At 65.9% G+C, this 56662-nt stretch carries 51 protein-coding genes and 1 riboswitch (1 of these 52 cut by a window edge); of the genes, 34 read left to right on the top strand and 17 right to left on the bottom strand.

Annotation, left to right across the window (positions count from 1 at the left end):
- Both boxB and boxA read left to right on the top strand, forming a co-directional pair.
- Nucleotides 1-948 carry the 3' portion of a benzoyl-CoA 2,3-epoxidase subunit BoxB gene (gene boxB, locus AB4061_RS31045; protein ID WP_441640056.1) on the top strand. Its footprint begins 480 nt before the window's first position, so 948 of the gene's 1428 nt are visible here — the last part of the coding sequence; its start codon lies beyond the left edge, outside the window; its stop codon occupies nucleotides 946-948.
- A 123-nt stretch (nucleotides 949-1071) separates the two neighbouring features.
- On the top strand, nucleotides 1072-2352 hold the full coding sequence (gene boxA / locus AB4061_RS31040; protein ID WP_441640047.1) for a benzoyl-CoA 2,3-epoxidase subunit BoxA: 1281 nt from the start codon (nucleotides 1072-1074) through the stop codon (nucleotides 2350-2352).
- 52 nt (nucleotides 2353-2404) lie between these two features.
- On the opposite strand, the gene AB4061_RS31035 is transcribed toward boxA, so the two are convergent.
- Both AB4061_RS31035 and AB4061_RS31030 read right to left on the bottom strand, forming a co-directional pair.
- Nucleotides 2405-2917, bottom strand: coding sequence for a 6,7-dimethyl-8-ribityllumazine synthase (locus AB4061_RS31035; protein ID WP_441640046.1), 513 nt, complete (start codon nucleotides 2915-2917; stop codon nucleotides 2405-2407).
- Between the two features lie 88 nt (nucleotides 2918-3005).
- Nucleotides 3006-3169, bottom strand: a riboswitch (FMN riboswitch).
- Nucleotides 3170-3299: 130 nt separating this feature from the next.
- Nucleotides 3300-4388 carry an MBL fold metallo-hydrolase gene (locus AB4061_RS31030; protein WP_441640045.1) on the bottom strand — a complete coding sequence of 363 codons (1089 nt, stop codon included), beginning with the start codon at nucleotides 4386-4388 and terminating at the stop codon, nucleotides 3300-3302.
- 169 nt (nucleotides 4389-4557) lie between these two features.
- Between AB4061_RS31030 and AB4061_RS31025 the strand changes: the two genes are divergently transcribed.
- From AB4061_RS31025 to AB4061_RS31015, 3 genes are all read left to right on the top strand, one after another.
- The gene (locus tag AB4061_RS31025; RefSeq protein ID WP_441640044.1) at nucleotides 4558-5175 is read left to right on the top strand and encodes a TetR/AcrR family transcriptional regulator; all 618 of its coding nucleotides are present in this window, start codon (nucleotides 4558-4560) and stop codon (nucleotides 5173-5175) included.
- A 200-nt stretch (nucleotides 5176-5375) separates the two neighbouring features.
- Nucleotides 5376-6971, top strand: coding sequence for an MFS transporter (locus AB4061_RS31020; RefSeq protein ID WP_441640043.1), 1596 nt, complete (start codon nucleotides 5376-5378; stop codon nucleotides 6969-6971).
- Nucleotides 6972-7040: 69 nt separating this feature from the next.
- Complete coding sequence (locus AB4061_RS31015) at nucleotides 7041-7505, top strand: MarR family winged helix-turn-helix transcriptional regulator (RefSeq protein WP_441640042.1); 465 nt, start codon at nucleotides 7041-7043, stop codon at nucleotides 7503-7505.
- Nucleotides 7506-7558: 53 nt separating this feature from the next.
- Here the strand turns inward: AB4061_RS31015 and AB4061_RS31010 are convergent, their stop codons facing one another.
- Entirely contained in the window at nucleotides 7559-8452 is an 894-nt protein-coding gene (locus tag AB4061_RS31010; protein WP_441640041.1) for a DMT family transporter, read from the bottom strand.
- 126 nt (nucleotides 8453-8578) lie between these two features.
- Here AB4061_RS31010 and AB4061_RS31005 point away from each other — a divergent pair, with 126 nt between their 5' ends.
- Entirely contained in the window at nucleotides 8579-9373 is a 795-nt protein-coding gene (locus AB4061_RS31005; RefSeq protein ID WP_441640055.1) for an AraC family transcriptional regulator, read from the top strand.
- A 9-nt stretch (nucleotides 9374-9382) separates the two neighbouring features.
- Here the strand turns inward: AB4061_RS31005 and AB4061_RS31000 are convergent, their stop codons facing one another.
- The 3 genes from AB4061_RS31000 to AB4061_RS30990 all read right to left on the bottom strand — a co-directional run bounded on the left by AB4061_RS31000 (nucleotide 9383) and on the right by AB4061_RS30990 (nucleotide 13000).
- The gene (locus AB4061_RS31000) at nucleotides 9383-10741 is read right to left on the bottom strand and encodes a cobyrinate a,c-diamide synthase (protein ID WP_441640040.1); all 1359 of its coding nucleotides are present in this window, start codon (nucleotides 10739-10741) and stop codon (nucleotides 9383-9385) included.
- Between the two features lie 179 nt (nucleotides 10742-10920).
- The gene (locus tag AB4061_RS30995) at nucleotides 10921-11622 is read right to left on the bottom strand and encodes a response regulator (RefSeq protein WP_441640039.1); all 702 of its coding nucleotides are present in this window, start codon (nucleotides 11620-11622) and stop codon (nucleotides 10921-10923) included.
- A 424-nt stretch (nucleotides 11623-12046) separates the two neighbouring features.
- Nucleotides 12047-13000 carry a LysR substrate-binding domain-containing protein gene (locus AB4061_RS30990; RefSeq protein ID WP_441640054.1) on the bottom strand — a complete coding sequence of 318 codons (954 nt, stop codon included), beginning with the start codon at nucleotides 12998-13000 and terminating at the stop codon, nucleotides 12047-12049.
- Nucleotides 13001-13564: 564 nt separating this feature from the next.
- Here AB4061_RS30990 and AB4061_RS30985 point away from each other — a divergent pair.
- Complete coding sequence (locus AB4061_RS30985; protein WP_441640038.1) at nucleotides 13565-13873, top strand: transposase; 309 nt, start codon at nucleotides 13565-13567, stop codon at nucleotides 13871-13873.
- Nucleotides 13874-13977: 104 nt separating this feature from the next.
- On the top strand, nucleotides 13978-14346 hold the full coding sequence (locus AB4061_RS30980) for a hypothetical protein (RefSeq protein WP_441640037.1): 369 nt from the start codon (nucleotides 13978-13980) through the stop codon (nucleotides 14344-14346).
- A gap of 16 nt (nucleotides 14347-14362) precedes the next feature.
- Here AB4061_RS30980 and AB4061_RS30975 read toward each other — a convergent pair whose 3' ends face one another.
- A complete protein-coding gene (locus AB4061_RS30975) occupies nucleotides 14363-14881 on the bottom strand; it encodes a hypothetical protein (protein WP_441640036.1) in 519 nt (172 codons plus the stop codon).
- Between the two features lie 135 nt (nucleotides 14882-15016).
- Complete coding sequence (locus AB4061_RS30970) at nucleotides 15017-15841, bottom strand: Crp/Fnr family transcriptional regulator (RefSeq protein WP_441640035.1); 825 nt, start codon at nucleotides 15839-15841, stop codon at nucleotides 15017-15019.
- A 269-nt stretch (nucleotides 15842-16110) separates the two neighbouring features.
- On the opposite strand from AB4061_RS30970, the gene AB4061_RS30965 reads away from it, so the two are divergent.
- The gene (locus AB4061_RS30965; protein ID WP_441640034.1) at nucleotides 16111-17292 is read left to right on the top strand and encodes an extracellular catalytic domain type 1 short-chain-length polyhydroxyalkanoate depolymerase; all 1182 of its coding nucleotides are present in this window, start codon (nucleotides 16111-16113) and stop codon (nucleotides 17290-17292) included.
- A gap of 103 nt (nucleotides 17293-17395) precedes the next feature.
- On the opposite strand, the gene AB4061_RS30960 is transcribed toward AB4061_RS30965, so the two are convergent.
- Nucleotides 17396-18706 carry an MFS transporter gene (locus AB4061_RS30960; RefSeq protein ID WP_441640033.1) on the bottom strand — a complete coding sequence of 437 codons (1311 nt, stop codon included), beginning with the start codon at nucleotides 18704-18706 and terminating at the stop codon, nucleotides 17396-17398.
- A gap of 408 nt (nucleotides 18707-19114) precedes the next feature.
- Between AB4061_RS30960 and AB4061_RS30955 the strand changes: the two genes are divergently transcribed.
- Nucleotides 19115-23107: a DUF748 domain-containing protein gene (locus AB4061_RS30955; protein ID WP_441640032.1), complete on the top strand. Its 3993-nt coding sequence runs from the start codon at nucleotides 19115-19117 to the stop codon at nucleotides 23105-23107.
- A 135-nt stretch (nucleotides 23108-23242) separates the two neighbouring features.
- Nucleotides 23243-23428: a rubredoxin gene (locus tag AB4061_RS30950; protein WP_150987378.1), complete on the top strand. Its 186-nt coding sequence runs from the start codon at nucleotides 23243-23245 to the stop codon at nucleotides 23426-23428.
- An 87-nt stretch (nucleotides 23429-23515) separates the two neighbouring features.
- Here the strand turns inward: AB4061_RS30950 and AB4061_RS30945 are convergent, their stop codons facing one another.
- Nucleotides 23516-23674: a hypothetical protein gene (locus AB4061_RS30945; protein ID WP_170301920.1), complete on the bottom strand. Its 159-nt coding sequence runs from the start codon at nucleotides 23672-23674 to the stop codon at nucleotides 23516-23518.
- Nucleotides 23675-23718: 44 nt separating this feature from the next.
- Nucleotides 23719-23901: a hypothetical protein gene (locus AB4061_RS30940; RefSeq protein WP_441640031.1), complete on the bottom strand. Its 183-nt coding sequence runs from the start codon at nucleotides 23899-23901 to the stop codon at nucleotides 23719-23721.
- Nucleotides 23902-24212: 311 nt separating this feature from the next.
- Here AB4061_RS30940 and AB4061_RS30935 point away from each other — a divergent pair, with 311 nt between their 5' ends.
- The 17 genes from AB4061_RS30935 (at nucleotide 24213) to AB4061_RS30855 (ending at nucleotide 42674) form a co-directional block, all read left to right on the top strand.
- Nucleotides 24213-25007, top strand: coding sequence for a FadR/GntR family transcriptional regulator (locus AB4061_RS30935; RefSeq protein ID WP_441640030.1), 795 nt, complete (start codon nucleotides 24213-24215; stop codon nucleotides 25005-25007).
- Nucleotides 25007-26035 (top strand): L-idonate 5-dehydrogenase, encoded by a 1029-nt coding sequence (locus AB4061_RS30930; RefSeq protein ID WP_441640053.1) that lies wholly within the window; start codon nucleotides 25007-25009, stop codon nucleotides 26033-26035. Before AB4061_RS30935 ends, AB4061_RS30930 begins: the two co-directional genes overlap by 1 nt.
- Nucleotides 26036-26114: 79 nt before the next feature.
- Complete coding sequence (locus AB4061_RS30925; RefSeq protein ID WP_441640029.1) at nucleotides 26115-27116, top strand: sialic acid TRAP transporter substrate-binding protein SiaP; 1002 nt, start codon at nucleotides 26115-26117, stop codon at nucleotides 27114-27116.
- 81 nt (nucleotides 27117-27197) lie between these two features.
- Nucleotides 27198-27830, top strand: coding sequence for a TRAP transporter small permease (locus tag AB4061_RS30920; RefSeq protein WP_441640028.1), 633 nt, complete (start codon nucleotides 27198-27200; stop codon nucleotides 27828-27830).
- 43 nt (nucleotides 27831-27873) lie between these two features.
- Entirely contained in the window at nucleotides 27874-29277 is a 1404-nt protein-coding gene (locus tag AB4061_RS30915; protein WP_441640027.1) for a TRAP transporter large permease, read from the top strand.
- Nucleotides 29274-30380, top strand: a complete 1107-nt coding sequence (locus AB4061_RS30910) for a mandelate racemase/muconate lactonizing enzyme family protein (protein WP_441640026.1) — start codon at nucleotides 29274-29276, stop codon at nucleotides 30378-30380. The genes AB4061_RS30915 and AB4061_RS30910 overlap by 4 nt, the downstream gene beginning before the upstream one ends.
- A 51-nt stretch (nucleotides 30381-30431) precedes the next feature.
- Nucleotides 30432-31187, top strand: coding sequence for an SDR family oxidoreductase (locus AB4061_RS30905; protein ID WP_441640025.1), 756 nt, complete (start codon nucleotides 30432-30434; stop codon nucleotides 31185-31187).
- A 48-nt stretch (nucleotides 31188-31235) separates the two neighbouring features.
- Nucleotides 31236-32783 carry a UxaA family hydrolase gene (locus AB4061_RS30900; protein WP_441640024.1) on the top strand — a complete coding sequence of 516 codons (1548 nt, stop codon included), beginning with the start codon at nucleotides 31236-31238 and terminating at the stop codon, nucleotides 32781-32783.
- Between the two features lie 49 nt (nucleotides 32784-32832).
- Nucleotides 32833-34044 (top strand): D-mannonate dehydratase ManD, encoded by a 1212-nt coding sequence (gene manD / locus AB4061_RS30895; protein ID WP_441640023.1) that lies wholly within the window; start codon nucleotides 32833-32835, stop codon nucleotides 34042-34044.
- Between the two features lie 31 nt (nucleotides 34045-34075).
- On the top strand, nucleotides 34076-35611 hold the full coding sequence (locus AB4061_RS30890; RefSeq protein ID WP_441640022.1) for a mannitol dehydrogenase family protein: 1536 nt from the start codon (nucleotides 34076-34078) through the stop codon (nucleotides 35609-35611).
- A gap of 258 nt (nucleotides 35612-35869) precedes the next feature.
- Nucleotides 35870-36373, top strand: coding sequence for a hypothetical protein (locus AB4061_RS30885; RefSeq protein ID WP_441640021.1), 504 nt, complete (start codon nucleotides 35870-35872; stop codon nucleotides 36371-36373).
- 276 nt (nucleotides 36374-36649) lie between these two features.
- Nucleotides 36650-37828: a cytochrome c oxidase subunit II gene (locus AB4061_RS30880; RefSeq protein ID WP_441640020.1), complete on the top strand. Its 1179-nt coding sequence runs from the start codon at nucleotides 36650-36652 to the stop codon at nucleotides 37826-37828.
- 41 nt (nucleotides 37829-37869) lie between these two features.
- Entirely contained in the window at nucleotides 37870-39627 is a 1758-nt protein-coding gene (gene ctaD / locus AB4061_RS30875) for a cytochrome c oxidase subunit I (RefSeq protein WP_441640019.1), read from the top strand.
- Nucleotides 39624-40262, top strand: a complete 639-nt coding sequence (locus AB4061_RS30870) for a bb3-type cytochrome oxidase subunit III (RefSeq protein WP_441640018.1) — start codon at nucleotides 39624-39626, stop codon at nucleotides 40260-40262. The genes ctaD and AB4061_RS30870 overlap by 4 nt, the downstream gene beginning before the upstream one ends.
- Before the next feature lie 33 nt (nucleotides 40263-40295).
- A complete protein-coding gene (locus tag AB4061_RS30865; protein ID WP_441640017.1) occupies nucleotides 40296-40979 on the top strand; it encodes a heme-copper oxidase subunit III family protein in 684 nt (227 codons plus the stop codon).
- 8 nt (nucleotides 40980-40987) lie between these two features.
- On the top strand, nucleotides 40988-41389 hold the full coding sequence (locus tag AB4061_RS30860) for a cytochrome C oxidase subunit IV family protein (RefSeq protein ID WP_441640016.1): 402 nt from the start codon (nucleotides 40988-40990) through the stop codon (nucleotides 41387-41389).
- 79 nt (nucleotides 41390-41468) lie between these two features.
- Nucleotides 41469-42674, top strand: a complete 1206-nt coding sequence (locus AB4061_RS30855; RefSeq protein WP_441640015.1) for a DUF2252 domain-containing protein — start codon at nucleotides 41469-41471, stop codon at nucleotides 42672-42674.
- A 76-nt stretch (nucleotides 42675-42750) separates the two neighbouring features.
- Here AB4061_RS30855 and AB4061_RS30850 read toward each other — a convergent pair whose 3' ends face one another.
- A complete protein-coding gene (locus tag AB4061_RS30850) occupies nucleotides 42751-44178 on the bottom strand; it encodes an NAD-dependent succinate-semialdehyde dehydrogenase (protein ID WP_441640014.1) in 1428 nt (475 codons plus the stop codon).
- Between the two features lie 221 nt (nucleotides 44179-44399).
- Nucleotides 44400-45200 (bottom strand): IclR family transcriptional regulator, encoded by an 801-nt coding sequence (locus AB4061_RS30845; RefSeq protein ID WP_441640013.1) that lies wholly within the window; start codon nucleotides 45198-45200, stop codon nucleotides 44400-44402.
- 186 nt (nucleotides 45201-45386) lie between these two features.
- Here AB4061_RS30845 and AB4061_RS30840 point away from each other — a divergent pair, with 186 nt between their 5' ends.
- Genes AB4061_RS30840 through AB4061_RS30830 form a run of 3 tightly spaced genes read left to right on the top strand, consistent with a single transcriptional unit; the run spans nucleotide 45387 to nucleotide 47976 of the window.
- The gene (locus tag AB4061_RS30840; protein WP_441640012.1) at nucleotides 45387-46580 is read left to right on the top strand and encodes a CaiB/BaiF CoA transferase family protein; all 1194 of its coding nucleotides are present in this window, start codon (nucleotides 45387-45389) and stop codon (nucleotides 46578-46580) included.
- Nucleotides 46581-46600: 20 nt separating this feature from the next.
- Nucleotides 46601-47224: a cysteine dioxygenase gene (locus tag AB4061_RS30835; RefSeq protein WP_441640011.1), complete on the top strand. Its 624-nt coding sequence runs from the start codon at nucleotides 46601-46603 to the stop codon at nucleotides 47222-47224.
- A 2-nt stretch (nucleotides 47225-47226) separates the two neighbouring features.
- Nucleotides 47227-47976: an enoyl-CoA hydratase/isomerase family protein gene (locus AB4061_RS30830; protein ID WP_441640010.1), complete on the top strand. Its 750-nt coding sequence runs from the start codon at nucleotides 47227-47229 to the stop codon at nucleotides 47974-47976.
- A 1-nt stretch (nucleotide 47977) separates the two neighbouring features.
- Here the strand turns inward: AB4061_RS30830 and AB4061_RS30825 are convergent, their stop codons facing one another.
- The 4 genes from AB4061_RS30825 to AB4061_RS30810 form a co-directional block, all read right to left on the bottom strand.
- Nucleotides 47978-48634 (bottom strand): DUF1266 domain-containing protein, encoded by a 657-nt coding sequence (locus AB4061_RS30825; RefSeq protein ID WP_441640009.1) that lies wholly within the window; start codon nucleotides 48632-48634, stop codon nucleotides 47978-47980.
- 5 nt (nucleotides 48635-48639) lie between these two features.
- Entirely contained in the window at nucleotides 48640-49875 is a 1236-nt protein-coding gene (locus AB4061_RS30820) for a hypothetical protein (RefSeq protein ID WP_441640008.1), read from the bottom strand.
- Nucleotides 49872-52217, bottom strand: a complete 2346-nt coding sequence (locus tag AB4061_RS30815; protein ID WP_441640007.1) for a hypothetical protein — start codon at nucleotides 52215-52217, stop codon at nucleotides 49872-49874. The genes AB4061_RS30820 and AB4061_RS30815 overlap by 4 nt, the downstream gene beginning before the upstream one ends.
- 239 nt (nucleotides 52218-52456) lie before the next feature.
- On the bottom strand, nucleotides 52457-52795 hold the full coding sequence (locus AB4061_RS30810; protein WP_441640006.1) for a hypothetical protein: 339 nt from the start codon (nucleotides 52793-52795) through the stop codon (nucleotides 52457-52459).
- Between the two features lie 342 nt (nucleotides 52796-53137).
- On the opposite strand from AB4061_RS30810, the gene AB4061_RS30805 reads away from it, so the two are divergent.
- From AB4061_RS30805 to AB4061_RS30795, 3 genes are all read left to right on the top strand, one after another.
- Entirely contained in the window at nucleotides 53138-54670 is a 1533-nt protein-coding gene (locus tag AB4061_RS30805) for an MATE family efflux transporter (protein WP_441640005.1), read from the top strand.
- Between the two features lie 493 nt (nucleotides 54671-55163).
- The gene (locus AB4061_RS30800; protein ID WP_150987427.1) at nucleotides 55164-55625 is read left to right on the top strand and encodes a tripartite tricarboxylate transporter TctB family protein; all 462 of its coding nucleotides are present in this window, start codon (nucleotides 55164-55166) and stop codon (nucleotides 55623-55625) included.
- 12 nt (nucleotides 55626-55637) lie between these two features.
- Nucleotides 55638-56662, top strand: a 1025-nt coding sequence (locus AB4061_RS30795; RefSeq protein ID WP_441640004.1) for a tripartite tricarboxylate transporter permease, incomplete at its 3' end; no start/stop codon positions are given.

Genomic DNA, 56662 nt, shown 5'->3' with positions numbered 1-56662 from the left:
TACCTGCTGCACAAGTATTTCGGCCGCGACGGCCGCGAAGAGGGCGAAGCGCTGCTGGAGCGCCGCAGCGGCCAGCAAGACAACCCACGCATCCTGCAGGCGTTCAACGAGCAGACGCCGGACTGGCTGTCGTTCTTCATGTTCACCTATTTCACCGACCGCGACGGCAAGTTCCAGCTGTGCGCACTGGCCGAGAGCTCGTTCGATCCGCTCGCCCGCACCACCAAGTTCATGCTGACGGAGGAAGCGCACCACATGTTCGTGGGCGAGAGCGGCGTCTCGCGTGTGATCCAGCGCACCTGCCAGGTGATGAACGAGCTCAAGACCGACGACCCGGCCCGCTTGCGCGCCACCGGCGTGATCGACCTGCCGACCATCCAGCGCTACCTGAACTTCCACTACAGCGTGACCATCGACCTGTTCGGCGCGGATGAGTCGAGCAACGCCGCGACCTTCTACAGCACCGGCCTCAAGGGCCGCTACGAAGAAGGCAAGCGCACCGACGACCACGTGCTCAAGGGCCAGACCTACAAGGTCCTGCAGGCCAGCGGCGGCCAGCTGATCGAAAAGGAAGTGCCGATGCTCAACGCGCTCAACGAAGTGCTGCGAGACGACTACATCAAGGACAGCGTGGCCGGCGTGGAGCGCTGGAACCGCGTGATCGACAAGGCCGGCATCCCTTTGCGCCTGAAGGTCCCGCACAAGGCCTTCCACCGCAATATCGGCGCGCTCTCCGGCGTGAAGATCTCGCCGGATGGCCGGGTGATTTCGGACGCGGAGTGGAAAGCCAATGTCGACCAGTGGCTGCCTAGCGAGACCGACCGCGCCTATGTGGCCAGCCTGATGGGCCGCGTGGTCGAGCCCGGCAAGTTTGCCGGCTGGATCGCGCCGCCGGTGATGGGCATCAACCGCCAGCCGGTGGATTTCGAGTACGTGCGCTTCAACTGAGCGCCGCGAGTCGAAAGCCGAAACCGAGAATCGAAATCGAAAATCGCAAGAAGGCAGGGGCCCGGTGGGCTCCTGCGGCAAGAGGCCCCGGCCACAGGGGTCGCATCACCCCCGGAGTTCGCCATGGACATGTCCGACATCCAGGTCATCAGGCAGCACCTGATCGACCCCGAGATCTGCATCCGCTGCAATACCTGCGAGGCCACCTGCCCGGTCGCGGCCATCACCCACGATGCGCGCAACTATGTGGTCGACGCGGACAAGTGCAACGGCTGCATGGCCTGCATCTCGCCATGCCCGACCGGCTCGATCGACAACTGGCGCACCATGCCGCGCGCCAAGGCCTACAGCATTGTGGAGCAGTTTGGCTGGGACACGTTGCCTGACGAACTCTCCTCCGAGCAGCTTGCCGCGCAAGGCGTGGCGGCGGATGCCGAGCCGGTTCTCGAATCCGCCCCGGCGTCATCGCTAGCGGCCGTCACCGGCGAAGGCGGCTTCAACAGTGCCCAGTACGGCGCCACCGTGCCGCCGTGGTCGGCCGCCCATGCCTATACCAACCTCTATGGCGCCAAGGCCGCCGCCCGCTCCGTCACGGCCACCGTGGTTGGCAATGCGCGCGTCACCGAGGTCGGGCGCGACTACGATACGCACCATATCGTGCTGGACTTCGGCACCGCGCCATTTCCGGTGCTGGAAGGCCAATCGATCGGCATCGTGCCGCCGGGCGTGGACGCCAGCGGCCGCCAGCACCATGCGCGCCAGTATTCACTGGCCAGCCCGCGCAATGGCGAGCGGCCGGGCTACAACAACATCTCGCTCACCATCAAGCGCGTGCTGGAAGACCACCAGGGCAACCCGGTGCGCGGCGTCGCATCGAACTATATGTGCGACCTGCAGGTGGGTGACAAGGTGGAAGTGATCGGGCCGTTTGGCGCGAGCTTCCTGATGCCCAACCATCCGCGCTCCCATATCGTGATGATCTGCACGGGCACCGGCAGCGCGCCGATGCGCGCGATGACGGAATGGCGCCGGCGGCTGCGCAAGTCCGGCAAGTTCGAGGGCGGCAAGCTGATGCTGTTTTTCGGCGCGCGCACGCAGGAGGAGCTGCCTTACTTCGGCCCGCTGCAAAGCCTGCCCAAGGACTTCATCGATATCAACTTCGCGTTCTCGCGCACCCCGGGGCAGCCCAAGCGCTATGTGCAGGACGTGATGCGCGAGCGCGCAGCCGACCTGGGGCCGTTGCTGGCGGACCCGAACACCTGCTTCTACGTTTGCGGGCTCAAGAGCATGGAGGAGGGCGTGGTGCTGGCCTTGCGGGACGTGGCGCAGCAGGCGGGTTTGTCGTGGGACACGGTGGGCGCCGCGCTCAAGAAGGATGGGCGGCTGCATCTGGAAACGTACTGATTCCCTGAAGATGCGCGCCGCGCCCCCGAGCCCTAGCGCGGGCCAGATCCGGTCAAGCTACCAGCTTGCTCAGGCTTTCCACCGTCTTGATGCAGGCCTGCGCCGCCTCGCGGCCCTTCACGACGAAGTGCTCGCTGAAGAATTTGCGGTGGTCTTCATGATCGTGGAAGCTTTTCGGCGTCAGCACGGCGGAAAGCACGGGCACCTGCGTATCGAGCTGCACGCGCATCAGGCCGCTGATGACGGCGTCCGCGACAAACTCGTGGCGGTAGATGCCGCCATCGACGACAAAGCCCGACGCTACGATCGCCGCATAGCGCCCGGTGTCCGCCAGCTTGCGTGCATGCAGCGGGATCTCGAACGCGCCAGGCACTTCAATCACGTCCACCGCCTCGCGCGCTACGCCGCGCGCGGCCATTTCAGCGAGGAAGGCGTCGCGGGCCTGATGCACGATATCCGCATGCCATTGCGCATGGATAAACGCAAAGCGCCAGGCCGGATTGACGGGAGTGGTGTCCTGGAGGTCGCGGTGGTCGCGCTGGACAGGAGAAACTAACTGATTCATGGTCTTCTTCAGAAGAGTGGGTTACCAGAATCAGGGCGCACGAGTTTAGTCCCCCGGCGCCGGGAGACGGAGCGGGGGAACAGAAACATCGCGCTCTCTTTCATCCGGACTATGACCGTCGGCTTCGGAGTGACACCGAATCTGCTGACCCCGGCTCTCGGAGACTTCGAGAAGAACCGGGCGCTCGCGGGCTTATGCGAAAAAATCGCCATCACCGCCGGTGGGGACTTTCACCCCGCCCTGAGAACGCTGATGCAGGCGGAGAGCCTGCAACGCAGCCATGATACACCGTGATGCGATTGTGAGTTTGGCGTGGCTCAGGCCAGCCGACTGGCCGCCAGCGCGGGAATCTCCTCGGCGGCCCGGGCGGTCATTGTTTTTCTCAGGGCTGTTCGTTGACGATGCGCGGGCTTGCGGGCGGCATCGATTTGCGGTTGCGGCGCGTCTTTACGTCCAGCCACCAGCGATCCCCGTTGTGCGCTTGCAGGATGCTGACGGCCTCGCCCATGCGCGGGGTGCTGACGGGAACGCCGCGCGCGGCGGCCAGCGCGATGATGCGGTCGAAGGGCTCGTGCCAGGCGTGCATGGCCAGGTCGAAGGTGCCGTTGTGAATCGGCAGCAGGCAATTGCCCCTCAGGTCGATATGCGCCTGCAGGGTCTGCTCAGGCTGCATGTGCACGGCGGGCCAGTTCACGTCGTAGGCGCCGGTTTCCATCAGTGTGAGATCAAATGGGCCATACCGCTCGCCAATGCGCTTGAAGCCATCGAAGTAGCCCGTGTCGCCACTGAAGAACACGCGCAGACCGGTGTGCAGAATCACCCACGATGCCCACAGCGTACGGTTGCCGTCAAATGGCGTTCGCCCGGAAAAATGCTGTGCCGGTGTAGCGACAAAGCGCACGCCCTCCACCTCGGTGGTTTGCCACCAGTCGAGCTGTCTCACCTTGCCCGCGTGGATCCCCCAGTCGATCAGGCGATCCCCTACGCCCAGCGGCGTCAGGAAGTGCTCGGTCTTGTCCGCCAGTGCCATGATGGCCGCGCGGTCCAGGTGATCGTAGTGATCGTGCGAGAGGATCACCGCCTTGATGGGCGGCAAATCGTCGATGCCAATCGGCGGTTGATGGAAACGCTGCGGCCCAGCCCATTGCACCGGCGAAGCGCGCTCGCTAAAGACCGGATCCGTGATCCAGAAAGCGTTGCGCAGTTTCAGCAGCACGGTGGAATGCCCAAGCCGGAATACCGTGTTGTCCGGCGCGGCGAGCAGGTCAGCCTGCGTCAGCGTTTGCACCGGAACCGGGCCGGCGGGCTGGGTGTCCGCGGGTTTGTCGAAGAGAAAGCGCCAGGCGATGCCGAGGGTCTTGAGCAAGCCGCCCTTTGGCGGCCCGGCCAGGGCGCGTGCCTGGCTCGCGCGCGATTCCGGCGACTGGGTGTAGCTCTGGCGGCTGACGGGACGGGGCGAATGATTGGTCATGATGGCAATCAGGATCCAAAGTGGGGGCAGGGCAAGCGGCGGGGGCCGTTCCATCCAGCTTCGATTTGCAAAAACTGTACTGCACAGTGTAGTTTCCATTTTCTGGAAAGTAAACTTGTCGGTGTAAAATTACCCCCTTTCCCCGACGCCAAGGCCCCCCAGGAACGCCATGCCCCCAGCCCAACGCCTGACGGATCGCAAACGCGAAGCCATCATTCAGGCCGCCATCGCCGAGTTCCGCGACAACGGCTTCGAAGTCACCAGCATGGACAAGGTCGCCGCCCGGGCAGCGGTTTCCAAGCGCACGGTGTACAACCACTTCGCCAGCAAGGACGAGCTGTTTGCCGAGATACTTTCCCAGTTATGGGAGAGCAGCCAGGGCGACCTTGACATGGCTTACGCGAGCGACCAGCCGGTGGATGCGCAGCTGCGCGAGCTGGTGCGCCTGAAGATGAACATGCTCAACAACGCCAGCTTCATCGACCTGGCACGCGTTGCCATCGCCGAGACCATCCACTCGCCAGAGCGGGCGAGGGAAATGGTCGCCAGGCTGGGCGAGCGGGAGGAGGGCATCAATGTCTGGATACGCGCGGCGCAGGCCGACGGCAAGCTGAAAGCGGCGGATCCCGCCTTTGCCGCCTGTCAGCTACAGGCGCTGATCAAGGCCTTCGCCTTCTGGCCGCAGATCACCATGGGACAGCCGCCGCTGGATGCGGCGTTGCAGCGGCAGGTGGTGGATTCGGCGGTTGCGATGTTTCTTGCGCAGTATGGGGTGGCTCTGGCTTGAAGGGTTTTGCTGGTCCATGCCACCGATGACGCTGTGCCGATCTAGGCACCCGGCCAGGTCGGCCAGCCCAGATGCTTCTCGGTGCCGAGAGCGGCCGGCGGTGCGGATTCCGGTTGCATCTGTCGATCGCAATCTCTATCACCGGCTCCCCGACCCTGCCCTATAATGATTGACTACACAATCATTGATGGGACAATAAAATGATTTCGCAGCCTCACGAGGCGCATAGCAGCGGGCAGGTGCTGCCATTCCGCGAGTCCCTGCTGGCCATGCTGGGTATCGCGTTCGTGGTGATGTTGGTCGCACTTGACCAGACCGTGGTCGGCACCGCGCTGCCGACCGTGGTGGCCGAACTGCAGGGGTTCGAGTACTACGCCTGGGTGGCGACGGCCTATCTGCTGATGTCGGTGATCACCGTGCCGATCTTCGGGCGGCTGGGCGATTACTACGGGCGAAAGCCCTTCGTGATGGCGTCGATCGTTGTGTTCACGCTGGCTTCCGCGTTGTGCGGCATGGCAACGAGCATGCCGTTCCTGGTGCTTGCGCGCGGCCTGCAGGGCATTGGCGGCGGCATGTTGGTGGGCACTGCCTTTGCTTGTATCCCTGACCTGTTCCCCGATTCGCATGTGCGCCTGCGCTGGCAGGTGATGATGAGCGCGGCGTTCGGCATTGCCAACGCGGTGGGGCCGTCGCTTGGCGGCGTGCTGACCGAGGCCTATGGCTGGCGCTCGGTGTTCTACGTGAACTTGCCGGTGGGCTTGCTGGGGTTGTGGTTTGCCTGGCGCTACCTGCCGCACTTGCGCCAGCAGACCAATACCGGCGCGATCAAGGTGGATTGGCTCGGCGCGGCGTTGATCGGCGTGGGGCTGGGCGGCTTGCAGCTGTGCGTGGAGCTGATGCCCGAGCGTGGGTTCGGGCTGGTCACCGGCGGCTTGCTGGTGATGTCGGTGTGCGCGCTGGTTGGGTTATGGCAATGGGAGCGCCGCACGCCGAACCCGATCCTGCCGCTGGAGATGTTCCGCAATCCCGGGCTGGCGCCATTGTTCCTGCTGGCCGTGTTCGTCGGCTTCGCGATGTTCTCGTTGCTGCTGTACGCGCCGCTGCTGTTCCAGGGGGGCTTTGGCTATTCGCCGAAGGAGGCGGGCGTGCTGGTGACCCCGCTGGTGGTGTGCATCACGGTGGGCAGTATCATCAATGGGCGCATCATCACCCGCATCCGCCAGCCTAACAATATGCTGTATGCGGGATTCGGCATGCTGGCGCTGGCTTGCCTTGGGCTGTCCCAGGCGACGCGCGGGATGTCGCACCAGTTGTTGCTGGGCATGATGCTGCTATGTGGCTTCGGGCTCGGCTTCATCATGCCCAACCTGACGGTGTTTGCGCAGCAGACCGCGGGCCGCGAGCATCTGGGCATTGCCACGGCGATGCTGCAGTCGCTGCGCATGGTCGGCGGCATGATCGGTACTGCCGTGGTGGGCACGTTGGTCACGCGCAGCTACCTCAGTGGCGTGCACGACGCGCTGCAGAGCGCTGGCGCCGGGCAGTGGCAGGCGCGCATGGCGGATCCGCAGATCCTGATCGACCGTGCGGCGCAGGCTAGCCTGCTGTCGCAGCTGGAGGCTGCCGGGCACAATGGCGCCTTGTTGCTGGAGCAGGCCCGGCTGTCGCTGGTTGGGGCCATTCATATGGGGCTGGCGCTGGCCGCGGTGATTGCGGTGCTGGGCCTGTGGCGTTCACGGCGGGTGCCGCCGATCAAGCTGGAGCGCGCCGTCAAGCCGGTCATGGCAACGGAGTAGGGCGCGGGGCTAGCCGATAATGTGGGGAGGTTGCCCGTCGCGTGACGGTGCCCCAAGCAGGAGATTGGAGTGGAATTGGAGCGTCAAAGCCTGGCTGTGCTACAGCAGTTCGGGCGAACTTACCGGGCCTATGCCGCGGCTTTCGAGCAGCGCATCGGCCATCCCTTGCCGCGCTGGCGCATTCTGTCCGCGTTGTACACGCACGCCGGGCCCATCGCGCAGAAGCCCCTTGCCGACCGCGTCGGCATGGACCCGGGCGCGCTCACGCGCCAGCTCAAGGCGCTGCAGGAGCTCGGCTGGGTCGAGCGCAACACCAGCGAGCGCGACAACCGCGTGACCAACGTCACCCTGTCGGCGCTCGGGCATGGCGTAGTGGAGCAGGCATTGCCGCTGCGCTCGGCGTTTCTGCAGGACGTGCTGGAAAACGTCTCCGAGACCACCATGCGCAATCTGTCCAAGGGACTGGAAGAGCTTGAGGGCGGCATTGCCGAAGCGGTGCTGCGCACACAGCAGGACAAGGCGGACGCCGTGTGAGCGCGGCATCCACGATGACCTTGCCCCAACCGTCCTGACTAACCCAGCTGTCCCTACGGCCGGGCCAGTTGCAGCCTCAACGGCGCCATCCATATCTCGGCCAGCAGCACGCCCAACACCGTGAGCACCCCGCCGACCGCGTGATATGGCGCGAGCGATTCGCCAAGCAAGCCCGCAGCAATCAGCGCGGTGAGCAGGGGGATCAAGTTGAAGAACATGCTCGCACGGCTCGGCCCGATGCGGGCGACGGCGTGCATCCACACCAGCGGTGCAACCATCGATGCCATAAGCCCGGCGAACCCGACCAGAGGGAGATTGGCGGCCGAGAGGCCCATCTTTGGCGTGAGCAGGTATAGCGGCAGCAACGCGATGACGGCCGCGACGATCTGCAGGTAAAGCAGTTGCAGCGCCGGCACGTCCTTCATCTTCCAGCGCTTGAGCAAGATCACATAGACCGCGTAGGCCAGCATGGCCAGCAGCATCAGTGCGTCCCCGAGGTTGGCGCCGCTGGTCAGCAGGCTGCCCAGGTTTCCCGACGATACGACCACCAGCACGCCGGTAATCGACAGCACGGACCCCGCCACGGCGCCAGCGGTCAGGCCCTGTCCCAGTAGCAAGATCGACAATGCCAGCACCATCATCGGCGTGAGCGAGCCGATGATGCCCATGTGGGTCGCCGTGGTCAGGTAGGCGGCATAGTAGGCCAGGCACTGATAGGCCACCATGCCGAGCAGGCCCAGCACGGCGATCCGCCCCAATCCGGGCCGGATCGCGGCCCAGTTGCGCAGCACGGGACGCAGTGCCAGCGGCGTGAAGAGCACGGCTGCCAGCAACCAGCGGTAGAAGCTGATCTCGGCCGGCGCGATGGTGCCGGCGGCCATTTTGCTGACGACGGTGTTGCCTGACCAGATCACGACGGCCAGGAGCGGAAAGGCGTATTGCCACATGAGCGCTTTCTCTGATGTGTTTGGAACGCTATCATGAGCGCGTCTGTGTTGATCTATATAGCTCAATTAGGACATATCGACCGGAATTCCGGACTCTGTGTAGCAACGGACCCAAAAAGCATGGCCATGGCCGACAAGTGGCGTTTCCTGCCGATCCTGGATGTCGAAGGGATGGAAGGCCCCTTCTACCTGCGCTACGACGAGTTCGGCGCCGATACCCTGGCGGAGGCGCACAGTCATAGCTGGGGTCACCTGAACTACGCCGCGCACGGCTCGATGCAGATGGAAACCGTGGGCATGCGGCTGCTTTCCCCGCCGCAGTACGCCATATGGATTCCGCCAAAGGTGGTGCACAGCTGCACGTTGCGCCACGCGATCGTTTACCGCTCGATCTACATCGAGCCCGGCCTATGCGCGCAACTGCCGGCCGAGCCCTGCACGGTGCGCATCAGCCCGATCATCAAGAGCGTGCTGGCGGATTTTGCCGCGCGCGACCTGCATGTGCCGCGCACGCCCGCCGATCTTCGGCTGGCGCATGTGGTGGTTGACCAGCTTGCCGTGGCGCCGGTGCAGCGCTGTTACCTCCCGGCGGCAACCACACCCGCCCTGGCCGCCGTGCTGGAGGCGCTGCAGGCCGATCCTGGCGACCATCGCACGCTGGCTGAATGGGCTGCCAGCGTGCACATGACCGAACGCACCCTTGCGCGCCGTTGCCAGCACGAGCTGGCCATGTCCTTCGGCGACTGGCGCCAGCGTCTGCGTTTCCTGCGTGCCATCGATGCCCTGGAGGCGGGCCGCAGCGTGCAGGAGATCGCGTTCGCACTCGGCTACAGCACGGCATCCGCGTTTATCGCGATGTTCCAGCGCGAGGCTGGCGTCACGCCGGAGCAGTACCGGCGCGAGTTTTGTGGCATTACGTGATGCTTGCACTTACCGCGCGCCGCCGAACAGCGCTGCAATGGACAACAGGTTGGACGGGAAATACAGATGCGTGTAGGACGCCGTCAGCGCGCCCTGCCGGAACACCGCTTCGCCCCGCGACCCGTCGCGCGGCACGGTGGCGTGGCAGTAGGGCGCCAGCGGGGTTTGCGCGCTGGAGTAATGGAAGGTGTGGCCGCGCAAGGTGCCTTCGGGCAGCGCCAGTTGTTGATGGCCGAGCGCGGCAAGGCGGCGTTGCATGATCACCGTGCCAGGCAGCAGGCCCGCCACGGCGTGGCTATGCCCGGCCTTGTCGACCAGCGTCTCGAACAACGCCATCATGCCGCCGCATTCGGCCAGGATCGGCAGGCCGTTGGCATGGGCTTGGCGCAGGGCGGCCAGCATGCCTGTGTTGGCCGACAGGCGCGCGGCGTGCAGCTCGGGGTAGCCGCCGGGCAGCCAGAGCGCATCGCAGGCGGGCAAGGCAGCGTCGTCGAGCGGGGAGAAGAAGGCCAGCCGGGCGCCGAGCGCCTGGAGCGTATCCAGGTTGGCAGGGTAGATAAAGCGGAACGCGGCGTCGCGGGCGATGGCGATGGTCTTGCCGGCCAGCAGCGGCGGCGGCACGGGCAGCGGCGCCGCCGCGGCAATCTCCACGGCCGCGGGCAGGGCGCCGATGGGTTGCCCGGCGAGTGCATCCGCGAGGCGGTCCAGCCGCGTGTTGAGGTCGGGCAGTTCATCGGCCGCCAGCAGGCCCAGGTGCCGCTCGGGCAGCGATGCCGCGTTGTCGTGCGCTAGCGCGCCGGCCCAGGCGATATGCGCCGGCAGGCTCTCTTTCAGCATATCGGCGTGCCGCGGGGAGGCCACCCCGTTGGCAAGCACTTGCATGGAAGCCAGCGGCTGGCCGTAGCCCGCCAGCCCGAAGGCCAGCGCGCCAAACGTCTGCGCCATCGCGCCGGCCTGGATCACGCTAAGCACCGGCAGGCCGAAATGGCGCGCCAGGTCGGCGCTGCTGGGGGTGCCGTCGTGCAGGCCCATGACGCCCTCCACCAGGATCAGGTCGGCTTCGGCCGCTGCCTGGGCAAGGCGTGCCGCGGCGTCTTCGGCGCCGGTCATCCACAAGTCGAGCGAGTGGACCGGCGCGCCACTGGCAGCCGCGAGAATGGAGGGGTCGAGGTAGTCGGGGCCGCTTTTGAAGACGCGGACGGTGCGGCCGGCGCGGCGGTGCAGCCATGCCAGCGCGGCCGTCACGGTGGTCTTGCCCTGGCCCGAGGCCGGCGCCGCCACCAGCATGGCGGGCACGCGCAGGGGCCTTGCCGCATCGGATGGGGTGCCTGGAGCGGCGGGTGCGGTGGTTGCGGCAAGGTTGGACATGGCGATGACGTTGGTTGGCTAAGAGGCCATTTCAAAAAGATGCTGGCGTCGTTGCGCGGCCTTGGCGTACCACTTGTACTGTCTGCGGCCGCGCGCCTAGCCAGAACCGCTTCGCTTCATGTTGAAACGGCCTCCAAGTAGCGAGGCTGGCAGAAACGGCTGCCTGCGCGGCGCTGCGATTATAGCCAGTCGGACTGGCTGGCCGGCTGGCTCTCCTGAGGACGATCCGGGTTCGGCAGCACCAGGCCCTGTTGCGCCGCGAAGTCGAACAGCTCGCGCTCATTGCTGGCCCCCAGCTTACGCATGGCGCTGTTTTTCTGGCGGCTGATGGTCTTGACGCTGCGGCTCAGCTGCCCGGCAATCCCGGTGATCGAGTTGCCACTGAGGTAGAGCCGCATGACTTCGGACTCGCGTACCGACAGGCACAGGGCGCCGGCGCTGCCGGGCGCGTAGTGGGCGCCGGACTGCTCCAGCACGCGCGCGGCGGAGTCGCCGATAAAGCGCAGCCCGCGTTCGACGCGGATGATGGCGGTGACCAGTTCGTCCAGCTGCGAGTCCTTGAGCAGGAGACCATGGGCGCCTGCGTTCAGGATGGCGCGCAGGACCAGCGGGTTGGTGATCATGGTGAGCACCACCACGGCTAACGCCGGAAAGTGCCGCCGCAGGCTGGCTAGCAGGCGGATGCCATCGCTCGCGTTGCTGCAGGGCATGTGGTAATCGGTGACGACGATATCCGGCCGGAATGCGCGCACGGCCTGCAGCAGCTCGGCGGAGCTGTGGACATCCGCGCAGACCTCCCAGCCGGTCTGGTTCCGCAACTGGCTCCTGACTGCGAGCGTAATGGCGGGATGGTCATCGGCAATCAAGATTTTCAAAGGCATGGCAATGCTCCTGCGCAAGCGCAGGCATGCACGGTGTCCGGGCCGCACATGCCTGGCGCGAGCTGGAAGGGCTTGCGGCACGGATGCCGCGAACATGAAAAGCGAGTGCTTCGATTCGCGTTGGGCGGCGCTTGCCGCAAGGGGATCGCGCCCTTGAAAAAAAGCGCCGCACGGCTTTTCGCCGGCGGCGCGAACAGCACAGGAACAAAGCACCTCCAGGCGCATGCTTTGCTCGGACGAACAGGAAGCAGGAGGTGCCCATGAAGCATAAGCGTTGGCTTCGGCGTCAGGACTGAGACTATTCTCAATTTTGAGAGGAGGACGCGGAAACCCTCACGGGCCGGCGGGCGTGGCTAGCCGCAAGCCGACACGCCGCAGCGCGGCGTGCTTCAGTGGCAGCAGGGGGCAGCAGGGGGCAGCAGGGTCAGGCTGCGTAGGCAGAGGTGCGCGTCTCGTGTGACTGGTGACGGCGGTCGATGGCGGTGACGGGATCACGCAGCACGGTGCTCCCGATCTCCATGATGCCGCGCAGTGCGTTGCCGGCGCGCACAGGCGCCCAGAAATGCAGGGCTGCCCATTCCGGGAAGCCGCCGGGCGGCGCCAGCAGGCGCGTTTTGTGTGTGCGTGTCACTAGAGGCACGTTGAAATCCAGCAGCGGACAGATGCCGCCCGCGGCAAGCAGCAGCGCAACTTGCGTGTGCCAGGACGGCACCACGGTTTCCCGGTAGGCGGGATCGTGCGCGAGCCGGTTCAGGAAACCCTGCAGCGGGCTACCGGGCTCGGTGTCTTCCTGCAGCAGTATCCACTCGTGCCGGCTATCCGCATCCTCAACGCCGCCTGGCCGCACCACGCTGACTAGGCGGCGCGGCGTGGCCATGATGTTGTGCAGCGCTATGTCTTCTGGCACAAAGTGACTATCGACCACGAAGGCGCAGTCCAGCTCGCCGCTGCCAAGCTGGGTGGCCAGCGCGGCGTCGGCAAAGACCGGCCGCGTCATGAAGCGGTCATCGGGAAACTGCTCGCACAAGGCCGTGAGGATCTCGGTAATGACCGGATCGCCGATCGACGGCGAAAACCCGATCGAGATACGGCGGTGCGGGCTTGCCTCCTCGGCGACGGGGGCGAGCGGGCGTACCAGGTGCGCCCATGTTGACAAGATCTGGCGGGCGGTCTGCTCCAGCCGCAGGGCATGCGCGGTAGGTTCCAGCGTGCCATTGCGCTTGATGAAAAGTGGGTCGCCGGTGATTTCGCGCAGACGCGCGAGGCTGTAGGCAATGGTCGGAACCCGGCCTTGCGTGCAGGCGGCGACGGCGCTGAGGTCACGATATTCCATCAACAAAACAAAAACGTGCAAGAGCTTGGTGCTGACGTGCCGCATGGTGACTTCTCCGGATTTCAAACTTGTTTTTGTTTTCTTCTCTGTCTCTGCGCCAAGACCCTGAAGCCCGAAGGCCATGCCGCATCTGCCGTGCCGGGGAGCTGGCGTATCTGGTCCATTGCCGTGCCAGGCCGTCAAGACAAGCCCCCTCACAGCGTCATTGCATCCGCAAGGCATGATGGTCTTCAAAATCTCCCGACAAACTGGGGGAATTACGACGCAGTGCTGCTTGCATGTGGCCCGGTATAGAGAAGCAACGCTGAAAAAATGACCAGCCGACCGGCTACGCGTTGCGCTTATCGTCGCCAGCCTGCGCCGGGGCGCGAGGCCCGGTTGCTGGAGATGGAAATTTGGTTAATGCCAGACAAGATTAATGCAGAACTTTGAAACTTGCCAGTGGTCTCGTGAAAATCATTTCATAAAAATCGATCAAAAAATACTCTTTGTTAGGACATGAAGACATTGACAATATTCTTTTCATTCTGATCATAAATTGGCTCGATTTGGCGTGTAGTGCGCCGAAAAATTGGTATTTTGTCCGTTTAACCGGATTTTTTCGGTTGAATGAAAGTAAAAGAACGAATCCGGAAATCAAGAGTGGGAATATCAAATATTGGAAATTCGTTCTGCTTTTTTGGCGACGCGTCCTTCTATGGCTGGCGCATCAAGTACGGCCAGGGCGCTGGCAGCGAAGCGCGCGACAACCGCAAGTTGCGAGACCTGCAGGAGGAAAACACCCGCCTCAAGAGTATGCTTGCAGATGCGCTGCTCAAGCTTGAGCAACTGCGCAATCGCACTGGTCGGGCCGGCAACGGCAAGGAACGAAGCCAAGTCTGGTTCGTGCCTGCATTGCCGGCGGCTGCCGCCACCTAAGGAGGGACATCGGAAACATGCGGTTTTTCGGTACCAGCCAGCAGGGCGACCCCTGGAACATCGTCATGGAAGGCGCAATGCGCCCCCGCTGTGGAGAACTGAACATGAAACGGGCTTCGATCATCATGGCTGCCGCCCTGGGCCTGGGGCTGCTTGCGGGCCAGGCTGCCACTGCGGCCGAGCTGGAAGTGCCCGCGCCGATGGTCGCGCCGCCGCCGCCGCGGCTCTTGCTGGATACCGCCACCGACAATGTCGGGCCGGCGGCGGACGGCACCCTCACGCCATCCCAGCGCACCCATTGCCAGGGCTTGCTCGACAAGATCAATGCACTGCCAGCGGGAGCGCAATGGACCACCGGCAAAGCCACCGTGACCAGCGCGGATGGCAGCACCCATCCCAATATCGAGCGGCAAGCGGAGCGCAAGAAGCTCGACGAGGCGTATCGCCAGGAATGCGCGCAGGAAAGAAAATAGTCTTTACTTCGAGTCTTTACTTCGGGCCGCAGCGGTCTGGCGTAATCGTGACGTCTCCCAGCGGGCGGTTGCCGATTCCCGCGTAACGATAGCTCAGCGTGATGCCTAACTGGCCCAGCACCGGCACGTCCGGGTTGCGGCAGATGCCGCGCTCGAGCACGGGGCGGGCGCTCGCCATGAACGCCGCGGTGCCCTCGCGGGTCGCATCCACGCCAACCAGGCTGAGGCGGAACTGCACGCGCTTGCCGGGCGAGACGCTGCATCCCTCCATCCGCGTCGCGGCGTCCAGCATGAATGGCCCGGCGCGCGTCAGTTCCTGGCAAGCCGTGTCGAGTTCTGCGTCTGAGCTGGCCACACCGCCGGTAAGGCGTGTCACGCCACTCATGCCGGTGCTCCTGCCATCCACCGTGCCTAACAGCAGTCTCGCTAGCGTTGACAGCGAGGCCGGCGCGGCGGCCGCCGGCACCAGTGCGGCCACCATCAGGAAGCCAAGTGGCGCCAGGCCCGCGCGCACGGCGAAAGGGAAGTCCCGCATAGAGATACAGGCACCGGAAGCGATATCGAGCGCCAGCGGCATGGCCGCAGGGTGATTTTCCCGGGGGCTACCCCGCACACGGCGGCATAGTCTGAACATAGCCGCGTTTGCACGGCCTTGCTATCAGCGTCCGTCCTACGCAACCGAGGCGCCCGCGGCGTGGATGCCTCTGGCGGTGTCTAGCCGGGCCTGGCCGGGAGCGGAGGCGGACGGATTATCCGTCACCGGTTGGGGCGGGCGTAGCGGCACCCGCTCGGGGTCCTCGTAGACGGAGCACAGCCCCGCCGGATCGACGATGCGCAGTTGCCGCTGCCGCACGGTGATCAGCCCGACCGTGGCAAATCGCGCCAGCAGGCGGGATACGGTTTCGAGCGTCAGTCCCAGGTAGCTGGCAATATCGTTGCGCGACATCGCCAGGGTCAGCGCCGCTCCGGTATTGCCCCGGCGGCGTTGTTCGCCAGCGAGGTCGAGCAGCAGCATAGCCAGCCGCTGGGCGGCTTTCATCGACCCGATCGCGACCAGCAGCGTCCGCTCGCGCTCGGCATTGCGGCGCAACGTGCTGAGCATTGTCTCGCGGTATTCGGCGCTGAGCAGGTGTGCGCGCGCCGCCTCCACCGGCACCACGCAGCAGTGCGTGTCCTGCATGGCCACCGCGCTGGTGCAATGGGCCTGGCCATCGAGATCCTCCAGCCCGAGCACTTCGCCCGGGTGCGCGAAGGCGGTCACCTGGCGCCAGCCAAGCGGAGACTCGAATACGGATTTGGCGCTGCCGCCGCGCACGGGAAACATGGCCATCACGGGCCGGCCCTGGCGGTGCACCGTTTCTCCGGCGCGCCAGAGCATGCTGGCCGGGGCCAGGCTGCGCTGCCGATCGTTTGCAGCTGCCGCTTCCGCGTTGCGGCAGATTGGCTGGAACAAGCACAGCGAGCAGCTTGGAAACGCTGCGTCGGGCGTGGTCATGACATTCTCCGTTTGCCTGCGATACACGCAAACGCAGTATAACCGTGCGCCTTTTGCCGCTATCTCTTAGTGATCTGCATTCTTTTGTCGGCTGAATTCAGTGTTTTAGTCATTGTGGGCACTAACGGAAGTGCATCTGCGGGCGCATGGTGCATTAGATGAAAGAATCTAATGTCTGTTTTTCATAACATGTGATGGAAAAGCGGCAGCGAGCGCCGGGTTGTCGTGTGCTATGCTGCATCGCAACAATCTCGATAGCAGGAGTCTTCATGACCAAGAGCCTTTCGGCGGACTGGCATGCGCAGCTCCGGCAGATCAGCCGGGCGCAGCCCCAGTCCGCGCACCATCTCAAAACGTGGTTCAACCGTATCGCTACACTGAATCCCGCAGCGCCCCGTCTTCGGGCGCGCTCGCCGGCGCCGCTGCCTTTGCCACCGCGCCACCCCTTGCCCGGAGAATGGGCTCCCCACCACCACCGCCTCGCGCCGCTGCCTGGCGAACTGGTGCCTCGCTTGCCCTACTGGCTATACGTGCCTTCCGGCGCGCCCAAGCGGCCCATGCCGCTGGTGGTGATGCTGCATGGTTGCCGGCAGAAGCCGGAAGATCTCGCGGCAGGCACGCGGATGAACGCGCTTGCTGAACGCGAAGGCTTCATGGTGGCCTATCCCCAGCAGCCCCTGCGGCGCCAGATGCAGCGCTGCTGGCAGTGGTTCGACCTGGGTGCCACGGAAGGTGGCCGCGAGGCGCAGGCGCTGGCGGTATTGATCGATGCGTTGGCGGCCAGGCGGGACGTCCGTGCCGACCAGGTGTATCTGGCAGGCTTGTCCGCGGGCGCCAGCATGGCGGCGGTGGTGGCCTTGCGCTATCCCGAGAAGATCGCCGCCGTGGGCTTGCATTCCGGGGTCGTGATTGGCGCGGGCCACACGGCCAGCGACGGCCTGCGTGCCATGCAGCACGGCACGCAAGCCGACCCGGCGATGTTGCTGGACGCCGCCGGCGTGACGCCGGGCGGACCGAAGATGCCGGCCATCGTGCTGCACGGCATGGACGACGGGGCGGTGCATCCCGTCAACGCCCGCTTGCTCGCGCGCCAGTTCCTGGCTTACAACGGCATGAACGACCGGGTCGAGGAGCGGATGAACGGCGCCGCGGTGCGGCACCTCACCGGCGCGGAGCAGGAAGCCGCCGCCGCAGATGCGGATTCAGATGCAGATTCAGATGTGGCGCAGGCTGATAGCGCTAACGGCCATCCAGCCAGTGCCCTGCTGCCGGCCGGGGACTACCTGGAAGCCAGCTTTGGCACCTGGAACCGCGAGCTGGTCGAGCTGTGCGAGGTTGCCGGCCTCGATCACGCCTGGAGCGGCGGCGATGGCGACTACCCTTACCATGCGCCGATCGGCCCCGACGCCAGCGCGTTGATGTGGGAATTCTTCAAGCAGCATCGCCGCTAGCGCTGGCCAGCGCATGGGCGTAAAAAAGGAGGGCGCGGATGCGGCCCTCCTTTTTTCATGGCCGGCGTGTGGCTCAACGCAGGCGCAGCGGTTGCCATCAGGCTCAGGCGAGCGAGCGGTCCTTGACGAACAGCGCCGTCACCATGCCCAGCAGGCACAGCGCCACCACGTAGTAGGCGGGGGCCAGCGGATCGTTCTTTAGCATCAGCGTCACGATCATCGGGGTCAGCCCGCCGAAGATCGCATACGACAGGTTGTACGAGAACGACAGCCCGGAAAACCGCACCTGGGCCGGGAACGCCTTGACCAGCACGTATGGCACCGCGCCGATGGTGCCCACGAAGAAGCCGGCCACCGCGTACAGCGGGATCAGCAGGTCGGGGCGTGTGTGCAGGGTGCTGTAGAACACGTACGAGCTGATCGCCAGCAGCAGGCCGCCAACGAACAGGGTGACCCGCGGGCCCACCTTGTCGGCCATCAGGCCGGCCACCACGCAGCCGACCGTCAGGCACAGCGTCGCCACGCTATTGGCTACCAGCGCGGTGCGCGCATCGAAGCCATAGATCTTCTGCAGGAAGGTGGGCGTCATCAGGATCACCACCACGATGCCCGCGGACAGCATCCACGTCAGCAGCATCGATACCGCCACGGCGCCGCGGTGATCGCGCACCACCGTCTTGAGCGGCATTTCCGCGGCCAGCGCCTTGCGCTTCTGCAACTCGGCGAACACCGGGGTTTCATGCAGCCAGCGGCGCAGGTACATGGAGCCGATGCCGAACACACCGCCCAGCAGGAAAGGCATGCGCCAGCCCCAGTCGACAAGCTCGGCCGGGGTGAAGATGGTATTGACGCCGGTGGCCACCAGGGAGCCCAGCAGGATGCCGGCCGTCAGGCCTGCGGTCAGCGTGCCGCAGGCATAGCCGGTGCGGCGCGCGGGCACGTGCTCGGAGACGAACACCCAGGCGCCGGGCACTTCGCCGCCAACCGCCGCGCCCTGCATCACGCGCAGCAGCAGCAGCGCCACGGGCGCCAGCAGGCCGATCGCATGGTAGGTCGGCAGCAGGCCCATCAGCAGCGTCGGCACCGACATCAGCAGGATGGAAAGCGTGAACATCTTCTTGCGGCCAAGCAGGTCGCCGAAGTGAGCCATGATGATGCCGCCCAGCGGGCGAGCCAGGTAGCCGGCGGCAAAGATACCGAAGGTCTGCAGCTGGCGCAGCCAGTCCGGCACCGACGGCGGGAAGAACAGCTGCCCGATGACGGTGGCGAAGAAGACAAAGATGATGAAGTCGTAGAACTCGAGCGCCCCCCCGAGGGCGGCAAGGGCAAGCGTCTTGTAATCCTGTCCGGTCAGCGGGCGCGCTTGTTGGCTGTGCGCGCTATCCGCTCCGGCAGTACTGCTGATGGTAGACATGAGGAGACTCGCATGGAAATGGTTCGCATGCGAAGCGCGCAACACGGTTGACGTGGAGGGTTCTGGCCGGAGGGTACAGCGCGGGAGAAGCAGGCACTAAGTGGCGGATAAGCCGCTGGCATGCGACGAGACGCTTCGCAAAGGCGTGACGATACCAGATCGGCGTTGAGCCGGCTCCAGCCAGCGCGCTTGAATTCCCTTTGGGATCGTCCTGAAATCCTTTTTAAATCCCTTTGAATGCCTTTGCTTTGCCCTCAAGCGTTGCGATAATGTCGTTAAAAAGTGAAATCCGGGCCACAAAGTGGCCGATCCGTCTGGCGACACCGTGTGGAATGCTTGCTACATCGTGTTCTCCAGCGGGTTCGGATAGCGGATGCGGGTAGTTGGGGTCGAATCTTCTGGGATCACATGGCAATCAAGTTCTCCATGCAGGCAGCAACTGCAACGCCACGTCGCAGGGCCGGCCTGCGGGTAGCCGGCGGCATTGTGGCCGCGCTGGCGGTGTTTGGCCTGGCCGGGTATTTTGGCGGGCCACCGCTGATCAAATCGTTCGCAGCCAAGCAGGCTAGCGAAGCGCTGGGGCGCAAGGTCACGTTTGGGGGCGCCGAGGTGCATCCGTTCGCGCTGGCCGCCGACGTTTCCGACATTACTATCTACGAGCCCGATGGCACCACGCCCATGCTGACCGTGGGCGAAGCCAAGATCGATGGTGCCATCGCGTCACTGTGGCACTTCGCCCCGGTGGTGGATGCCGTGCATATCGACCGGCCCGCGCTGCATCTTGCGCGCGACGCCAACGGCCGCATGAACTACGCCGACATCGTGGAGCGCTTCGCGGCCAAGCCGCCCGCGCCAAAATCCGAGCCGGCGCGCTTCTCGGTCAACAATATCGCGTTGACCAGCGGCAGCCTGGTGTTCGACGACAAGCTGCTCGACCAGACGCAGCGCGTGGACAACCTCACCATCACGCTGCCGTTCCTGTCCAACCTGCCGCATGACGTGGAGATCGTCACCCGGCCCACGCTGAGCGCGAACATCAACGGCTCCGCGCTGGCGCTCGACGGCACCATGCTGCCGTTCGCGGCATCGCGCGAGACCCACCTGAATATCAATCTCGATGCCCTGGAGCTGGCGCGCTACATGCCGTTCGCGCCGAAGCTCAAGGATGCGGATATCAAGGGCGGGCTGCTGGATTCACGGCTGACGCTGGGCTTTATCCAGGACAAGGACAAGCAGGACGTCTTCCTGGCAGGCACCGCGGCGCTGCGCGACGCCGATATCCGCAAGCATGATGGTTCGCCGCTGGTGAAGGCCGGGCGGATAGCGGTGGACATCGCGCGCATTGAACCGCTGGGGCGGATGGCCCACCTGCGCAGCCTCTCCGTGGATGGCCTGGCCGTGCAGGCAGTGCGGCGCGCCGATGGCTCGCTCGACCTGGCCGACGCGTTCCTGCCGGAAGCCGCCAAGGTAGAAAAGCCGGCCCACGTGCCGGCTGCCGCCGCATCGGCAGCAGCGGCGGCGCCCGCATCCGCGCCGGCCGTAGCCAAGGCTGGCCCGGCTTCCGCACCGGTCGTGGCAAAGGCTGGCCCGGCATCGGCACCCGCCGCTGCTGGCATTGCACCGGTGCCTGAAAAGCCCTGGCGCTATGCGATCGACCAGATCACCATCAAAGAGGCCCGCCTGGGCCTGCGCGACGACTCGGCGCCTTCCGGGCCCGGCACGCTCGCGCTCGGGCCGCTTGACGCCGACGTGGCCGGCCTCTCAGGCGACAGCGACAAGCCAGCCAAGGTGCAGGCCAAGCTGGCGATCGGCGAAGGCCAGACGCTTAGCCATGAGGGCGAGCTGTCCTTGCGTGGCGGCACCATGGACGGCACGCTGCAAGCCAGCGGCTTGAAGCCTCAAGGGTTTGCCGCATGGTGGCCGGCGGAGCTCCAGACCCGGCTTGGCGACACAGCCATCCATGCGGAGCTGCATTACAAGATGGCGTGGGGCGGCCCCGCTTTTGCCTTCTCGCTGGAAAAGTCCCGCGTCGAACTGGCGCCGCTCTACCTGGCCACCCGGGAGCCGGTGACGGTGGCGCAAGTGGCAGCCGCCACGACTGGCGCAAGCAAACCTGCCACTGCCGATAGCGACCGCCGGCGCGACGCGCGCCGCGCGCGTGCCCGCGACGACAGCGACACCGCCAACCTGCCGGTGATGCTCGCCGAGCGCGTGGCACTGGAGGACATCGCGTTCGATCTTGGCGCGCATTCCTTCCAGGCCGGCCAGTTGATGCTCGCCAAGCCGCAGATCGCCATCACGCGTGACTTCCACGGCGAAGTGCTCGAAAGTGCACGCCTGTGGGCGGTGCAATCCAAGCAGAAGGCCGCTCAACGCAGCACCACCGTCCAGGCCAAGGCTGTCCGGCCCGAGAGCGCGGCGGCCGCCAAGCCGTTGCCCTGGAAGGCACAGATCGGCAAGTTCACGCTCGATGGGGGCAGCCTGCGCGTGACTGACTATGCGCCCGCGGCCGCCAACCGCGACCGCCCCGTGGTCCATCAATTCCGCAATATCGGCCTCGGCACGGGCGCGCTCAACTGGCCGATGGCGGCCGGGGCGATCCCGGTGAAGCTCAAGGCCGACGTGGGCCGGCGCGGCGCGATGGCGCTCGACGGCACCGTGCTGCCTACCGGGCCCGCGGCGCAATTTCAGGTTGACGTCCGAGAGCTGGACCTCGCGCCGCTGCAGCCCTATCTGGCTGACCGCTTCAACGCGGCGTTGCGTGGCGGCGCCGCTACCGTCAAGGGCCGCCTCGGCGTGGAGGCGCCCGCCGGCAAGCCAATCGCCGCGCGCTTCACCGGCAATGCGCTGCTCGGCAATGTGCGCAGCGTCGACCGGGTGACCGGTGACGACTTCCTGCGCTGGCGCTCGCTCGCGGTAAACGGCATCGATTTCGCCATGGATGAGGCCAAGGGGCCGATGAAGGTTGGCGTGGCCGGCATCGCGCTGTCGGACTTCTACGCGCGGGTGATCCTGAACGCCAACGGCCGCCTGAACCTGCAGGACGTGATGGCCGGCGGCGCTGCCAAGGGCGAAGCGGCGCCCACCACCAGCCTGACGCAGGCCAGTCCCGCGCCGGCGAGCGCCGCCGGCGCACCGGCCCCGGTGCCCGCGCCTGTGGCTTCCGCTGCGGCCAAGCCGCAGATCCGCATTGGCGGCGTGACGGTGGAGAAAGGCAACATCAATTTCTCGGACTTCTTTGTCAAGCCGAACTACACCGCCAACCTGACCGACATGAAGGGATCGGTCTCCAAGGTGTCCTCGACGGAGCCGACGCCCGCCGACCTCACGCTGGCAGGCCGCATCGACGATGATGCGCCGGTCACGATCGACGGCAAGCTCAACCCGCTGGYCGACACGCTCTATCTCGATATCGCCGCCAAGGCCGCAGGTGTGGAGCTGACCCGGCTGACCCCGTACGCGGCCAAGTACGCTGGCTACCCGATCACCAAGGGCAAGCTCACGGTCGATGTGGCGTACAAGATCGAGAACGGCAAGCTGGACGCGCGTAATCACCTCTACCTGGACCAGCTCACCTTTGGGGACAAGGTCGACAGCCCTAGCGCGACCAAGCTGCCGGTGCTGCTGGCGGTCTCGCTGCTGAAGGACCGCAACGGCGTGATCGACATCAACCTGCCGGTGTCGGGTTCGTTGTCGGATCCGGAATTCAGCATCGGTGGCGTGATCGTGCGCGTGATCGTCAACCTGCTGACCAAGGCCATTACCTCGCCGTTCTCGTTGATTGCCTCTGCCTTTGGCGGTGGCGACGAACTGGGATACGTGGAGTTTGCGCCAGGCACATCCACGCTCACGCCGGCGGCCACCCAGAAGATCGCGACGCTGGGCAAGGCCCTGGCTGACCGCCCGGCGCTGCGCCTGGAGATCAGCGGCCGCATCGATCCCGCCACCGATACCGCCGGCGCCAAGCGCGCCTGGCTGGACGCGCGCGTGGCCGAGCAAAAGTCGCGCGAGATGCGCGCCAGCGCGAAGGCGGGCGCCGTGGCCGAAGAGAGCGAGGAAGGCGAGCAGGGCGCCAAGGTGACGGTGTCGCCACAGGAGTACCCGAAGTACCTGGAAGCGGTCTACAAGCGCGCCTCCTTCAAGAAGCCGCGCAATGTGATCGGGCTGTCGAAATCCCTGCCCACCAAGGAGATGGAGACGCTGCTGCTGGAGAACGCGCCGGTGACCGATGTGGAACTCCGGCAATTGGCCGAGCAGCGGGCGCTGGCGGTCAAGCAGGCGCTGGAGCGCGATGCCAAGGTGCCGGAAAGCCGCCTGTTCCTGACCGCCTCGAAGCTCAACGCCGATGGCATCAAGGACAAGGGTGCACCCAACCGGGTCGACTTCACCATTCGGCAGTGAAGCGCCGGCAAACCTGGCCTTGCCCGCGCAGGGGGTGGCGTTGCCGTCCCCTGCCCTCCGCCTCTTGGCCCAATCGGCGGGGTACGGGCAAAAAACGCTGTATCATTTCGCCCGGAATCGATACAGGAGTGCGTTTTGCAGCAGGAAGCCGTTGTTTACAAGACTTGGGTTTGCTTGATTTGCGGATGGGTCTACGACGAAGAGCAGGGCTGGCCCGACGACGGCATCGCCCCCGGCACGCGCTGGGACGACATTCCGGACGACTGGCGTTGCCCTGAGTGTGATGTGGGCAAGGGCGAATTCGCGATGATCGAGATCTGATCGGCCGGGCGGGCAAACGCAGCCACGCAAACGATCAGCGACCGGGCGCTTCAGGCCCGGATGCCAATATCAGAGAGGGCGGCGCGCTTAGTGCCGCTGCATTTGCCGGCAGATGCCGGCGCGCTTGCGCTGCTCGGCGCAGCGGCGATAGCGCATGCGGTAGGGGTGGCTACAGCGCCAGATCGCCGTGGCCACGGTGACCAGCAGGAACGCCGCCATCAAGACAGCCAGCAGGCTCAGTGTCATAGCGGCCCCCATTTTCACAAGCAAGCCGGGAACGCTCGAAGCGTTCAGATCAGCAACGGAAGCGCCTCCAGCAAGGCCACCGCCAGCAGAGCCCCGAAGATCGCACCCGCCGCGCGGCAACTGATGCGCAAGGCCCGGGCTGTGAAGGGGATCCCGCCGAAGGCAATCATGYCAACCAGCGCCATCGGAATCAGGAACACAAGATCATGTGACGTGAAGTGCAGCATTGCCGTCTCCTGTCTTTCTGCTTGTGCTTCCAGTATAGAAAGTGTCGCAGGGAGGCCAAGGACGATGACATTGGGGTTGTCCCGTAAGCTGCATTTTGTCGGGACGCGTGCACAAGCCGCCTCGCCACATCCTTTGCTGCAGCCGCCACCCCTGCCATATTGGCCCCTGGCGCGGGCGCCAGGGCAATCACCGCCGCCGGCCTGCTGCGGCGCTGCATAAATTCCCCTTGTAGCGCGCGAAAAAACCTCCTAAAAATTGGTCAGGCCACTTTACCTTCTGGCCCAAATCATTTTCGGGATCGCGCGCCGACATGCCCTTGCAGCAGATCGAACCCCGCCGCTTGTACCGCCAGATTGCCGACCAGTTGCGCCGGCTGATCGAGAACGGTGAGTTTCCCGTGGGCGCGCGCCTGCCGCCCGAGCGAGACCTTGCGGTGCAGCTGGGCGTGTCGCGGCCATCGGTGCGCGAAGCGCTGATCGCGCTGGAGGTGGAGGGGCTGGTGGAGGTGCGGATGGGCTCGGGCATCTACGCCTGTCCGCCGGACCGCGCACGTGCCGGCAGCGTGATGGCCGAACCGCCACTGGATGTGATCCGCGCGCGACAGACCATCGAGGGTGAGATGGCGGCCAACGCCGCGCGGCATGCCACGCCCGCATTGCTGGCCGCGCTGGAAGAAGCGATTGCCATCATGCAGGAGGAGGCCGGCGCGGGACAGATTCCGGTCAAAGGCGATCGCCTGTTCCATTTGCGGATCACCGAAGTCTCCGGCAATGCCGTGCTCCAGCGCCTGGTGGCCGAGCTGTTCGACGAGCGCCATAACCCGCTCTTTGCCCGTTTCGGCAGCCACTTCGAGAACGCGTCCAGCTGGCATGCGGCCATTGCCGAGCACCGCGCCGTGGTGGCAGCCATCGCCTCGGGCTCGCCAGATGCCGCGCGCGACGCCATGTGCCTGCACCTGGAAGCCTCGCACGGCCGCTTCTACGCGGCGTGGCCAGCAGGCGCGCCAACCGAGCCCGGCAAGCCAGCCGAGCGATCCGAGCCAATCGAGCCAGTTGAGCCAACCCCGACGCGGCGCAAGCCGCGTAAGCTTGCCGAGGAGTCATGATGTCCCTGGTCTGCCATATCCATGCGAGCGAAGACCTGCGTTTCACGCAGGTGGAACCTGCCGCTCCCGGGCCGTTTGAGGTCGAGGTGCGCCTCGGCGCGGCCGGCATCTGTGGCTCGGACCTGCACTACTACTTCCACGGCAAGGTCGGCGCCTTCGTGATCCGCGAGCCGCTGACGCCGGGCCACGAAGCGGCCGGCATCGTCTCCCGCGTTGGCAGCGCGGTCACGCGCGTCGCGCCGGGCAACAAGGTGGCGATCAATCCCTCGCATGCGTGCGGGCAATGCGACTACTGCCGGGCCGGGCGCGACAACCTTTGCCGGAACATGCGTTTTCTCGGCAGCGCCAGCATTTATCCGCATGTGCAAGGCATGTTCCGCGAACACTTCCTGATGCACGAGCGCCAGCTGACGCCGGTGGACAGCGATATCTCGCTGGGTGAGCTTGCGTTTGCCGAGCCGCTCTCGGTGGCGCTGCACGGCGTGAACCGTGCCGGCGAGCTGCTGGGCAAGACCGTGCTGGTCACTGGCGGCGGCACCATCGGCAGCCTCGCGGTGATGGCCGCGCGCCTGGCCGGCGCCGCACACATCATCGCCTGCGATATCGCGGACAGGCCGCTCGAAGTGGCGTTGCAGGTTGGCGCCGACCAGGTGATTCGCACCGACCGGGAGCCGCCGCAGGCGCTGCAGGATCTCGCCGATGTCTGCCTGGAAGCCGCCGGCAGCGGCGCGGCGCTGGATACCTGCCTGCTGGCCGCGCGGCGTGGCGCCCGCATCGTGCAGATCGGCACGTTGCCGGCCGAGGGGCTGCACTTCCCTGCCAACAACATCATGGCGCGCGAGCTGGAGTACGTCGGCGCGTTCCGCTTCGGGCGCGAGTTCGACTGGGCCGTGCGCTATCTCACGCAAGGCCGCCTTGACGTGCGCCCGCTGCTGTCCGCGCAGCTGCCGCTGGCGCAGGCCGTGGAGGCATTCGCGCTGGCCGCCGACAAGACGCGCAGCACCAAGGTACAGCTCACCGCCGCATAGATCCAGCCACGCAGTACCCAATTGCCGCAAGCGCGTCCGCGAGAGAGCGCAAGGCCCACCACATCGAAGGAGACAAAGCATGAAGCCATTTTCCCTGCGCCTGCCATCAACGTTGCTGCCGGCCGCCCTCGTGCTGGCAACCTGCGTGGCCAGCCTGGCCTGCGGCAGCGCGCTGGCGCAGACCAAGCTCAAGTGGGCGCACGTGTACGAGACCTCGGAGCCGTTTCACAAGTGGTCGGTGTGGGCCGCCGATGAGATCAAGAAGCGCAGCAACGGCCGGTACCAGATCGATGTGTTCCCCGCTTCCCAGCTTGGCAAGGAGAACGACATCAACCAGGGCCTGGTGATGGGCTCGGTCGACATCATCATCTCGGGCTCCAGCTTTGCCGCCAAGTCGTTCCCCCGCATCGGCGTGGCCTACTACCCCTACACCTTCCGCGACGCCAACCACCTGCTGGCCTATACCAAGAGCGATATCTACAAGGAGCTCACGCGCGGCTACGAGGAAAAATCGGGCAACCATATCGTCGCCACGACTTATTACGGTACGCGCCAGTCCACCTCGAACAAGCCCTTCTCGCACTGCGCCGAGATGAAGGGTCTGAAGATGCGCGTGCCCGATGTGCCAGCCTACCTTGCCATGCCGCGCGCCTGCGGCGTGAATACCTCGCCGATTGCCTTTGCCGAGGTGTACCTGGCACTGCAGAACGGCACCGTGGAGGCGCAGGAGAACCCGCTGCCCACCATTGAAGCGAAGAAATTCTACGAGGTGCAGAAGTACATCGTGCTCACGGGCCATATCGTCGACCACCTCAACACGGTGATTTCGGGCGGCCTGTGGAAGAAGCTCTCCGAGGCCGACCGCAAGATGTTCAGCGACGTGGCGCAGGAAGCCGCCATACGCGCCACCGCCGACGTGGTGGCGCGCGAGAAGGAGCTGGTGGCCGTATTCAAGCAAAAGGGCCTGACGGTCACCGACATCAATGTGCCGGAGTACCGCGACGCGGTGCTGAAGAACGTGAGCTTTGAATCGCAGGGCTATCGCAAGGCCGACTGGGACAAGATCCAGGCGGTGCAGTGACCCCGGCGGCAGGCGCCGGATGGCCGATGACAGTTCACAGTTGACAGATCAGGCAGATCGCAGTCTTTGCGGAGCAACACCATGGAAATGCGTTCCCGACTTGCCGACGACCTGCCCGCGCAGGCCGTCGCCGGCGAGACCCCAGGCGGTGCGCCACAGCTGGCCACCGTCGCGGAGTTGGCGCACAGCTTCGAGGAAGCCGACGACAAGCAGGTGGCGCTTGCCGGCTACGCCGCCGAGGACTGGTTCACGCTGGGGCTGTTCTGGCTCATGACGGCGCTGGTCTTCCTGCAGTTCTTCACACGCTACGTGATGAACGACTCACTGGCCTGGACCGAGGAGCTGGCCACGTACTGCCTGATCGGCGTGGTGTTCATCGGCGCGGCGATGTGTGTGCGCAAGAGCCGGCATATCCAGGTGGACCTGATTTACCGCTACCTGCCGCATGCGCCGGCACGCGCGCTGTCCACGCTGGTGGACATTGCGCGCACCGCCTTTCTTGGCTATGCCGGCTGGCTGGTCTGGCGCTACATCCTGGTGGTGGGCGATGAGCCGATGACCACCATCGAGTGGAACAAGAGCTGGATCTACTACCTGGTGCTGGCCGGATTCGTCCTGATGTGCCTGCGCTCCTGCCAGGTGGCCTGGCAGAACTGGACGCAGGGCTTTTCGATCCTGGAGCGCCCCGAGGCGTTCGAGGCCAGCGACGACTGACGACAATTGACGACGACTGACGACCAACCCGGAGCGCGCCGCCATGTGGATCCTGATTGTTTCCTTCCTGCTGCTGATGCTGGTGGGCCTGCCGGTCGCCATTGCGATGGCGGTGGCTTCGCTGCTGTATATCTGGGCCTCCGGCACGGTGCCGGACGTGATCCTGGCGCAGCGCATGATTGCCGGCGTGGAGAGTTTCCCGCTCCTGGCGGTGCCCTTTTTCATCCTCGCGGGCAACCTGATGAACGTGGCCGGCATCACCGGGCGCATCTATAACTTCGCCGTGGCGCTGGTGGGCTGGATGCGCGGCGGGCTGGGCCACGTCAACATCATCGGCTCGGTGATCTTCTCCGGCATGTCGGGCACCGCCATTGCCGATGCGGCGGGCCTGGGCACCATCGAGATCAAGGCCATGCAGGACCACGGCTACGAGACTGAGTTCGCGGTTGGCGTGACGGCGGCCTCGGCCACGCTCGGGCCGATCATCCCGCCGTCGCTGCCGTTCGTGATCTACGGCATGATGGCCAATGTGTCGATCGGCTCGCTGTTCCTGGCCGGCATCGTGCCGGGGCTGGTGCTGACCTTGTTCATGATGGGCACGGTGGCGTGGTTTGCCCACCGCCGCGGCTGGGGCAGCGATACCGCGTTCTCCTGGAAGCTGCTGGGCAACGCCAGCATCGAGATCGCGGTGGTGCTGGCCTTTCCGCTGGCGATCTGGCTGATGACGCGCTTCGGCGTGTCCACCAACGTGGCCGCGCTGATCGCGCTGGCGGTGCTGCTGGCGCTGGACTGGTACTTGGACTTCTCCGCGGTGATGGCGCTGATGGCGCCGGTGATCCTGATCGGCGGCATGACGCTGGGCTGGTTCACGCCCACCGAGGCCGCGGTGGCGGCAGTGATCTGGGCGCTGTTCCTCGGGCTGGTGCGCTACCGCTCCATGACGCTGCGCTCGCTGGCCAAGGCCACGCTCGACACCATCGAGACCACCGCATCGGTGCTGTTCATCGTCACCGCGGCATCGATCTTCGCCTGGCTGCTCACCACCAGCCAGGCCGCGCAGATGCTGTCCGATGCCATCCTCGGCTTCACCCACAACAAATGGGTGTTCCTGCTGCTGGCCAATGTGCTGATCCTGATCGTGGGCTGCTTTATCGACACCACGGCGGCGATCACCATCCTGGTCCCGATCCTGCTGCCCATCGTGCTCAAGCTAGGCATCGACCCGATCCACTTCGGGCTGGTGATGACGCTCAACCTGATGATCGGCCTGCTGCATCCGCCGCTGGGGATGGTGCTGTTCGTGCTGGCGCGCGTGGCCAAGCTGTCGGTGGAGCGCACTACGGTGGCCATCCTGCCGTGGCTGGTGCCATTGTTCCTGACGTTGATCGCCATCACCTATTTCCCTGCGATCACGCTGTGGCTGCCGAACCTGGTGGGCAGCAAATGAGCGCCACCATCGTCCAGATCGAACTGCTGCAGGTGGACCTGCCGCCGCGCGTGCCGCGCTCCGACGCCATCCAGTCCTTCGTCACGCAGGAAACGCCCATGGTGCGCATCCGCTGCGACGATGGCTCGGAGGGCACGGGCTACGCCTATACCATCGGCACCGGCGGCTCATCGGTGATGGCGCTGCTGCGCGATCATCTGGCGCCGCGCCTGATCGGGCGCGATCCCGCGCAGATCGAGGCGATCTGGCGCGAGTTGCTGTTCGCCACGCACGCCACCTCGGTCGGCGCCATCACCAGCCTGGCGCTGGCCGCCATCGATACCGCGCTGTGGGACTGGCGCTGCCGCCGCGACGGCCAGCCCCTGTGGCTTGCCGCCGGCGGGGCGCAACCGCGCGTGCCGGTCTACACCACCGAAGGCGGCTGGCTGCACCTGGATGCCGATACGCTGGTGAACGAGGCCGTGGCGGCGCGCGAGGCGGGCTTTCGCGGTGCCAAGCTGAAGGTGGGCCGCGCGCTGGCGAGCGAGGACGTGGCGCGCCTCGCGGCGGTGCGTGCCGCCGTAGGTGACGGCTTCGAGCTGATGGTGGATGCCAACCAGTGCTTCACCGCTGCCGAGGCCATCCGGCGCGCGCCGCACTACGCCGAGCTGGGCATCGCGTGGTTCGAGGAGCCGCTGCCGGCCGACGATATCGGCGGGCACGTGCGGCTGGCCGCATCCACCTCGGTGCCCATCGCGGTGGGCGAGTCGTTGTACTCTCCCGGCCAGTTTGCCGAGTACGTGCGCCAGGGCGCCTGCGGCATCGTGCAGGCCGATGTGGCGCGCATTGGCGGCATCACGCCCTGGCTCAAGGTGGCGCATCTGGCCGAAGCCCACAACCTGTCGATCTGCCCGCACTTCCTGATGGAGCTGCATGTGTCGCTATGCGCTGCGGTGCCTAACGCGGCCTGGGTGGAGTACATCCCCCAGTTGGACGAGATTGCCGCCAGCAGCGTGCGCATCGAGGCCGGCCATGCCATCGCCCCGGACGCGCCGGGCCTTGGCATCGAATGGGACTGGGCCGCGATCGGGCGCCGCACGGTGGCGCGCGCGCTGGTTTCCTGATGATTTCACCGGCCCGCAAACGTGGCCGGAACCGCTCATGGAGAACAACTGATGACGCAACGACTCGCCGGCAAGCTGGCCCTCGTCACCGCGGCCGGGCAGGGCATTGGCCGCGCCACCGCCGAAGCCTATCTGCGTGAAGGCGCGCGCGTGATCGCCGCCGATATCAACGAGCGCTTGCTCGAGGCGCTGGCCGGCCAGCCCGGCTGCACCACGCTGCGGCTGGACGTCACGGATGGCGCCGCAGTGCAGGCCGCGGCGAAGCAGGCCGGCGCGCTCGATATCCTGTTCAACGGCGCGGGCTTCGTGCATCACGGCACCATCCTGGAATGCGACGAAGCGGCTTTCGATTTCTCGATGAACCTGAACGTGCGCGCCATGTACAGCATGATGCGCGCCTTCCTGCCCGCCATGGTGGCGCAGCGCCGCGGCTCGATCGTCAACATGGCGTCGGTGGCAGGCAGCATCAAGGGCGCGCCCAACCGCTTCGTCTACGGTGCCACCAAGGCGGCGGTGATCGGCATGACCAAGTCGGTGGCGGCGGACTACATCGGCCACGGCATCCGTTGCAATGCGATCTGCCCAGGCACGGTGGAGTCGCCCTCGCTGCGCCAGCGCATCGCGGACCAGGCGCGTGATGGCGGCAAGAGCCTGGCCGAGGTGGAAGCCGCCTTCGTCGCCCGCCAGCCGATGGGGCGCATCGGCACTGCCGCAGAGATCGCCGCGCTGGCGGTGTACCTCGGCTCGGACGAATCGGCCTTCACCACCGGCACGGCGCAGGTGATCGACGGTGGCTGGTCCAACTGAGGCGGCACATCCTGTTCGTCCCCTCTCAGCCATCCGCCCGGAGCCTGCATGCCAGCCGATAACGCACCCAACGTCATCCGCATACACCCCGCCGACGACATCGTCATCGCCTGCCGCCAATTGGTGCCGGGCACCGTCATCGCCGCCGAGGGCGTGAGCGTCGCCAGCCTGGTGCCGCCCGGGCACAAGCTGGCGGTGCGCGCCATCGCCGCGGGCGCGCCGGTGCGACGCTACAACCAGATCATCGGTTTTGCGCGCCAGCCGATCGCGCCGGGCCAGCACGTGCATACGCATAACCTCGCCATGGGCGAGTTCGCACGCGAATACGCTGCCGGCGCCGATGCGTGCGCTACCGAATACGTTGATGCACCTGCCAGCTTCGATGGCATCAAGCGGGCCGACGGCAGCGTGGCCACCCGCAACTACATCGGCATCCTCACCTCGGTGAACTGCTCCGCCACGGTGGCGCGCGCCATTGCCGATCACTTCCGGCGCGAGCTTCGCCCCGAGGCGCTGGCCGCGTTTCCCAATGTGGATGGCGTGGTGGCGCTCACGCATGGCGCGGGCTGCGCCACCGATAGCGAGGGCGAAAGCCTGCGCGTATTGCGCCGCACGCTGGCGGGCTACGCGCGCCACCCGAACTTTGCCGCGGTACTGGTGGTGGGGCTGGGCTGCGAGGCCAACCAGATCGATGGCCTGCTGGCCGAGGCGGATCTCGCTGGCATGGCCGGCGGCCCGCGCCTGCATGCGTTCAACATCCAGGACAGCGGCGGCACGGCCGGCGCGGTGGCGCGCGGCGTGGCCATCGTGCAGGACCTGCTGGCCGATGCCAATCGCGTGCACCGGCAGGCCGTGCCAGCGAGCCACATCACGGTAGGCCTGCAATGCGGCGGCTCGGATGGGTACTCCGGGCTGACTGCCAACCCGGCGCTGGGCGCGGCCGTGGATCTGCTGGTGCGCCACGGCGGCGGCGCCATTTTGTCCGAGACGCCCGAGATCTACGGCGCCGAGCATCTGCTGACGCGCCGCGCGGCTTCGCCAGCGGTGGCCGCGCGCCTGCTGGCGCGGATCCGCTGGTGGGAGGACTATTGCGCGCGCAACCACGGCAGCATGGACAACAATCCCTCGGCCGGCAACAAGGCCGGCGGGCTCACCACCATCCTGGAGAAGTCGCTAGGCGCGGTGGCCAAGAGCGGCACCACCAACCTGGTGGAGGTCTACGAATTCGCGCAGCCGGTGCGCGCGCGCGGCCTGGTCTTCATGGACACGCCTGGCTACGACCCGGTCTCGGCCACCGGCCAGGTGGCGGGCGGCGCCAACCTGATCTGCTTTACCACGGGGCGCGGCTCGGCCTACGGCTGCGCGCCATCGCCCTCGCTCAAGCTGGCGACCAACAATGCACTGTGGCAAAGGCAGGCCGACGACATCGACATCAACTGCGGCGACATCGTCGATGGCGGCGCCAGCATCGCGCAGAAGGGCGAGCAGATTTTCCGGCTGATGCTGGAGACCGCGTCGGGCCGAAAGACCAAGAGCGAGCTGCATGGCTACGGGCAGAACGAGTTCGTGCCGTGGTCGCTGGGCGCGGTCATGTAAGCGCATGCAGGCGCTGGGAACCATCGACAAAAACCACGTAGGAGAGAGCATGAAGATCACCGCCGCGCGCGTCATCGTGTGTTCCCCGGGACGCAACTTCGTGACGCTGAAGATCGAGACCGACGAGGGCCTGACCGGCATCGGCGACGCCACGCTCAACGGCCGCGAGCTGGCCGTGGCGAGCTACCTGGAGGACCACGTGGCGCCCTGCCTGATCGGGCGCGACCCGCACCAGGTGGAGGACATCTGGCAGTACCTGTATCGCGGCGCGTACTGGCGGCGCGGGCCGGTGACCATGAGCGCGATCGCCGCGGTGGATACCGCGCTGTGGGACATCAAGGCCAAGGCAGCGGGCATGCCGCTCTATCAGTTGCTGGGCGGCAAAAGCCGCACCGGCGTGATGGTGTACGGCCACGCCAATGGCAGTGATATCGAGGCCACGGTGGACGAGGTGCTGCGCTACAAGGAAATGGGCTACCGCGCGGTGCGCGCGCAATCGGGCGTGCCGGGGCTCAACAAGGTGTATGGCGTGTCGTCGGACCGGCTGTTCTACGAGCCGGCCGACGCCTCGTTGCCATCGGAGCACGATTGGAGCACGGAGCGCTACCTGGACCACACGCCGCGCCTGTTCGAGAAGGTGCGGGACGCGGCCGGCTGGGATCTGCACCTGCTGCACGACGTGCACCACCGGCTCACGCCGATCGAGGCGGCTCGCCTGGGCAAGTCGCTGGAGCCGTTGCGCCTGTTCTGGATGGAAGACGCCACCCCCGCGGAGCACCAGGAGAGCTTCCGGCTGATCCGCCAGCACACCACCACGCCGCTGGCGGTGGGCGAAGTCTTCAACACCATCTGGGACTGCAAGACGCTGATCCAGGAACAGTTGATCGACTACATCCGCGCCACCGTGGTCCATGCGGGCGGCATCACGCACCTGCGCCGCATTGCGGACTTCGCCGCGATGCACCAGGTGCGCACCGGCTCGCATGGCGCGACCGACCTCTCGCCGGTGTGCATGGGCGCCGCGCTGCATTTTGACCTGTGGGTGCCTAACTTCGGCATCCAGGAATACATGCGCCACAGCGAGCAGACCGATGCGGTGTTCCCGCACGCCTACACCTTTGCCAACGGCATGCTGTATCCGGGCGATGCGCCGGGACATGGCGTGGATATCGATGAGACGCTGGCGGCCAGGTATCCCTATCAACGCGCTTACCTGCCGGTGAATCGCCTCGCCCACGATGGCACGCTCTGGCACTGGTAGCCCCAATGCCAGCCAAACACAGGCACGCACTATGACGACGCCAAGACTGCACCCCGACACGCTCGCGCAGCTTCCGCATGACGTACAGCGCCCGCGCTATCCGCGCGAACGCCTGCGCGGCGGCATCGTCCACCTGGGCATCGGCGCTTTTCACCGCGCGCACCAGGCGGCGGCGACGGAAGCCGCGCTGCACGCCGATGCCGCCGGCGCGCACTCGCTAGACTGGGGCATCGTCGGCGTCTCGCTGCGCCGGCCCGACACGCGCGACGCGCTGGCGCCGCAGCAAGGCCTGTACACGCTGGCGCTGCGCGGAGTGCGGGACGACGGCAGCCGCTTCGCGCAGTTGCAGGTGATCGGCGCCGTGATTGCCGTGCTCGTGGCCGCCGACGATCCCGATGCCGTCCTGGAGCGGATCGCGCATGCGCACACGCGCATCGTCAGCCTGACGGTGACGGAGAAGGGTTACTGCCATGACCCCGCCACCGGCACATTGAACTTCGGCGATCCGGGCATCGCGCATGACCTGCTGCATGCCGGCGCCCCGGTTACCGCCATCGGCTATCTGGCGCGTGGCCTGCAACGGCGCATGGCACGCGGCCTGCCGCCGCTGACCTTGCTCAGCTGCGACAACATCGCCGCCAACGGCGACACGCTGCGCGGCTTGCTGCTGGCCTTCTGCGCGCGCGTGGATGGCGCGCTCCACGATTGGGTGGCCGAACGCTGCGGCTTTCCCAATGCCATGGTCGACCGCATCGTGCCCAAGACCACCGTGGACGATGCCGCGCGCATCAGCGCCGCGCTTGGCGTGGAGGACGCCTGGCCCGTGGTGGCCGAACCCTTCCTGCAGTGGGTGATGGAGGACCGCTTCGTGGCCGGCCGGCCACGCTGGGAGGCGGGCGGCGCGCAGTTCGTCGAACACGCGCACCCGTTCGAGACGCTCAAGCATCGCCTGGTCAACGGCAGCCATTCCACCATGGCCTACCTGGGCATGGTGGCCGGGTGGGCCACCACCGACCGCGCCATCGCCGTGCCGGCTGTGCACGCGCTGATCGCCGGCATGATGGAGCAGGAAATGCTGCCAACCTTGCCTGCGTTACCGGGGCTGGACACCGCGGCCTATCGGCGCGACCTGCTGGCGCGTTTTGCCAATCCCGCGCTGCAGCATAAGACCAGCCAGATCGCCATGGACGGCTCGCAGAAGATCCCGCAACGCCTGCTGGCGCCGATCCGCGAGCGCTTGCGCGCCGGTGCCCCGTTTGCGCGCCTGGCGCTGGGCGTGGCCGGCTGGCTGCATTTCCTGCGCGGCCGGGACGAGCACGGCGCCGAGTACCGTATCGAAGACCCGCTGGCATCTTCGCTGCATGCCTTGCTGGCCGAGGCCGACGCCCGCCATGCGCGGGAAGCGGATCGCATCGCGGCCATCGCGTCCTTCACGCCGGTGTTCGGGGATCTGGCTGCCTCGCGCGTGTTCGTCGAAACGCTTGCCACGCACACGCGCATGCTGCGCGAGCGTGGCGTGCTGGCGACACTCGCGGCGGTCGCAGGCACGCAGGCCAGCGCCACCTGAACGGATCGCTGCCCGCCAAGTACCGATCCTGCCACCCGCGCGTGGCGCGTTGCGGCGCCAACGTGGCGCCGGTCCCACCTCCAGCACTTATTTGCGCGTGTGCGGTCAAACGATCAGGCCGGCGTGTCCTATGCTGTGCAAATACGCAGGCCGCATCAGCAGTCAGGTCGCAACTTGCGTATATCAAGCGCAACAGCAGAGCAACAGCAGAGCAACCGCGGCGAAAGCGGCGGTGAAACAGCATATCCGGAGGTGGCTATGGAACTTCACATGCAATCGCACCACTACGTGCGCCGCATGCCAGACTGGACCGCGGCAGCGGTGTCGGGGCTGGCGGCCGGGGCGCTGCTGATGGTGATCGAGCTGTTCTGGTCGACGATGGTGGCGGGCATCAACCCGTGGGGCACGACGCGGATGATCGCGGCGATCCTGATGGGGCCGGGCGTGCTCCAGACTTCGTTGTTCAGCGTGGGTACCGTGGCCGCGGCGCTGATGATCCACTTTGTGCTCGGCGCGGTGCTGGGCATGATCCTGGGGGCCATCATCGCGCCGTTTCACCTGGACTCGAGCACGGGCCTGGCATTGCTTACCGGCGCGGTATTCGGCATTGCCGTGTACCTGCTCAACTTCTACGGCATGACGCACTTCTTCACCTGGTTCGCCGATGCGCGTGGCTGGCATACGCTGGTTGGCCACATGATCTTCGGCATGACCGCGGCCATTGCCTACTGGAAGCTCGAAAGCAAGGATGTATCTCACTGAGCACGCAAACCGGAGGAAATACCAGCGCGGCTTAGCGGTTTTGACCCGCGCATTGCCACTACACGGGCCGTGCGGGCCGGCGGCGGCGGATGAGAGCTTCGGCTTTCTCCGCCGCTTTTTGTTTTGCCGCCGGTGGCGCGCGGCGGGGCCGATTGTGTGTGGCATCGCACCCAAAGCGCTGTCAAGGCCGCCTTGCCGGTGGCGGACCAGATGCACTAGTCTTATCTCAGCTTGCGTGTAGTTCGCAACCTTCTGTACGCAAGCGGGAGGGTCGGTATGGCGATAGCCATTGCAATCGTGATCATCGTCGTTGCCTCGGTGCTCTTCCATTTCGTGAGCCCGTGGTGGGCGACGCCGCTTGCCTCCAACTGGAAGCAGATGGACGACACGCTGACCATCACGCTGGTCATCACCGGCATCTTCTTCGTCATCATCAACCTGTTCGTTGCCTACATCGTCTGGCGCTACCGCCATCGCGACGGCGCGCGCGCAGCCTATCAGCCGGAGAACAGCAAGCTGGAGCTGTGGCTGATCGCGGGCACCACGCTTGGGGTGATCGCGCTGCTGGCGCCGGGCCTGTTCGTCTATGCTGAGTACGTGCGCCCACCCGGCGACGCCATGGTTCTGGAGGTGGTGGGCCAGCAATGGCAGTGGGGCTTTCGCTTCCCCGGCCGGGGCGGCCAGCTCGGCACCTCGGACCCGCGCTTTGTCACCCCCGCCAACCCGCTCGGCGTGAACCCGGACGACCCGCGCGGGCAGGACGACATCATCGTTGCCGGCCAGGAAGTCCATCTGCCGCTGAATCGCCCGGTCAAGGTGCTGCTGCGCTCCAAGGACGTGCTCCACGACTTCTACGTGCCGCCGTTTCGCGCCCGCATGAACATGGTGCCAGGCACTGTCACGTCGTTCTGGTTCACGCCGACCAAGGCGGGCACGTTCGAGATCCTGTGCGCGCAACTGTGCGGGGTTGGCCACTACAACATGCGTGGCCACGTGGTGGTGGAGGACGAGGCGGCGTTCCAGGCATGGCTCGCGCGCCAGCCGACGTTCGCGCTGACCATGGTGAAGACGCCTCCCGCGGCGGCGGCGGCTGCGCCCGCTGGCGCGCCGGCAGCCGATACGCTCGTCGAGCAGGGCCGCGCGCTGGCGCAGAGCAAGGGCTGCGTGGGTTGCCACAGCATCGATGGCACCGTTGGCGTGGGGCCAAGCTGGAAGGGCTTGTATGGCAGCATCGGCACCTTTGCCGACGGCAGCAGCGCGAAGGTCGACGATGCTTACCTGAAGATCGAGATCACCGATCCGCAGGCGCGCCTGGTCAAGGGCTTCGGCCCGCTCATGCCGAAGATGGCCTTGAGCGACGAGGAGGTGAGCGCGCTGATTGCCTACATCCGCGCCAACGGCGCGCCCGGTGCGGCAACGCAGGCGGGCGCCGCGTCGGGCGCTGCGGCCAGGTAGGTCGCACGCAGGTTGCAAGGAAGGCTACAGGAGGGAGTGCAATGGCATACGCCGACGAGGCCGCCCACGACGGACCGCAGAGCTTCTTTACCCGCTACATCTGGAGCCAGGACCACAAGGTAATCGCCGTGCAGTACACGCTGGTGGCCATCTTCGTGGGGCTGATCGGCGTGGTGCTCTCCAACCTGATGCGCCTGCAACTGGGTTTCCCCGGGCACTTCACGTTTATCAATGCCAACCGCTACTACCAGTTCGTGACCATGCACGGGATGATCATGGTGATCTACCTGCTTACGGCGCTCTTTCTTGGCGGCTTCGGCAATTACCTGATCCCGCTGATGGTGGGGGCGCGCGACATGGTGTTCCCGTACCTCAACATGCTGAGCTTCTGGGTCTACTTCCTCTCGGTGCTGGTGCTGCTGTCGAGCTTCTTCGTACCGGGCGGGCCCACCGGCGCCGGCTGGACGCTGTATCCGCCACAGGCCATCCTGCCGGGCACGCCCGGCTATGAGTGGGGCATCATCCTGATGCTGGTGTCGCTGCTGATCTTCATCGTGGCCGCTACCATGGGTGGGCTCAACTACGTCACCACCGTGCTGCAGGCCCGCACGCAGGGCATGACGATGATGCGCATGCCGCTATCCGTGTGGGGCATCTTCATGGCCACCATCCTGGCGCTGCTGGCCTTTCCGGCGCTGTTCGTGTCGGGCGTGATGATGCTGCTGGACCGCACGCTGGGCACAAGCTTCTTCATGCCGGCGATCGTGTCGCTGGGCCAGCAGCTCAACTACAAGGGCGGCAGCCCGTTGCTGTTCCAGCACCTGTTCTGGTTCTTCGGCCACCCGGAGGTGTACATCGTCGCGTTGCCGGCGTTCGGCATCGTCTCCGACCTCGTCAGCGTGCATTCGCGCAAGAGCATCTTCGGCTATCGCACCATGGTGTGGGCCATCCTGGCTATCGGCGTGCTGTCGGTGGTGGTGTGGGCGCACCATATGTTCGTGAGCGGGATGAACCCGTACTTCGGCTTCTTCTTTGCCACCACCACGCTGATCATCGCCATTCCCACCGCCATCAAGGTCTATAACTGGGTCATTACGCTGTGGCGGGGCGACATCCATTTCTCGGTGCCGATGCTGTTTGCCATCGCCTTTATCAGCACCTTCGTGATCGGCGGGCTGACCGGGCTGTTTCTGGGCAATGTCAGCGTGGACATTCCGTTGTCGAACACGTATTTCGTGGTCGCGCACTTCCATATGGTGATGGGCGTTTCGCCGATCCTGGTGGTGTTTGGCGGGATCTATCACTGGTACCCCAAGGTCACCGRCCGCATGCTCAACGACAAGCTGGGGCACATTCATTTCTGGGTGACGTTCGTCGGCACCTATGCCATCTTCTTCCCGATGCACTACCTGGGCATCCTTGGCATGCCGCGGCGCTATTACGCCTATGACAACTACGCCTTCATCCCCGAGTCGGCGCACACCATGAACGCCTATATCTCCGTGGCGGCATTTATCGTGGCCGCGGCGCAGTTGCTGTTCATCGTCAACCTGGCCTGGAGCCTCAGGCACGGCAGGCTGGCAGGGTCAAATCCCTGGCGCGCGGCCTCGCTGGAGTGGCAGACGCCGGATACGCCGCCCGTGCACGGCAACTGGGGCGCGGAGCAGCCGGTGGTGCATCGCTGGGCCTACGCCTATAGCGTGCCGGGCGCGAGCGAGGATTTCATCGCGCAGAACGCGCCACCCGAGGCCGGGGGCGCCGAGCCCGAACCACATACCAGCCATGGAGCCGTGGCATGAACGCGAACCTGATCTATCGCGCCGGTGCCGACGGCGAGCGGCGCCCGGGCCCCGGCCCCGGCGATGTGGGCAGGCAGCGCGCGGGGCCCGCGCCGGGCAGCATCGGGCTGTGGGTGTTCATGGGCGTGGTGAGTTCGCTGTTTGCATTGTTTATCGCTGCGTATGCCATGCGCATGGATTCGCCTGACTGGCACGCCGTGGCGTTGCCGTGGCAGGTCTGGCTGTCCACGGCCTTGCTGGCCGCGGGGAGCGGGGTGATGCTGGTGGCCGCGCGCGCGGCCCGCGCCGGACGTGTCTCGGTGGCGCACCGCGTGCTGTGCTTCGGCGGGCTGGCCGCGGCGGCGTTCGTGGCGTCGCAGTTGTGGGCATGGCAGGCCCTGCTTGCCATCCATGTGGTGCCTGCCAATAACCCGTCCGGCAGCTTCTTCTACCTGCTGACCGCGATGCATGGCCTGCATGTGCTGGGCGGCCTGGCCGGCTGGGCGATGGCCATGCGCGCCGGGCCGGGCAGCGCGCTGCGCATTCGCCTGTGCGCGCGCTACTGGCATTTCCTGCTGGCCGTGTGGCTGGTGCTGCTGGCCGCGCTTGGCTGGCTCACGCCGGAGTTTGTTCGCTTTATCTGCGGCCGCGGCTAGGCGGCCCGGCTGATTCTCGAAGGAGACGTGCGCATGTCTTCGCTACCCACTTCATCCGCACCGGCGGTGACCGGCTTGCGCGGGCTGGTGGCCGACTGGTCCTCGGACCAGCAGGCCTTCAAGGTGTCGTGGGGCAAGGCGATGATGTGGATCTTCCTCGTCTCCGATACCTTCATCTTCAGCTGCTTCCTGACCGGGTACATGACGGTCAGGATCGCTAGTACCGCGCCCTGGCCGAACCCCAGCATCGTGTTCGGGCTCAAGGTGGGCGGCACCGAGGTGCCGTTGCTGCTGATCGCCATCATGACCTTCGTGCTCATCAGCAGCAGTGGGACGATGGCGATGGCCGTCAACTTTGCGTATCGGCGCGATCGCGTGAGATGCGCGTTGCTCATGTTTGCCACGGCGCTGTTCGGCGTGGCCTTCGTCAGCATGCAGGCCTTTGAATGGACCAAGCTGATCATGACCGAGGGCGTGCGCCCGTGGGGCAACCCGATGGGGGCGCCGCAGTTCGGCTCCGCCTTCTTCATGATCACCGGCTTCCATGGCCTGCATGTGAGTTGCGGCGTGATCTACCTGCTGATCGTCGCCACCAAGGTGCTGCGGGGCCGCTACGAGCGCACGGGCAACTACCAGATCGTGGAGATCGCCGGGCTCTACTGGCACTTCGTGGACCTGGTGTGGGTGTTTATCTTCGCGCTGTTCTATCTCTGGTGAGGCCCCTCATGGCTGCGTCGACCCCATCTCCCGAAGTGCCCGCGCAGGCCCCCGCCGTTGCCGGCTCGCACGGCGATCTGCCCCACGGGCAAGCGCACGGGCAGCAGCATGGCCAGCAACATCCCATTGGCCTGTACCTGAAGATCTGGGCGCTGTTGTTCGTGCTGTCCACGCTGTCGTACCTGGTGGACTACTTCCATTTCGAGGGCTATCTGCGCTGGACCCTGATCCTGCTTTTCATGTTGATGAAGGCCGGATTGATCGTGGCCGTGTTCATGCACATGGCCTGGGAGCGGCTGGCGCTGATCTGCGCCATCCTGCTGCCGCCGCTCTGCCTGCTGGTGCTGGTGGGCCTGATGGCGGCCGAGGCGGACTACACGTTCCTCTTGCGCGGCGTTTTCTTCCGCTGAGCGCGCCTGTCCGTGCGGTGCGTGTTCCGTGGGCGCCATCCGGGTACACTTGCCCGGCTGCCGCCACTACGAGGAAACCATGCACCCAGCTACGGAAGCCATCCTGATCTATAACCATGGCCGCGATCCCGAGCGGCTGACCCGCAAGCTCGCCGCCATCGCCGCCGATCCGTTCTCCTTCCTGCGTGGCACTAACCATCTCTACGCGGCCTCGGTGGGCACCGAGGCCGCGCTGATGGAGGCACCCACCACCTATGTCTGCGGCGATCTTCATCTGGAAAACCTGGGCAGCTTCAAGGGCGACAACGGGCTGGTTTATTTCGATCTGAACGACTTCGATGACGCGATGGTTGCGCCGCTGACGGTGGACCTTGTGCGCCTGCTGTCCAGCCTGATGATCGCGGCACCGCAGCTCGGCCTGTCGGATGCCGACGCGCGCGCGGGCGCCGAGCACATGCTCGATACCTACGCGGCGGTGCTGGCCAGCGGCAAGCCGCGCTGGGTGGAGCGTGCCACCGCCACCGGCCTGGTGGCGACGCTGCTGCGCCGCGTCAAACGCCGCCGCCGCGGCGAGGTCCTGGCGGCGCGCACCGTGCGGCGTGGCGGGAAACGGCGCCTGCTGATCGACAACATCCACGCACTGGCCCCGCTCAAAGGCGAGCGCAAGCGCGCTGGCGCCATCCTGCGCGAGTTCGCGCGGCAGGCCCACCACGGCCAGTTCGTGGCCGACGATGCGGCGCGGCGGGTGGCGGGCGTGGGCAGCCTGGGGCTGGAGCGCTATGTGGTGCTCGCGCATGTGCCCGGCACGCCCACCGCCCAGCGGCTTATCGACATCAAGCGCGCCGCGCCCAGCGCGTGGCAAGGCTTGCCGTATGGCGCGCAACCCGCGTGGGGCAACGACGCGTCGCGCGTGGTGCATATCCAGCACGTCATGCAGGCGGCGTCGCCTGCGCTGCTCTCGGCGGTGACCATGGGTGCCGTGTCAAGCAGCCCGTCCTACATCGTCAAGAGCCTGCAGCCCACGGCCGACCGCGTGAACCTTGGGCCTCACACCGATCGCGCCAACCTGAACGAAGTGCTTCTCACGATGGCACGCTCGGCGGCCTGGGCGCACCTGCGCGGCTGCGGGCATGAAGCTGCCGATCGGATCGAGGCGTTGCAGGAATTCGCTGCCGGTTCGCGCTGGCGCGCGCCGGTGCTGCGCCTGGCGCGGCATGGCTGCGAGATGGCGCAGGCGCAGTGGAAGGACTTTGCCGAGGACTACCACAACGCCCGGGGGAAGTAGGCCTGGCTCGCGCACTTGCTAGACGTCGCCAGCCATTTTCTTCCTGGCCGGGCGGTTGCCCGGCCAGGACGGTACATCAGACTTGCGTGATGAACTTGGTCACCAGGTAGCCATCGAAGGTTTCCTGGCCGCCTTCGCTGCCGATGCCGGAATCCTTGATGCCGCCGAACGGCGTCTCGGCTAGCGCCATGCCGAAGTGGTTGATGTTGACCATGCCGGCTTCCAGGCCGTTGGACACCACCGTCGCGGTCTTCAGCGAGTTGGTGAACACGTACGAGGCCAGGCCGAACGGCAGGCTGTTGGCGCGGCGCAGCACTTCCTCCACGTCCTTGAAGCGCGTCACCGGCGCCACCGGGCCGAAGGGCTCGTCGACCATCAGCTTGGCGTCGTCGGGCAGGTCGGTGACCACGGTCGGGGCAAAGAAGAAGCCCTTGTCGCCGATGCGCTTGCCGCCCGCCACCACCTTGCCGCCGCGATGATTGGCGTCGTCCAGGAACTGCTCCATCGAGGCGATGCGGCGCTCGTGCGCCAGCGGCCCCATCTGGGTACCGTCGTCCAGGCCGTCGCCAACCTTGATCGAGCCGATCACCTCGGTAAAGCGCGCCAGGAACTTGTCGTAGGCTTTTTCCTGCACGTAGAAGCGCGTGGGCGACACGCATACCTGGCCGGCGTTGCGCAGCTTGAAGCGCGCCAGCATTTCCGCTGCCGGCTCGATGTCGGCATCGTCAAACACCAGCACCGGCGAGTGCCCGCCCAGCTCCATGGTCACGCGCTTCATGTGGGCGCCGGCCAGCGCGGCCAGCTGCTTGCCCACCGGCACCGAACCGGTGAACGAGATCTTGCGCACGATCGGCGATTCGATCAGGTAGGTGGAGATCTCGCCCGGCACGCCCCAGACGATGTTCAGCACGCCCGGGGGCAGGCCTGCATCGTGGAACAACTGGGCCAGCGCGACCACCGCGCTGGGCGAGTCTTCCGGCCCCTTGAGGATCAGCGTGCAGCCGGCGCCGATGGCCGAGACCATCTTGCGGATCGCCTGGTTGAAGGGGAAGTTCCACGGCGTAAAGGCAGCGCACACGCCGATCGGCTCGCGCACCACGATCTGGCGCACGTTGGGCTGGCGCGGCGGGATCACGCGGCCGTAGATGCGGCGGCATTCCTCGGCGTGCCATTCGGCGTGCTCGGCGCAGATCATGACTTCGCCGATGGCTTCGGCCAGCGGTTTGCCCTGGTCCAGCGTGATGTTGCGGCCGATGTCCTTGGCGCGCTCGCGGGTCAGTTCCGCCACGCGGCGCAAGATCCTGGAGCGCTCCAGCGGCGAGGTCTTCTTCCAGCTTTCAAAGGCGCGCTGCGCGGCGGCCAGGGCGCGGTCCAGGTCGCCGCGGTTGGCATGCGGCAGCTTGCCTAGCAGTTCCTGGGTGGCGGGGTTGATGACGTCTTGCTCGCGTCGGTCCCCTCCCTTGACGAATTCCCCGTCGATGTAGAGGGCGAGATCCTGGTACATGCCTTTCTCCTGAAGAAGGTTGCGTGCGACAAGCGCAGCCGGTGCCGGTGCGGTGGGGGATGCCGCGCCTGGGCGCGGCGGCCAAACTGCAAGCTTAACGCGTCGGCCGGTTTTGTGCATCGGCAGGCGCCGGCGTTTCCGAGGGGGTGGCGTAAAGTGCCGCAAAAACCACTTTTGGCGTGCTCTTTAGAACTCAGGAAAGCATGGCTGATGCCCCGGGCTCACCCGCGCCGCATCGCCACCATGCTGCGCGTAGCCAGCGCTAGCGCATTGTGCCGGTTGCCGCCGCCCAGGTCATCGGAGATTTCCGTGGCCGCGTTCAGCACCAGCGCGGCAAAGCCCTTGATCTTGTGTGGCCTGAACCGTTCGGCGGGCCCCGACAGCCCGATGGCGGCGATGACGTGCCCGTTGCCGTCGCAGATCGGCGCGGCCACGCCGTAGACGGTCTCGCGCCACTCGCCGCGGTTGACCGCATAGCCCTGCTTGCGCACCTTGGCCATTTCCCGCAGGAAACGCTCGGGCTCGACGATGCTGTTGGGTGTGGACGGCGCCAGCGTGCTGAACATGCGCTGCAACGCGGTGTCCGGCTGGAAGGCCAGCATCGCCTTGCCGGTGGCCACGCAGTGCGCCAGCGCCCGCCCGCCGATCTGGGTATAGGCGCGCACGGGGTTGGGGCTGTCGATCTTGTGCACGTAGACCACCTCGGCGCGGTCCAGCACGGACAGGTGCACGCTCTCGCCGCTAGCGTGCATCAGCTTGTCCATCCGCGCCTGGGCATGGCGGCGCAGGTCCAGCCGCGAGAGCACCGCCGAGCCCAGTTCCCAGAGCTTGATGGACGCGCTGTAGCCGGTGCCGGAGGCGTCGCGGATCACATAGTTGAGCTCGGTCAGCGCTTGCAGCAGCCGGTGCACATTGCTCTTGGCCAGGCCCAGGCGGGCGGCGATCTCGGTGAGGCCCAGCGGGCGGTCGCTGTGCGCCAGCAACTCGATCACGCCGAGGCCCTTGATCAAGGTGTTGTTCATTGGTTCATTGAAACGATGCCCTAATGCGAATGGCGCAACCTTGTTCTCAAATGTGGAACGATAGTATCGTATTTTGCAACTCCCTATAATCGTTGCAGCACGTCGTCGCAGCGCGGCCGGCAGCCTGCCCAGGAGGGCAGCTGATTCACGGCGCCGCGCCTCTCTCTTTCCCTGTGGATGCTTCCCATGCGTGATCTCGCCCAACCGGACCTGCCGTTGCAAGGCGTGCGGGTCGTGGAATTCTGTACCGTTGCCGCCGGGCCCTTTTGCGGCATGCTGCTGGCCGACATGGGCGCCGAGGTGATCAAGGTGGAAGCGCCCGAGGGCGACACCTTGCGGCAGTGGCCGCCGCTGTCCGATGGCTTCTCGGAGAACTTCGCTTCGCTCAACCGCAACAAGGAATCGGTGGCGCTCAACCTGAAGGATGCCGCTGATGTGGCGCTGGCGCGCGCGTTGATCCTGGATGCCGACGTGGTGATCGAGAACAACCGTCCCGGCGTGATGGACCGGCTCGGGCTGGGCTACGCCAGCTTTCGCGAACAAAAGCCAGGTCTGGTGTATTGCTCGGTGTCCGCCTACGGCCAGAGCGGCCCGCGCGCAGGCGAGGGCGGGTTCGACCTCACCATCCAGGCTGCCGCCGGCGTGATGAGCGTGACCGGTGAGCCCGATGGCGCGCCGGTGAAGTGCGGCGTGCCGCTGGCGGACTTTGCTTCGGGCCTGTACGGCGCCTTTGCCATTGCCAGCGCGCTCGCCCGGGTGCGGGCCGGCGGCGCGGGCGCGCATATCGATGTGCCGATGTACGGCTGCACGCTCGGCATCGCCGCGCTACAGACCAGCGAGTACTTCGGCACTGGCCGGAGCCCGGCCAAGCTGGGCTCCGCGCATCCGCGCAATGCGCCGTACCAGGCCTTCCAGGCCGCCGACGGCTACTTTGCCATCGCCGCGGGCAACCAGAAGCTGTGGCTTGAAGTGGTGCGCGTGGTGGCACTGCCCGCGCTGGCGCAGGACGCGCGCTTTGCCACCACGCGCGACCGCGCGGCCAACCAGGCCGCGTTGAAGATCCTGCTGGAAGAGCGCTTTGCCACCGCTGGCGTGGCGCACTGGATTGCCGCCTTCAATGCCGCTGGCGTGCCGCATGCGCGCATCAACGACTATGCCGCCGCGCTGGACGATCCGCAGGTGGCGCATATGGAGTGGGTGCGCCCGCTGACGCTGCCTGGCGGCCACCAGACCCGCACCTTCGCCTCGCCGCTGCGTATCGACGGGCTGGGCTTGCCGATCCGCCGCGACCCGCCGGCGCTGGGCGAGCACAACGCCGCCGTGCGCGCCCGCTACCAGGCGGGTGGCGCAGCCGCGGAACAAAACCCCAAGTCATGCTAATGGCAGATGGAGGAATCATCATGAGCAACAAGACCGGCAACATCGATCGGCTGCGCGCGTTCGTTGCCACCATCAGCCGCGTGGTCACGCAGGCGGAACGCGAGGGCAGCAGCGAGCCGGACATCCTCGCGCAAGCCAGCGCCGCGCTGAGCGAACTGGTGGCGCACGACGACTGGCTGCCTGAGGCCATGGCGCGCCCGCATCCTGTCTACTACCAGCAGCATCTGCTCTATGGCGATCCGCTCGATCGTTTCTCGCTGGTCAGCTTCGTCTGGGGGCCGGGCCAGCAAACGCCCGTGCACGATCACACCGTGTGGGGCCTGATCGGCATGCTGCGCGGCGCCGAGGTGGACCAGCACTACCGCGTGGAAGGCGGCCGGCTGGTGGAAGACGGCGATGCCGTGGTGCTGAGCGCCGGCCAGGTGGCCGCGGTCTCGCCCACGCTGGGCGATGTGCACCGCGTGCGCAATGCGCATGACGACCGGGTGTCGATCAGCGTGCATCTGTATGGCGGCAACATCGGCCGCATCCACCGCCATGTGTATGACGCCGCCAGCGGCGCCACCAAGCCGTTCGTATCCGGCTACTCCAACGCGCTGGTGCCCAACCTGTGGGCGCCGGCGGCAGCGCCGGCGCAGGGGTGAACGTGGAACAAGCCGGTCTGCTGATTGACAAGCAAGGCGACGTCACCCGATTGACGCTGAACCGGCCCGAGCGCGGCAATGCGCTGTCAGCCGGGCTGGTGGAGGCGCTCGCGGCGGCGGTGCTGGCGTGCCACCACGATGGCACCCGCTTGCTCGCCATTGACGGCGCCGGCGCGCATTTCTGCACGGGGTTCGATCTGGGCGAGCTGGAAAGCGAGAGCGACGATTCGCTGCTTGCGCGTTTCGTGCGCGTCGAGCTGCTGCTGCAAAGCGTGCATGGCGCGCCCTTCACCACCGTCGCGCTGGTCCAGGGCCGCGCCATGGGCGCGGGCGCCGACCTGATGGCGGCCTGCGAGCAGCATTGGATCGCGCCGGGCAGCACGCTTGCTTTCCCCGGCGCGGCCTTCGGCCTGGTGCTGGGCAGCGCTCGGCTGGCGCAGCTGGTGGGTGTGGCTACGGCGCGGGACTGGATCGCGAGCGGGCGGGCCGTCCGGGCCGAGGAAGTGCTGGCCTGCGACATGGCTGGCACTTTGGTGGCGCCGGAGGCGCGCGCCGCCGCGCTGGCCACGTTGGCGCAGCGTGCGCGCCGGCTGGATGCGCCAACCCATGCCGCGATCCAGGCCGCCACGCAGGGCGGCCAAGCCATGGCCGAAGCGGCGCGCGCGGCGCAGCTGGCCGAGCTGGTGCGCTCGGCCGCCCGGCCGGGACTCAAGGCGCGCATCGCTGCCTACCGGGCAGCGTCCAGGCGCTGACTCAGCGCGGCTCCGGGCTGAACGCCGGCAGGTCCGGCCATGCCAACGCTGCCCAGGCGCCCTTGGGCGGTGCCAGCAGCTGGCGCAAGCTGGCTTCATCGAAGGCCTTGCCCAGAGGGTCGGCGCGGAATGCGGCAAGCCATTGCTGGCGGCCGGCGATAAAAGCGTGGCCGAAATCCTCCCAGCTGGCAAAGCAGTCCTGCGCGCGCTGCGCGTTGAGCAGAAGCACGCGCCAAGCGGGCATTGGCTCGACCCAGCCCATCAGCATGACGTTGCGCGCAAAAAATGCCATCCGGACACAGGCAAAGGCCAGCGCGGCGCGCGGATCGTCTGTCGGCAGCAGCGCATGCAGGTCGGCGCGAAACCACCGCGATTCGAACACCTGGGCGAGGTGCTGGCGCACTTCGTCATCCGTGGCATTGGCGCGGAACTCCATCTGATGCAGCAACTGTACGCGGAACAACGCGCGCGCCGCGTCGGTCATGTGGTCCGAGGCGGGGTTGAAAAACCCCGTCATGTTGGTGGCATCGACCATGGGCCGCGCCAACGTCAATGCCCATTGCTTGCGCCCGGTGAACATGGCGGGACGCTTGGGGCGCAGGAAGCGGTAGACCCGCCATAGCACAAAGGCCCCGAGGAGCAGGTAGAAGACATTCATCCCATTTATCCGATCTGGCGCACCGCTATGCCTCGCGAAGGCGAATCCTGGATTTGCGCCGCGTGCGACAGCGAGATGTCTGGCCATGGCACGCCTTCCGTGGCGACAACCGCCTCGGCGTCACCCGGGCCTGGCGTTTGCCGAGTGGCATACCGGACCGATGCGGCCATCGGCGTACGTTCCGCCAGCAAGCCGGGCTGGCGCGCGGCGACCAGCCACTCCACCATTGGCGTCGGCGCGCGGAGCCTGACAAAGAGTTGTGGGTACCGGGCGACCAACCGGGTCTGCGTCGTGGCGTCGGCCACGTCTTCAATGCGCGCCCAGCCGGCTGGCGTGCGCACCACGCCGATGGCGATGCAATCGTCCGGGGTTTGCTCGTCGGTACCCAGGGCGTTCAGGCAGGCCAGCACATCTTCCACGTAGCGCGCGATGGGTGGCCTGTTCTGCTTGCCCTTGACCTGGTCGACGGTGAGCGCGCCACTGGCCAGCACATGCACGCTGATGGTGATATGCGGTTGCCCGCTGGCATCGCGGAAACTCAGCAAGCGCAGGCGCTGCTGCGCCACGGCTTCTGCATAGCGCTCGCCATAGCCGCCGGACAGCGCGCGCCGGTCGGAAAACTGCCCCAGGCAATGCCGCATGACATAGCTTTCAAAGGCCATTTCCGCGCGCAGCAGCGCGCTGCCGGGCAGCAATTCCACGAACACGCCATGCGGCGTCGACAGCAAGGTGCGCAGCGCTTCGGGCTGGCTCTGGCGCCAGCCGCGCTCGATGCGCGTGGCCATCTCGGCATGTTCCTTGTCCCACAGCGCCAGCGCTTGCGGGCAGGTGATGCGGTCGAGCTTGCCGTCGAGGGCGGTGCCCTGGCGCGAGGTCAGGAACTCGACGAGCCGCGCTTCCAGCGCCAGCAGGCGCGGCTCGACAGGATCCACCCAGACGACCGGGGCCGGTGGCGTTGCTGCCTCGCCGCCGCTGCCCTTGGCCGGCGCGCCAAAGCGCGCCGCCACCCACGCCGGCATCGCCTCGGATCTCAGGGCCTGCCGCGCGCCGTCGAGCGTATCGATCTTGATGGCCGGCTCGAAGTTGGCGACGAGATGGCGATAGAAGTGGTTGAGCAGCCAGGCGCGCACCGCCGCATCGTCGCCGCGCGCCTGGCTGCGCGCGGCGATGCCCGCCTTCAGGGCGCCGGCATTGAGGGCGTTGCGCGGCGCGTAGCCCGTCGTCCGCCTGGCGGTACTCATTTCCAGACTTGCCACCAGCTCTTGCTCTTGCCGGCGGGGGTGGCTTGCGTGCGGTAGAGCGCCACTTTTTCCTCCATCGCCTTGACATCGGCGAGCTCGTATTCGTTGCTGCGCGGATTGAGTGCGATGGCACGCTCAAAGAGCGCGGCGGCCTCGGCGTGGCGCTGCAGCCCGCTGAGCGTGTCGGCCGCCAGGCTGACCATCCAGGATTCCGAGCAACCATCGACGTGGCGCGCGATGCGGCTCCACAGGGCCGCGGCTTCCTCCGGGCAGTGATGCGCCAGGTTGAACGCCATTTGCAGGCGCACGCCCAGGTCCCTGCTCGACAGGTTGCTATTGTCCTGGCCTTCTTCCCGCTCCCATTTCACCAGGCGCTCCACCCAGATGGGAATCTCGCGGTCGCGATCGAGCTTGTACAGGGCCTGCGACACCTCGCTCAGGTACTCGTTGGGGTCATGCCGGCTGTAGCCAAACTCGGCGGCGTAGTGCCAGAGCTGCTCGGCGGCGCTGACGATCCCCTCGGCATCCTGCATGGCGATCCGCACGCTCAGCAGGCCGGCGTAGTGTTCGGAAAACGGGCTGGCGGCGATGCCGCGCTTGTGCAACTCGACGGCATCTTCGTAGCGCTGCTCGTCGTACCGGTAGATGATGGCCAGGTTGTTGCACAGCATGGAGTACAGGTGCGCGCAGGCATCGTACGGATGGCCGGCGCCGCTCTCGAAATAGCGCTCCAGGCATGCCTGCCCTTGTTCGTAGGCGGCAATCTGCAGCTTGATGAAATCGCTGTAGGTTTCGTTGCGCGACTCGGCGGGGACGCGGTCCAGGTGTTCCGCGAGCAAATCGCCAAGCGCGACCCCGAAGTTGTACGCCCACAGCCCGCTCGGCAGGGAGAAGGCCGGCAGCTTCAGCGTCTGGATCACCCCGAGCGATTGCACCCGTGCCTCGAACAAGGCATAGGCCGTGCGGTTATCCTCCATGCCGCCTTCCTGCGCCGCCGCATACAGCCGCGAAGCTTGCGTAGTGGCATCGATGCGGCCCGCCGCGCCGTCGTTGACTGCCGCCAGTCTCGCGATCCATGGATGGCCCGGCGAACGCTGCTCGGCCAGTGCGCGCGCTGCGTCGAATACCGCTTGCAAGGCCTGCGTATCCACTTGCTCACCCACGGCGCCAAAGAGCGCTTCATGCGTCGGGGAGAGGGTCCGCAGATCCTCTTCGCCCTCTTGCGCTTTCGACAGGAAGGCCACCAGCGTTTCTTCCGTATTGCAAGCCCGCATGGCGCACAATGGCCACCAGGCCGAGCCGTCGGCCGCATCGGCCAGCCGCGCGTGAACCAGCTGCGCGGCGCCGTCCCACATCTCGTCCTCGACCTGATAGATGTGCAGGAACGCCCGGCGTCCGGCATCGTCAACGCGCTGGGCTTCCATCAGCCACGGCAGCTCGTATTCGATGAAGTCATCGCTTCCGTTCGACGACAGGCTATGGCGCGCGGCGGAGCAGGCGTTCAGGGCGCCGGGCAAATCGCCTTGCGCGTACAAGGCGCGCGCCGCGAGCCGGGACAGCCTGACTTCCAGCTCACGGCGCTGCGGCAAGGACTGCTGCGCTGTCAGGGCCCTCGCGGCCTGCTGGAAGTCGGCAAGGCGCTCGGGCGCGATGCCGATCAGGGCGCTGCCCAGGCGCAGCCAGTCGTTGTCGTCGACGTCCTGTTCCGCGTCGGCCGTCTGCAGCGCCAGGATGGCCGCGCCAGCCGCTGCGCGGGCCTCGTCGTTGCTGTCATGGCGCGTCAGCGCCCAGGCGCGCCGCCGCTGATAGTCGGCGAGGTCCCATGCACGGAACGGCGCACGTTCAGCGATGGCCCCGTTCAATGCATGGCGCAGGTCAATCGTCTCCAGCGCAATGCCCAGCTTGCGCAGCTCCAGGCTATCGAACACGCGAAGCTGCCGGTATCGGTCCGCATTCAGCTCCGGCATCCCTGCCACGATGGCGCGCATTTCTGCAAGGGCACGCTGGATGCTCTCTTCGTCGTTGACGTGGTTGGCTATCTGAAGGCGATAGAGCGCCAGGTGCATGCGCAGTTCGGCCTGCGCTTCGCGCGGCGTGGCTTCCAGCGTGCCGGCGCCGTCTGCGTTGACCACCGCCAGCGCAGCCGCCGGATCCCCCGCGCGCATCCAGAGCGTATGCAGCCGGTCGATGGACTCAAGGGAATCGGCCCGCAGAGGCTTGGCGCGCAATCTGGCCAGCAAATCAGCGGCTTCACTTGAATTGCCTTCCTCGAGATCGGCTTCGAGACGATCCAGTAACTGTTCCAGCTGAGCACCTGTCAATGCGTTGCCATTGATATCCACGGATCTTTTCCTAATGTGATCTAGTTTGCACCTAACGCGGGATTCTACCCGGAGATGCGACGGACCCGGAAATTGCGCCCGATGGCTCGCCCAACGGCGCCGCGGTTCAAGCGATCACCACGATAAAACGCCCCGCCTCCTTGGGGGAGGCGGGGCGTTTTATCGTGGTTGCCTGTAACGAGGTAAGGGCTACGGGGTAAGGGGCAAGGGGTAAGCGGCAAGAACGCGGCCGTAGGCGCTTAGTTCTTCGGCGCGTCGGCGGGCGTGGCCGACATGTCCTGCTTCATGGTGTCGTTGTTGGCCTTCTTCTCGGCGCTCTTTTGCTGCCTGGCGGACTTCACGTCCTGCTTGTACTCTGTCTTGGCGGCCTTTTTCTTGGCCTTGTATTCGTCCGAGGCCTGCTTGTTGGCATCGCGGCGCTGGACGAGCGGATCCTTCGGCGGCTCGATCTGTGTCGTGCCGGCTGGCACCGCGGCGTTGCCGCTATCGGCAGGCACGGCGGGCGTCTGGGCAAAGGCTGCCGCACATAGCAGGCCAGCGGCCAGGGCGGTGGAAGCTTGCAAAAAGCGAATCGGCATGTTCTTCGTCATATTGGACCTCACGGTGCGTGGATGAAAACGGCACTTGGACGCCATCGTGGGGACACCGCGATGGCTGCTCTGGGAGACACCAAGGGCCACTTGTGTATTGCGTTTCGTGAATGTTTGACTCCTCGCGCACGGAGCCCGTGCCCTGATCCAAACAACTCCTTACAATTGGCTTTCTGTCTGACAGACGACTACCGACAAGGGCTGTCAGCAAGGTGTGACATAGTGGCGAACGTGGGCATCGCGCATTGCATTGCCCCGCGTCTCCGGCCGATCCCAGGCGCAACAAGAGCACGATAAGAACGCGATAAGAACACGAGACCCCCCTCGAACATGCCAACAAAATCCAATGCCCAGCTGACCACGGGCCCGATCGGCCGCACGTTGCTGCTGTTTTCGCTACCGGTGCTGGGCAGCAATATCCTGCAGTCGCTCAATGCCTCGATCAATTCCGTGTGGGTCGGGCATTTCCTCGGCGAGGCGGCGCTGACTGCCACCTCGAACGCCAACATCATCCTGTTCTTCCTGCTCGGCGTGGTGTTCGGCATCAGCATGGCCAACACCATCATGATCGGGCAAGCCGTGGGCGCGCGCGACCTGGTCGAGGCGCGCCGCGTGGTGGGCACCAGCACCACCTTCTTCGTCCTGCTGTCGGTATTGGCGGCGGCGCTGGGCTACGCCTTCACACCCGACATCCTTGCCGCGATGGGCACGCCGGTCGATGCCAGGGCGCTTGCCATCAGCTACCTGCGCATCATCTTCCTGGCGCTGCCCTTCATGTATTTCTACAACTTCGTGATGATGACGCTGCGCGGCGCGGGAGATTCGCGCACGCCGTTTTATTTCATGCTGTTGTCGGTGGGGCTGGACGTGGTGCTCAACCCGCTGCTGATCTTTGGCATCGGCCCGTTCCCGGAGCTCGGCATCGCAGGCTCGGCGCTGTCCACGCTGATCGCGCAGTTGGCGAGCCTGGCCGCAATGCTGATCGTGCTCTACCGCCGCCACCACTTCCTGGCGCTGCGGCGCCACCAGCTCACCTACCTGAGGCCCGATACCGCGATCCTGCGCGCGTTGGTGGCCAAGGGCTTGCCGATGGGGCTGCAGATGGTGGTGATCTCGTCGTCAGCGATCGTGATGATGTCGCTGGTCAATCGCTACGGCTCGCAGACCACCGCCGCCTATGGCGTGGCCTCGCAGTTGTGGACGTACGTGCAAATGCCCGCGCTGGCGGTTGGCGCCAGCGTGTCGTCGATGGTGGCGCAGAACGTGGGCGCCGGGCTGTGGGATCGCGTGACGCGCATCACGCGCGTGGGGCTATTGTTCAACCTGATGATGACCGGTGCGCTGGTCGCTCTGATCTACCTGTTCAACCGTCACTCGCTGGGCTTGTTCCTGCCCGATGACGGCACGGCCATCGGCATTGCGCAGCATATCAATGCCATCGTGCTGTGGTCCTTCATCCTGTTCGGCTTCACCATCGTGCTGTTCGGCACCGTGCGGGCCACCGGCGCGGTGATGGCCCCGCTGGTGATCCTGTTCCTGTCGATGTGGGTGGTGCGCCTGCCATTTGCCTGGGTGCTCGAGCGCACCATCGGCGCCGACGCGATCTGGTGGAGCTTTCCGCTGGGCTCGGTGGTTTCGGTCACGCTGGCGGTGGCGTATTACCGCTTCGGCAACTGGCGCGCCGCCCATATCCTGCCGGTCGCGCCCTGGCCGGCCCCGGAGACGGAGTTTGCGCCCCAGGCGCCCGATACCAGCATGGGCACACCGTGCGAGGAAGCCCTGAGCATGGCCGGTGCTGGTGCCGCCGGCGAGCAGGCGCTGGCGGACGCGTCCCGCGAGATGTCGAAGCAGGGCGCCGACTGAGGCCGAACGCTGCCGATTGTGGCGGTGCAGGGTGATGCGCGGGTCGCCCGGCGCGCCGCAATTTGTCCAGAATGCCCAGGTGAAAGGCAATCGAAAGTTGCCTGTGGCATTGTGCCGTGCATAGGCAAAACGGACGCGCTCCCGTCCGTGCTTTCTTGTCCTGATTTTCTTCTGCTCCGGCGCGCGTCCGTTGGCCGCCGGCACGCTGGCGCGTTCGCGCCAGTGACCCATGCGATCCCCCGCTTTCCTTTGTCGTGCCTTCGTTTCGTTTAAATACATCACAACGTGATATTTATTTCCGGTGATGAAACGGACCACGTATCGGTGAATACCCCTAAACCAAGACAAATGAAAGCAAGCTGAAAGATCGCCTCTCTAATGTTCGTTGCATCCCGCAGGGACACTTTTTTTTCCTGCCGAACGGACCACCTCCGCATGCAAAGAGCCTGCGAGCGGAGGGGCACTGCTTTCACGTACTTTGAGGAGAATCGTTTTGCGCATACGCAGCCAAAAGGACTTTGCCTCCGGCCTGATGTTCATTCTGGTCGGATTGTGCTTTTCCTGGGTCGCCCGCGGCTATTCCATGGGAACAGCCGCCAAGATGGGCCCCGGATATTTTCCGTTTCTACTCGGCCTGGTACTCGCCGTGCTCGGTGCATTCGTGCTGATCGGCTCGGTATCGAAAAAGGGTGAAGCTGACCAGCTCGCCCGCTGGGACTTGAAGACTCTGTTGTGGATTCTGGGTTCGGTGGTGCTGTTCGGCCTGCTGCTCAAGCCGCTCGGCATGGTGTTGTCGGTGTTCGTGCTGGTGCTGGTGTCGTCGATGGCCAGCCATGAGTTCAGCTGGAAGGGCGCGGTCTTGAACGCGATTGTCCTGGTGCTGATCAGCATGGGCGCCTTCGTGTACGGCATCAACCTGCAGATGCCGGTGTGGCCTGCTTTCATTACTGGTTAAGGAGTCGGCCATATGGAATTGATTGACCATCTTGCCTTGGGCTTTTCCACGGCGCTTTCGTTGCAGAACCTGGCATACGCCTTCCTGGGCTGTGTGCTGGGTACCTTGATCGGCGTGCTGCCGGGCCTGGGGCCTCTGGCCACCATCGCCATGCTGCTGCCGGTGACCTATACGCTGCCGCCGGTGGCAGCGCTGATCATGCTGGCCGGTATTTACTACGGCGCACAGTATGGTGGCTCCACCACCGCTATCCTGGTGAACCTGCCGGGTGAATCGTCGTCGGTGGTGACCACCATCGATGGCTACCAGATGGCACGGCGGGGACGAGCAGGCGTGGCATTGGCCACCGCCGGCCTGGGTTCCTTCTTTGCCGGCTGCGTGGCGACGCTGATCCTGGCCGCGTTTGCTACGCCGCTGTCGGAACTGGCGTTCAAGTTCGGTCCTGCCGAGTACTTCTCGCTGATGTGCCTGGGCCTGATCGGCGCCGTGGTGCTGGCTTCGGGCTCGCTGCCCAAAGCCGTGGCGATGATCGTGCTGGGGCTGCTGCTGGGCCTGATCGGTACCGACGTGAACTCGGGCGCCGCACGCTTCTCCTTCGACATCCCCGAGCTGACCGATGGCATCGACTTCGTCGCGCTGGCCATGGGTATGTTCGGCTTCGCGGAAATCATCGCGAACCTGGAGCAGAAGGAAGCCCGCGAGACCTTCACCGACAGCGTCACCAATCTCTGGCCGACCAGGGAAGACTTCCGTCGCATGATCCCGGCAGTGCTTCGCGGCACGTTCCTGGGCTCCGCGCTGGGCATCCTGCCGGGCGGCGGTGCGGCACTGGCTTCGTTCGCAGCCTACTCGCTGGAAAAGAAGACCTCCAAGTACGCACATGAGTTTGGCAAGGGCGCCATCGAAGGCGTGGCAGGTCCGGAATCGGCCAACAACGCCGCGGCGCAGACCTCCTTCATCCCGCTGCTGACGCTGGGCATTCCGCCCAACGCCGTGATGGCGCTGATGGTGGGCGCGATGACCATCCACAACATCCA

Origin of the sequence: Cupriavidus sp. YAF13, from assembly GCF_052113425.1 — a bacterium.
In the GTDB taxonomy this organism is placed as follows: domain Bacteria; phylum Pseudomonadota; class Gammaproteobacteria; order Burkholderiales; family Burkholderiaceae; genus Cupriavidus.
This window is presented reverse-complemented; position numbering and strand designations above follow the sequence as displayed.

Excerpts from the sequence above, each read along its gene's own strand:
- boxA (WP_441640047.1), top strand. The coding sequence starts at position 1,072 with ATGGACATGTCCGACATCCAGGTCATCAGGCAGCACCTGATCGACCCC.
- AB4061_RS31035 (WP_441640046.1), bottom strand. The coding sequence starts at position 2,917 with ATGAATCAGTTAGTTTCTCCTGTCCAGCGCGACCACCGCGACCTCCAG.
- AB4061_RS31030 (WP_441640045.1), bottom strand. The coding sequence starts at position 4,388 with ATGACCAATCATTCGCCCCGTCCCGTCAGCCGCCAGAGCTACACCCAG.
- AB4061_RS31025 (WP_441640044.1), top strand. The coding sequence starts at position 4,558 with ATGCCCCCAGCCCAACGCCTGACGGATCGCAAACGCGAAGCCATCATT.
- AB4061_RS31020 (WP_441640043.1), top strand. The coding sequence starts at position 5,376 with ATGATTTCGCAGCCTCACGAGGCGCATAGCAGCGGGCAGGTGCTGCCA.
- AB4061_RS31010 (WP_441640041.1), bottom strand. The coding sequence starts at position 8,452 with ATGTGGCAATACGCCTTTCCGCTCCTGGCCGTCGTGATCTGGTCAGGC.
- AB4061_RS31005 (WP_441640055.1), top strand. The coding sequence starts at position 8,579 with ATGGCCGACAAGTGGCGTTTCCTGCCGATCCTGGATGTCGAAGGGATG.
- AB4061_RS31000 (WP_441640040.1), bottom strand. The coding sequence starts at position 10,741 with ATGTCCAACCTTGCCGCAACCACCGCACCCGCCGCTCCAGGCACCCCA.
- AB4061_RS30995 (WP_441640039.1), bottom strand. The coding sequence starts at position 11,622 with ATGCCTTTGAAAATCTTGATTGCCGATGACCATCCCGCCATTACGCTC.
- AB4061_RS30990 (WP_441640054.1), bottom strand. The coding sequence starts at position 13,000 with ATGCGGCACGTCAGCACCAAGCTCTTGCACGTTTTTGTTTTGTTGATG.
- AB4061_RS30985 (WP_441640038.1), top strand. The coding sequence starts at position 13,565 with ATGAAAGTAAAAGAACGAATCCGGAAATCAAGAGTGGGAATATCAAAT.
- AB4061_RS30980 (WP_441640037.1), top strand. The coding sequence starts at position 13,978 with ATGAAACGGGCTTCGATCATCATGGCTGCCGCCCTGGGCCTGGGGCTG.
- AB4061_RS30975 (WP_441640036.1), bottom strand. The coding sequence starts at position 14,881 with ATGCGGGACTTCCCTTTCGCCGTGCGCGCGGGCCTGGCGCCACTTGGC.
- AB4061_RS30970 (WP_441640035.1), bottom strand. The coding sequence starts at position 15,841 with ATGACCACGCCCGACGCAGCGTTTCCAAGCTGCTCGCTGTGCTTGTTC.
- AB4061_RS30965 (WP_441640034.1), top strand. The coding sequence starts at position 16,111 with ATGACCAAGAGCCTTTCGGCGGACTGGCATGCGCAGCTCCGGCAGATC.
- AB4061_RS30960 (WP_441640033.1), bottom strand. The coding sequence starts at position 18,706 with ATGTCTACCATCAGCAGTACTGCCGGAGCGGATAGCGCGCACAGCCAA.
- AB4061_RS30945 (WP_170301920.1), bottom strand. The coding sequence starts at position 23,674 with ATGACACTGAGCCTGCTGGCTGTCTTGATGGCGGCGTTCCTGCTGGTC.
- AB4061_RS30935 (WP_441640030.1), top strand. The coding sequence starts at position 24,213 with ATGCCCTTGCAGCAGATCGAACCCCGCCGCTTGTACCGCCAGATTGCC.
- AB4061_RS30930 (WP_441640053.1), top strand. The coding sequence starts at position 25,007 with ATGTCCCTGGTCTGCCATATCCATGCGAGCGAAGACCTGCGTTTCACG.
- AB4061_RS30925 (WP_441640029.1), top strand. The coding sequence starts at position 26,115 with ATGAAGCCATTTTCCCTGCGCCTGCCATCAACGTTGCTGCCGGCCGCC.
- AB4061_RS30920 (WP_441640028.1), top strand. The coding sequence starts at position 27,198 with ATGGAAATGCGTTCCCGACTTGCCGACGACCTGCCCGCGCAGGCCGTC.
- AB4061_RS30915 (WP_441640027.1), top strand. The coding sequence starts at position 27,874 with ATGTGGATCCTGATTGTTTCCTTCCTGCTGCTGATGCTGGTGGGCCTG.
- AB4061_RS30910 (WP_441640026.1), top strand. The coding sequence starts at position 29,274 with ATGAGCGCCACCATCGTCCAGATCGAACTGCTGCAGGTGGACCTGCCG.
- AB4061_RS30905 (WP_441640025.1), top strand. The coding sequence starts at position 30,432 with ATGACGCAACGACTCGCCGGCAAGCTGGCCCTCGTCACCGCGGCCGGG.
- AB4061_RS30900 (WP_441640024.1), top strand. The coding sequence starts at position 31,236 with ATGCCAGCCGATAACGCACCCAACGTCATCCGCATACACCCCGCCGAC.
- manD (WP_441640023.1), top strand. The coding sequence starts at position 32,833 with ATGAAGATCACCGCCGCGCGCGTCATCGTGTGTTCCCCGGGACGCAAC.
- AB4061_RS30890 (WP_441640022.1), top strand. The coding sequence starts at position 34,076 with ATGACGACGCCAAGACTGCACCCCGACACGCTCGCGCAGCTTCCGCAT.
- AB4061_RS30885 (WP_441640021.1), top strand. The coding sequence starts at position 35,870 with ATGGAACTTCACATGCAATCGCACCACTACGTGCGCCGCATGCCAGAC.
- AB4061_RS30880 (WP_441640020.1), top strand. The coding sequence starts at position 36,650 with ATGGCGATAGCCATTGCAATCGTGATCATCGTCGTTGCCTCGGTGCTC.
- AB4061_RS30870 (WP_441640018.1), top strand. The coding sequence starts at position 39,624 with ATGAACGCGAACCTGATCTATCGCGCCGGTGCCGACGGCGAGCGGCGC.
- AB4061_RS30865 (WP_441640017.1), top strand. The coding sequence starts at position 40,296 with ATGTCTTCGCTACCCACTTCATCCGCACCGGCGGTGACCGGCTTGCGC.
- AB4061_RS30860 (WP_441640016.1), top strand. The coding sequence starts at position 40,988 with ATGGCTGCGTCGACCCCATCTCCCGAAGTGCCCGCGCAGGCCCCCGCC.
- AB4061_RS30855 (WP_441640015.1), top strand. The coding sequence starts at position 41,469 with ATGCACCCAGCTACGGAAGCCATCCTGATCTATAACCATGGCCGCGAT.
- AB4061_RS30850 (WP_441640014.1), bottom strand. The coding sequence starts at position 44,178 with ATGTACCAGGATCTCGCCCTCTACATCGACGGGGAATTCGTCAAGGGA.
- AB4061_RS30845 (WP_441640013.1), bottom strand. The coding sequence starts at position 45,200 with ATGAACAACACCTTGATCAAGGGCCTCGGCGTGATCGAGTTGCTGGCG.
- AB4061_RS30840 (WP_441640012.1), top strand. The coding sequence starts at position 45,387 with ATGCGTGATCTCGCCCAACCGGACCTGCCGTTGCAAGGCGTGCGGGTC.
- AB4061_RS30835 (WP_441640011.1), top strand. The coding sequence starts at position 46,601 with ATGAGCAACAAGACCGGCAACATCGATCGGCTGCGCGCGTTCGTTGCC.
- AB4061_RS30825 (WP_441640009.1), bottom strand. The coding sequence starts at position 48,634 with ATGAATGTCTTCTACCTGCTCCTCGGGGCCTTTGTGCTATGGCGGGTC.
- AB4061_RS30820 (WP_441640008.1), bottom strand. The coding sequence starts at position 49,875 with ATGAGTACCGCCAGGCGGACGACGGGCTACGCGCCGCGCAACGCCCTC.
- AB4061_RS30810 (WP_441640006.1), bottom strand. The coding sequence starts at position 52,795 with ATGCCGATTCGCTTTTTGCAAGCTTCCACCGCCCTGGCCGCTGGCCTG.
- AB4061_RS30805 (WP_441640005.1), top strand. The coding sequence starts at position 53,138 with ATGCCAACAAAATCCAATGCCCAGCTGACCACGGGCCCGATCGGCCGC.